The sequence below is a fragment of the Haemophilus sp. HMSC061E01 genome, assembly GCF_001810345.1.
Lineage (GTDB): Bacteria > Pseudomonadota > Gammaproteobacteria > Enterobacterales > Pasteurellaceae > Haemophilus_D.
Window position 1 is genome coordinate 229,699 of sequence record NZ_KV801015.1, and the last position, 45,031, is coordinate 274,729.

41 protein-coding genes and 1 pseudogene (1 of these 42 cut by a window edge) are annotated in these 45,031 nt (G+C 38.1%); 24 read left to right on the forward strand and 18 right to left on the reverse strand.

Annotated features, from left to right (window positions below):
• The 8 genes from cmk to dsbC form a co-directional block, all read right to left on the reverse strand.
• Positions 1–454, reverse strand: partial view of a (d)CMP kinase gene (gene cmk, locus HMPREF2732_RS07015; RefSeq protein WP_070592237.1) — the 5' portion only. It extends 224 nt beyond the left edge of the window; only the first 454 of its 678 coding nucleotides appear in the window; it begins with the start codon at positions 452–454; the stop codon falls past the left edge of the window.
• Between the two features lie 62 nt (positions 455–516).
• A complete protein-coding gene (locus HMPREF2732_RS07020; RefSeq protein ID WP_049384928.1) occupies positions 517–1,746 on the reverse strand; it encodes a M20 family metallo-hydrolase in 1,230 nt (409 codons plus the stop codon).
• Position 1,747: 1 nt separating this feature from the next.
• Positions 1,748–2,254 carry an L-2-amino-thiazoline-4-carboxylic acid hydrolase gene (locus tag HMPREF2732_RS07025; protein ID WP_049369021.1) on the reverse strand — a complete coding sequence of 169 codons (507 nt, stop codon included), beginning with the start codon at positions 2,252–2,254 and terminating at the stop codon, positions 1,748–1,750.
• A gap of 10 nt (positions 2,255–2,264) precedes the next feature.
• A complete protein-coding gene (locus HMPREF2732_RS09695; RefSeq protein ID WP_083304362.1) occupies positions 2,265–4,640 on the reverse strand; it encodes an ABC transporter permease subunit in 2,376 nt (791 codons plus the stop codon).
• A 125-nt stretch (positions 4,641–4,765) separates the two neighbouring features.
• A complete protein-coding gene (locus HMPREF2732_RS07035) occupies positions 4,766–5,455 on the reverse strand; it encodes a 5'-methylthioadenosine/adenosylhomocysteine nucleosidase (protein WP_070592238.1) in 690 nt (229 codons plus the stop codon).
• The gene (locus HMPREF2732_RS07040) at positions 5,455–6,126 is read right to left on the reverse strand and encodes a thiol:disulfide interchange protein DsbA/DsbL (RefSeq protein ID WP_232086159.1); all 672 of its coding nucleotides are present in this window, start codon (positions 6,124–6,126) and stop codon (positions 5,455–5,457) included. Before HMPREF2732_RS07040 ends, HMPREF2732_RS07035 begins: the two co-directional genes overlap by 1 nt.
• Positions 6,127–6,174: 48 nt before the next feature.
• The gene (recJ, locus tag HMPREF2732_RS07045) at positions 6,175–7,899 is read right to left on the reverse strand and encodes a single-stranded-DNA-specific exonuclease RecJ (protein WP_070592240.1); all 1,725 of its coding nucleotides are present in this window, start codon (positions 7,897–7,899) and stop codon (positions 6,175–6,177) included.
• A 102-nt stretch (positions 7,900–8,001) separates the two neighbouring features.
• Positions 8,002–8,688, reverse strand: a complete 687-nt coding sequence (gene dsbC / locus HMPREF2732_RS07050; RefSeq protein ID WP_049367524.1) for a bifunctional protein-disulfide isomerase/oxidoreductase DsbC — start codon at positions 8,686–8,688, stop codon at positions 8,002–8,004.
• Positions 8,689–8,815: 127 nt separating this feature from the next.
• On the opposite strand from dsbC, the gene prfB reads away from it, so the two are divergent.
• Positions 8,816–9,914 (forward strand): peptide chain release factor 2 gene (prfB, locus tag HMPREF2732_RS09700; RefSeq protein WP_148129045.1). Its coding sequence is split into 2 segments (ribosomal slippage): positions 8,816–8,890 and positions 8,892–9,914, totalling 1,098 coding nucleotides; the frame shifts between segments, so codons are not numbered across the junction.
• A 51-nt stretch (positions 9,915–9,965) separates the two neighbouring features.
• On the opposite strand, the gene HMPREF2732_RS07055 is transcribed toward prfB, so the two are convergent.
• Entirely contained in the window at positions 9,966–11,033 is a 1,068-nt protein-coding gene (locus tag HMPREF2732_RS07055; RefSeq protein WP_070592241.1) for a TIGR01620 family protein, read from the reverse strand.
• Between the two features lie 177 nt (positions 11,034–11,210).
• On the opposite strand from HMPREF2732_RS07055, the gene HMPREF2732_RS07060 reads away from it, so the two are divergent.
• Genes HMPREF2732_RS07060 through HMPREF2732_RS07070 form a run of 3 tightly spaced genes read left to right on the forward strand, consistent with a single transcriptional unit; the run spans position 11,211 to position 12,942 of the window.
• Positions 11,211–12,317: a transglutaminase-like domain-containing protein gene (locus HMPREF2732_RS07060; RefSeq protein WP_070592242.1), complete on the forward strand. Its 1,107-nt coding sequence runs from the start codon at positions 11,211–11,213 to the stop codon at positions 12,315–12,317.
• Positions 12,292–12,654 carry a mercuric transporter MerT family protein gene (locus HMPREF2732_RS07065; protein ID WP_070592243.1) on the forward strand — a complete coding sequence of 121 codons (363 nt, stop codon included), beginning with the start codon at positions 12,292–12,294 and terminating at the stop codon, positions 12,652–12,654. Before HMPREF2732_RS07060 ends, HMPREF2732_RS07065 begins: the two co-directional genes overlap by 26 nt.
• 9 nt (positions 12,655–12,663) lie before the next feature.
• The gene (locus tag HMPREF2732_RS07070) at positions 12,664–12,942 is read left to right on the forward strand and encodes a heavy-metal-associated domain-containing protein (RefSeq protein WP_070592244.1); all 279 of its coding nucleotides are present in this window, start codon (positions 12,664–12,666) and stop codon (positions 12,940–12,942) included.
• Positions 12,943–13,004: 62 nt separating this feature from the next.
• Here the strand turns inward: HMPREF2732_RS07070 and sodC are convergent, their stop codons facing one another.
• Positions 13,005–13,565: a superoxide dismutase family protein gene (gene sodC / locus HMPREF2732_RS07075; protein ID WP_005695896.1), complete on the reverse strand. Its 561-nt coding sequence runs from the start codon at positions 13,563–13,565 to the stop codon at positions 13,005–13,007.
• 109 nt (positions 13,566–13,674) lie between these two features.
• Entirely contained in the window at positions 13,675–15,084 is a 1,410-nt protein-coding gene (locus HMPREF2732_RS07080; RefSeq protein ID WP_070592245.1) for a YcjX family GTP-binding protein, read from the reverse strand.
• A gap of 88 nt (positions 15,085–15,172) precedes the next feature.
• Here HMPREF2732_RS07080 and HMPREF2732_RS07085 point away from each other — a divergent pair, with 88 nt between their 5' ends.
• From HMPREF2732_RS07085 to HMPREF2732_RS07110, 6 genes are all read left to right on the forward strand, one after another.
• Entirely contained in the window at positions 15,173–16,873 is a 1,701-nt protein-coding gene (locus HMPREF2732_RS07085) for an ABC transporter substrate-binding protein (RefSeq protein WP_070592246.1), read from the forward strand.
• Positions 16,873–17,838, forward strand: coding sequence for an ABC transporter permease (locus tag HMPREF2732_RS07090; protein WP_070592247.1), 966 nt, complete (start codon positions 16,873–16,875; stop codon positions 17,836–17,838). The genes HMPREF2732_RS07085 and HMPREF2732_RS07090 overlap by 1 nt, the downstream gene beginning before the upstream one ends.
• Positions 17,828–18,715: an ABC transporter permease subunit gene (locus tag HMPREF2732_RS07095; protein ID WP_049369009.1), complete on the forward strand. Its 888-nt coding sequence runs from the start codon at positions 17,828–17,830 to the stop codon at positions 18,713–18,715. Before HMPREF2732_RS07090 ends, HMPREF2732_RS07095 begins: the two co-directional genes overlap by 11 nt.
• A gap of 3 nt (positions 18,716–18,718) precedes the next feature.
• Positions 18,719–19,774: a peptide ABC transporter ATP-binding protein gene (locus HMPREF2732_RS07100; RefSeq protein ID WP_049365904.1), complete on the forward strand. Its 1,056-nt coding sequence runs from the start codon at positions 18,719–18,721 to the stop codon at positions 19,772–19,774.
• Positions 19,774–20,577, forward strand: coding sequence for a peptide ABC transporter ATP-binding protein (locus tag HMPREF2732_RS07105; protein WP_070592248.1), 804 nt, complete (start codon positions 19,774–19,776; stop codon positions 20,575–20,577). Before HMPREF2732_RS07100 ends, HMPREF2732_RS07105 begins: the two co-directional genes overlap by 1 nt.
• A gap of 95 nt (positions 20,578–20,672) precedes the next feature.
• The gene (locus HMPREF2732_RS07110; RefSeq protein WP_049365906.1) at positions 20,673–21,605 is read left to right on the forward strand and encodes a bile acid:sodium symporter family protein; all 933 of its coding nucleotides are present in this window, start codon (positions 20,673–20,675) and stop codon (positions 21,603–21,605) included.
• A 58-nt stretch (positions 21,606–21,663) separates the two neighbouring features.
• Here the strand turns inward: HMPREF2732_RS07110 and sppA are convergent, their stop codons facing one another.
• Positions 21,664–23,526 carry a signal peptide peptidase SppA gene (gene sppA / locus HMPREF2732_RS07115; protein WP_070592249.1) on the reverse strand — a complete coding sequence of 621 codons (1,863 nt, stop codon included), beginning with the start codon at positions 23,524–23,526 and terminating at the stop codon, positions 21,664–21,666.
• A 110-nt stretch (positions 23,527–23,636) separates the two neighbouring features.
• Here sppA and HMPREF2732_RS07120 point away from each other — a divergent pair, with 110 nt between their 5' ends.
• On the forward strand, positions 23,637–24,191 hold the full coding sequence (locus HMPREF2732_RS07120; RefSeq protein WP_049365908.1) for a nitroreductase family protein: 555 nt from the start codon (positions 23,637–23,639) through the stop codon (positions 24,189–24,191).
• A gap of 45 nt (positions 24,192–24,236) precedes the next feature.
• On the opposite strand, the gene HMPREF2732_RS07125 is transcribed toward HMPREF2732_RS07120, so the two are convergent.
• Positions 24,237–25,322, reverse strand: a complete 1,086-nt coding sequence (locus tag HMPREF2732_RS07125) for a homoserine O-acetyltransferase MetX (RefSeq protein ID WP_070592250.1) — start codon at positions 25,320–25,322, stop codon at positions 24,237–24,239.
• A gap of 156 nt (positions 25,323–25,478) precedes the next feature.
• Between HMPREF2732_RS07125 and HMPREF2732_RS07130 the strand changes: the two genes are divergently transcribed.
• The 9 genes and pseudogenes from HMPREF2732_RS07130 to yedE all read left to right on the forward strand — a co-directional run bounded on the left by HMPREF2732_RS07130 (position 25,479) and on the right by yedE (position 36,155).
• Entirely contained in the window at positions 25,479–26,177 is a 699-nt protein-coding gene (locus tag HMPREF2732_RS07130) for a SanA/YdcF family protein (RefSeq protein ID WP_083304363.1), read from the forward strand.
• Positions 26,178–26,343: 166 nt separating this feature from the next.
• Entirely contained in the window at positions 26,344–27,696 is a 1,353-nt protein-coding gene (gene lysC / locus HMPREF2732_RS07135; protein WP_070592252.1) for a lysine-sensitive aspartokinase 3, read from the forward strand.
• A 130-nt stretch (positions 27,697–27,826) separates the two neighbouring features.
• Positions 27,827–29,125 (forward strand): adenylosuccinate synthase, encoded by a 1,299-nt coding sequence (purA, locus tag HMPREF2732_RS07140; RefSeq protein WP_070592253.1) that lies wholly within the window; start codon positions 27,827–27,829, stop codon positions 29,123–29,125.
• A gap of 64 nt (positions 29,126–29,189) precedes the next feature.
• A pseudogene (locus HMPREF2732_RS07145) lies at positions 29,190–29,854 on the forward strand (DUF484 family protein).
• 163 nt (positions 29,855–30,017) lie between these two features.
• Positions 30,018–31,013 carry an ABC transporter substrate-binding protein gene (locus HMPREF2732_RS07150; RefSeq protein WP_049384949.1) on the forward strand — a complete coding sequence of 332 codons (996 nt, stop codon included), beginning with the start codon at positions 30,018–30,020 and terminating at the stop codon, positions 31,011–31,013.
• 19 nt (positions 31,014–31,032) lie between these two features.
• Entirely contained in the window at positions 31,033–32,103 is a 1,071-nt protein-coding gene (locus tag HMPREF2732_RS07155; RefSeq protein ID WP_049365915.1) for an ABC transporter ATP-binding protein, read from the forward strand.
• Between the two features lie 11 nt (positions 32,104–32,114).
• Positions 32,115–33,809, forward strand: coding sequence for an ABC transporter permease (locus HMPREF2732_RS07160; RefSeq protein ID WP_014065220.1), 1,695 nt, complete (start codon positions 32,115–32,117; stop codon positions 33,807–33,809).
• A 17-nt stretch (positions 33,810–33,826) separates the two neighbouring features.
• Positions 33,827–34,885, forward strand: coding sequence for an ABC transporter ATP-binding protein (locus HMPREF2732_RS07165; RefSeq protein WP_049365916.1), 1,059 nt, complete (start codon positions 33,827–33,829; stop codon positions 34,883–34,885).
• A gap of 208 nt (positions 34,886–35,093) precedes the next feature.
• Positions 35,094–36,155, forward strand: coding sequence for a YedE family putative selenium transporter (gene yedE, locus HMPREF2732_RS07170; RefSeq protein ID WP_070592254.1), 1,062 nt, complete (start codon positions 35,094–35,096; stop codon positions 36,153–36,155).
• A gap of 93 nt (positions 36,156–36,248) precedes the next feature.
• Here yedE and ilvN read toward each other — a convergent pair whose 3' ends face one another.
• A complete protein-coding gene (ilvN, locus tag HMPREF2732_RS07175) occupies positions 36,249–36,740 on the reverse strand; it encodes an acetolactate synthase small subunit (protein ID WP_005695880.1) in 492 nt (163 codons plus the stop codon).
• On the reverse strand, positions 36,740–38,464 hold the full coding sequence (locus tag HMPREF2732_RS07180) for an acetolactate synthase 3 large subunit (protein WP_070592255.1): 1,725 nt from the start codon (positions 38,462–38,464) through the stop codon (positions 36,740–36,742). The genes ilvN and HMPREF2732_RS07180 overlap by 1 nt, the downstream gene beginning before the upstream one ends.
• Before the next feature lie 372 nt (positions 38,465–38,836).
• On the opposite strand from HMPREF2732_RS07180, the gene HMPREF2732_RS07185 reads away from it, so the two are divergent.
• From HMPREF2732_RS07185 to HMPREF2732_RS07195, 3 genes are all read left to right on the forward strand, one after another.
• Positions 38,837–39,265 carry a VOC family protein gene (locus HMPREF2732_RS07185; RefSeq protein WP_070592256.1) on the forward strand — a complete coding sequence of 143 codons (429 nt, stop codon included), beginning with the start codon at positions 38,837–38,839 and terminating at the stop codon, positions 39,263–39,265.
• A gap of 21 nt (positions 39,266–39,286) precedes the next feature.
• Entirely contained in the window at positions 39,287–39,607 is a 321-nt protein-coding gene (locus tag HMPREF2732_RS07190) for a TfoX/Sxy family protein (protein ID WP_070592257.1), read from the forward strand.
• 101 nt (positions 39,608–39,708) lie between these two features.
• Positions 39,709–39,876, forward strand: a complete 168-nt coding sequence (locus tag HMPREF2732_RS07195; RefSeq protein WP_070592258.1) for a transposon-encoded TnpW family protein — start codon at positions 39,709–39,711, stop codon at positions 39,874–39,876.
• Between the two features lie 134 nt (positions 39,877–40,010).
• Here HMPREF2732_RS07195 and fabB read toward each other — a convergent pair whose 3' ends face one another.
• Positions 40,011–41,231 (reverse strand): beta-ketoacyl-ACP synthase I, encoded by a 1,221-nt coding sequence (gene fabB, locus HMPREF2732_RS07200; RefSeq protein ID WP_070592259.1) that lies wholly within the window; start codon positions 41,229–41,231, stop codon positions 40,011–40,013.
• A 182-nt stretch (positions 41,232–41,413) separates the two neighbouring features.
• On the opposite strand from fabB, the gene mnmC reads away from it, so the two are divergent.
• Positions 41,414–43,423: a bifunctional tRNA (5-methylaminomethyl-2-thiouridine)(34)-methyltransferase MnmC2/FAD-dependent 5-carboxymethylaminomethyl-2-thiouridine(34) oxidoreductase MnmC1 gene (gene mnmC, locus HMPREF2732_RS07205; protein ID WP_070592260.1), complete on the forward strand. Its 2,010-nt coding sequence runs from the start codon at positions 41,414–41,416 to the stop codon at positions 43,421–43,423.
• 33 nt (positions 43,424–43,456) lie between these two features.
• Here the strand turns inward: mnmC and HMPREF2732_RS07210 are convergent, their stop codons facing one another.
• Together HMPREF2732_RS07210 and HMPREF2732_RS07215 are read right to left on the reverse strand one after the other, a co-directional pair.
• Positions 43,457–44,131 carry a tetratricopeptide repeat protein gene (locus HMPREF2732_RS07210; RefSeq protein WP_070592261.1) on the reverse strand — a complete coding sequence of 225 codons (675 nt, stop codon included), beginning with the start codon at positions 44,129–44,131 and terminating at the stop codon, positions 43,457–43,459.
• A 1-nt stretch (position 44,132) separates the two neighbouring features.
• The gene (locus tag HMPREF2732_RS07215; protein WP_070592262.1) at positions 44,133–44,849 is read right to left on the reverse strand and encodes a YwiC-like family protein; all 717 of its coding nucleotides are present in this window, start codon (positions 44,847–44,849) and stop codon (positions 44,133–44,135) included.
• Between the last annotated feature and the right edge of the window lie 182 nt (positions 44,850–45,031).

A 45,031-nucleotide genomic window follows, 5' to 3' on the forward strand; every position in this document is an offset into this window, starting at 1 on the left:
CACGTTCTTCCGCACTTGCATCTAAAAACAGTTTAACTTGTGCATTTGGGAAAACCACCGTCCCCATATCTCGCCCATCAGCAATCAGGCCATCATTTTTACCAAAATCCTGCTGAAGTTGCAGTAAAGCAGCTCGAACTTTTGGAAAAACCGCCACTTTTGAAGCGGCTTCCGCCACGTCTTGCGTACGAATTAAATGGCTTACATCCATCCCACCAAGAAGCACATTGACTTCTCCATTCTTTGGAATGAACTGAATATCTAAATGACGGGCTAACTCCGCTAATCCTTCTTCATCGGTTAAGTCTGCATGACGTTTCAACGCAGCCAATGCCGTCACGCGATAAATCGCACCACTATCTAATAAGGTAAAACCTAACTTTTCTGCCAATGCGTAACAAAGTGTTCCTTTCCCTGCACCACTTGGGCCATCAACGGTGATAATTATCCCCATAAAAATCTCCAGTTAAAATAATAATGTGGAGAATTTTACCTTATTCTCCACATTATTGCTTTTTAAATTTGATTAGCCAGAGTTACTGTCGAATCAAGTAACACTTTTGCTCCTTTTTGGCACCAATCATCAGTAATATTTTCTGCCTCATTATGGCTTAATCCATCAACACAAGGAATAAATATCATTGATGTTGGAAATTTATGATTTAGTTGACATGCATCATGACCAGCTCCAGAAACAATATACTCCCAAGAATAACCTAATAAATCACAACTTTCTTGGACCGTTTTAACCAACGCTGAATTAAATTTAACTGGAGATAAAGAAACAACTTTCTTAATATCAAACACTAAATTATTTTCTCGAGCAATATCATTCAAAATCTCATAAATTTCTCTTTCGATATTTATTAAACTTTGTTCATTAGGATGACGAACCTCTAGCGTAAAATAAGCTTCACCTGGGATTACATTAGGGGAATTTGGCGTTAATTTAATCTGACCAACAGTTACACGCCCCTGATTCACTACTTCTCTCAAACCTAATTTATTAAATTTGACTATTGCCTTTGCCATGCCTACTGATGCATCTTGACGCATATTCATTGGCGTAGTTCCAGCATGAGAAGACAACCCCGTCAATGTGATTTGATACCAGTTCTGTCCTAATGCACCAGTTACTACACCTATTTCAGTCTGATTATTTTCTAAAACAGGACCTTGCTCGATATGAAGCTCCAATACAGCATAAGGATGATATGATGAAAAATCGTCTGTACCTAAATAATTAATATTATTTAAAGCTTCTTCCACTGAAATACCATCCTTATCTTTTTCAGATAATGCAGCTGTAAGAGATAAATTACCAATAAAAACTGAAGCTCCCATCATAGCAGGAGAAAATCTAGCCCCTTCTTCATTTGTCCACATAACAAGATCAATAGGTCGCTCAGTTTCGATATTATGATCATTTAATGACAATAACACTTCTAATCCAGCTAGCACCCCATAAATACCATCGTAACGGCCACCTAATGGCTGAGAATCAGCATGAGAACCGATTAAGATTGGCGCTAATCGGTTATCCTTTCCACTACGGCGAATAAAAATATTACCAATTGCATCTATTTTTATCGAAAAGCCTGCATCTTTGGAAAGTTTAATCAAATAATCTCTTGCAAGTTTATCCTCATTACTTAATGCAAGTCTTGTTACACCATTTAAGGGTGTTTTCCCAAATTGAGAAAACACATCTAACAAATAAAGTAATCTTGAATTATTAACATCCATGTTATTCCTCATTTTTAGCTGACTCTTCTTGTAATCGATATCTAAAATCACAGAAGCCATCACCATTCATGACTGTATGAGGTCGACTTAAACTCACATTTGGTGCATATCCCTCAATAAATTTGCTATCTCGATTACAAGAAAGCAGGAACCCAATTTCTTCTAATCCCATTTCTTTATACATTTCAGCATAACGACAACGATGTACATTATAATCATATTTATAATGATCATTATTAATAACCTCTATACGTAATGCATCATCCTTTTCCCATAAATATTGTAAGGCCACAAAACTCTCTACACTCGTACCATTAGGTTCTCGTTTGGCATATTCCTTTCCTGCATCAATTGCAGCATTAGCTACAGCTTCCTCTATGATAGATTTAGCTTTATCTAAACCAAATTCACGTTTCATAATTTCGTAAATAGGCTTAATTATTTCTGCTTCAATTTTACGTTGCTGTAAAATACCAATCTCGACAAACTCAGGAAAATCTTTATTCATTTTCACTCCTTTAAATTACAAAATCGTTACGTAAAATTTCATTATTAATAAATCGACGAATTCGAGGATCATCATTATTTCTTAACTCACTTGGAGTTTGTAAAAATGCTATTTCACCAGAATCCATAAACGCAATTTTATCTGATACCCGCATTGCGAATTGCATCTCATGGCTCACAATAATCATTGTCATTCCTTCTTTTGCAAGTTCTTCCATAACAAGCAATACTTCTCCAACTAGCGTAGGATCCAATGCCGAAGTTGGCTCATCAAACAGCATAATTTTAGGTTTCATCACTAAAGCTCTTGCAATAGCTACTCGCTGTTGTTGTCCACCTGATAATTGATGTGGATATTTATTGGCATGTTGCAACATTCCTACTTTATCAAGCATTGCTAAAGCCAATAATCGAGTCTCATCTTTAGGCTTATTATGATACTCAGGAGCAAGGAGAAGATTTTCTAACACTGTCTTATGTGGAAATAAATTATAATTTTGGAATACCATTCCTAAATTCACAATTTTACCCACTGAATTTGAAACAAAATGGCTACCATTGATAAAGTCCTCCCCTTCTAATTTGATACTTCCCTCATCTAATGACTCTAAACCATTAATACTTCGAATTAACGTTGTTTTACCAGATCCTGAGTAACCAATAATAGAAAGTACCTCCCCCCATTTTAAAGAAAGATCAATACCTTTTAGAACTTGTACGCCGTTAAAGGATTTTTTTACTCCATGCACACTCAATGCTTCATCGCTATTAGCATGTTCAGTTTTTAAAATACTATAAGGTACTAATGCTGACTTATCGATAGCAACCTCAGCATAATTTTCATTTTTAATTAAAGATACATCTAATTTACTTTCAACTTTTTTTAGCACCCAAGACAAGAAACTTACGATGATAATGTAATAAAATGCAACAGCAAGCAAAGTTTCTAATACTAAAAAGTTACGTGTATAAAGCTGTTGTCCGACCAATAAAATCTCAGTTAAAGAAATCACCGAAACAAGAGAAGTTAATTTTACAATTGTAATATACTGGTTAGTTAGTGGAGGTAACGCTACTTTTAATGCCTGAGGAATAATAATTAAACGTTGAAGCCCCCAGAATCGAATTCCTAATACTTTACCAGCTTCATATTGACCTTTAGGTATAGAGGATAAGGCTCCACGATGAATTTCTGCTATATAAGCAGATTCACTGAGCACCATAGCAATTAAACCTGCAATAAATGGATTTGATAATAAAACAGAACTAGCACTCCAGAATTGAGGTACATTATAGATAAAAATTAATAACACTAATAAAGGTAAACTACGAAACAACCAGATATAAGTATTCGAAAATTTATTAACTAGTTTTTTATTCGATTGAGTTCCAAGCGCAAGAAAAAATCCCCAAATAACAGCAAAGATCCAAGTTAATGTACTTAACTCAAATACGGTTAAAACAGCTTTCCAGAAATCAGTATTTACGAATAAGCTTGCTAAATATGACCAATTAAAACCTTTTGATATCGTTTTATCATTTCCATTTTCACTAGCTAGAATCGCATTATCTAAGGCATTTTCTAGTCCATTTTGTTTTAATAATGCTTCATTTGGAAACTCAAGGTTATATTTTTTTAGTAATTTTTCATATGAACCATCTGCTAAAGTATCTTTTATCGCATGTGCAATAACAGCCTTACCTGATAAGTCATTCTTATTAAAAGCAAGCCCAATCAATACCGGATATAACTGTTCTTTATTTGTAATTTTTAAACGATCACCTAATTGATTAATCACCATCTGTGCAACAGCTGCATCTTCATACTGAACATCAACACCACCAGATAAAAGTGCTTGGGCCGCCTCTGGCGCACTCGGATACTCTTTCACAATAAGCGGTTTTAGATTTTTAGGCGCACAATACTTCTCTGAAACCTCATTCATCGTTGGAATCCAAGCTGCACCTTTCATTGAAGAAATGCTTTTACCACAAAGATCCTCTAGTTTTTGTGGAGAAAAGCTATCGTTACCTCGGACAACAAGAACGCCTCCAGTTTGTAAATAAGGGAGAAAATCAACTTGCTTCGCACGTTGAGGATTAACATATAAAGCTGAAGCGACAAGATCATAATGTCCAGCATTTAATCCAATAATAATATTTTCAATTCGAGTGTCTTTAAACTCGACTGGACGATTCAGATTTTTTCCAAGTAATCGCATTAAATCAGGATCAAATCCGCTAGCCTCTTTATTATCTAAGTAAGCATAAGGAGCATAAGTTAAATCAATTCCTACTCGTAAAGGGCTTGCGTCATTAGCTTGTGAAAAGAAAGACAACAATAACAGCAATCCTCCCACAAGAGTTTTATGTATGATGTTTAGCATTTTGATAATCCTTTTATTATTATAAAAAATAAGCCTCCATTAACGGAGGCTTTTGATTTTATGTGTTTTATAAGAGGCTATCTAATAACTGATTTCCCTATTATATAATGATTTTATATATAAGCTTACAATCTATCTATCATGCCCAACACCAATGCCGAGGATTGCTTTGCTGCAAGTGGGAGAAATTCTTCAAATGACATACTCGCTTCGCCATCTCCTGCATCAGAAATAGCTCTAACGACTACAAACGGTACGTTAAAGGCATGACAAACTTGTGCAATCGCTGTTGCTTCCATTTCTACTGCTGTCACATTGGGAAAGTCAGCTTTAATTTGAGCAATTTTTTCTTCGCTATTAATAAAGCTATCACCCGAACAAATTAAACCACGTTTTACATTTTGCCCTTGTGACTGGGCAATTTCATCGGCTAAATCTGCTAATTGTTTATCAGAAAGGAAAGCCGCTGGATTAGCGGGTAATTGGCCTTTTTCATAGCCAAATGCCGTCACATCAGCATCGTGATAGCGAGTTTCATCCGAAATAACGATATCTCCAACTTTTAAACCTTTTGCGATACCACCTGCTGAGCCGGTATTTAAAACCACATCCGGTTTAGCCAATTGTAATAAAGCGGTAGTGCCAATAGCAGCCGCGACTTTACCAATCCCAGATTGCAATAATGCGACTTCTTTACCATTAATTTTGCCTTCAAAAATGACCGCACTTGCCACTTTTGTTTCTCTCTTATCTGTCATTAATTGGGATAAAATTTCCACTTCTTGTGCCATTGCACCAACAATCCCGATTTTCATTATTTTTTCCTTTCTTGTTCGAGTTTATTCACTAAGAAATCTAATACTGCTACGCCATAATCATCGTTATACAACGTACTCGCAGTGAGAACATACTTTCCACCCACAACCACATAAGGGAACGTAAATACGCCATATTCTTCTGTTAAATTAATGGCATTATTCACATCTTCCTTTACTTCAGCAGAATGCACGACTTTATTAAATTCAGCTTTACTGATCCCTTGCGAGATTATCCATTCACGCATCTTATCTAATGACGATAATTCGGTATAACGTGCCTTTTCAGAGGTTTCAAATAACAGCGTATCTGACAACTCGCCTACTTTTAAACGCTGTAAGGTATAAAATATTGTCGCTGAAAATTTAGCTTCGTTTGTAGCAACTGGGTATTCATCTAATGCCACTTTATTAGGGCGAATTTGGCTATAAAGCTGCAAGATGTCTTGGGCTGAAGAACAAACTCGACAGTCATAATCAAAGAAAAACTGGATCGGAATTTTACGATCGCTTCTTTTGGCTTGTTCAATGGGTTCTTGATATGAAAAATAATCTCGACCATCTTCAAACTGAGCCACATTCGCTGGTGGTAAGTGCGGTGGATTTTTGGCAGAAAAATCCTTTGCACTGACTTCACCAAATGCGACATTCGTCACACTCAGCAATATCATTGCAAAGGATCCTTTTAATAATTTATTCTGCCAAACTTTTTTCATAAATTAACCAATTGGTTCAATATAATCGACTAATAATTGGACGTTTCGATTTCCACGAAACTCATTAATTTCTAACTTATAAGCAAATTTTGCCTGCTTAATCGACAAATCGGGATAATACCGAGTATCGATATTAAACGCAATGGCATCTAATAATGGACCACCATTTTTAGGCTCTACAAGCATTTTTAAGTGATTTTGATTTTGCCCGATAGCCCGTTGCTCAAAAATGTTAAACTCACCATCAAAAACAGGCTCAGGAAAAGCTTGTCCCCAAGGTCCGCCAGATTTTATCACCTCTGCCGTTTCAATACTAAATTCATTTGCTTGAAGTTCGCCATCCGTCCAAATCACACCTTGTAATTGATCTTCATTTAACCAATCTTGCACCGTTTGATTAAAAATCTTTTGAAAATCAGGGAAAAAGCTTTCTTTAATGCTTAGTCCTGCTGCCATGGCATGACCGCCAAATTTTAAAATCATATCTGGATGTTGGGAATGAATACGCTCTAATACATCGCGCATATGCAAGCCTTCAATTGAACGTGCAGAACCTTTTAAAATACCTTCTTGATCTTGCGCAAAAGCAATAACTGGTCGATGGTATTGATCTTTAATACGAGAAGCCACAATGCCTAATACGCCTTGATGCCAATCTTTCTGAAATAAGGCTATTCCCATCGGTAATTCATCAGAAAGTGCGGTGAGATTTCGGCAAATTTCTAAGGCTTCTAACTTCATGCCCTGCTCAATTTCTTTTCTGGCTTGATTTAAACTATCCAAATCTAAGGCTTGCGCTCTTGCCTCTTGCATACTTTCTGCAAGTAATAACTCCACACCGACAGACATATTGTCTAATCGACCCGCAGCATTTAAACGGGGTGCAATCGCAAAGCCTAAATCCGACGAACAAAGTTTTTCAACTTCCCGATTAGCCACTTCAGCGAGAGCAATAATTCCTGGTCGACAACGCTTCGCACGAATTCGCATCAACCCTTGATGGGCTAAAATACGGTTATTTTGATCAAGTGGAACAACGTCTGCAATCGTGCCGAGCGCGACTAAATCCAGTAATTCAGTAAAATTAGGCTGTGTTTCAGCCGTAAAAATACCCAACTCGCGAAATTTAGCACGCAAAGCAAGCATTAAATAAAACGCTACGCCTACGCCGGCTAAACATTTTGAAGGGAAATCACATTGTTGCAAATTTGGATTAACAATGGCATCAGCATTTGGCAATATTTCTGGCGGTAAGTGATGATCGGTAATCAACACCTTCACCCCTTGCTGTTTTAAATACGCCACGCCCTCAAAGGAGGATACCCCATTATCTACCGTCATCAATAACTGCACGCCTTTTTCCATTGCCATTTCAGCAACTGGCACACTCAATCCATACCCTTGCTCAAAACGATTTGGCACAAGGTATTCCACATCAGTAAAGCCAAGCATACGCAAAGCTAACACTGAAAGTGCCGTACTGGTTGCCCCATCTGCATCAAAATCACCGACGATAACAATCTTTTGTTGCTGTTGATAAGCATCAACCAATAAATCCACAGCTTGTTGAATACCATGTAATTGATTAGGGTTCAGCATTGATTGCAAAGTGCGGTCTAATTCTTGGCTATTTTTAATATGGCGAGAACGATAGAGACGATCGAGTAATGCATTATCTGAAACAGGATTTCCGGCAGGAATTTCACGACGTTTGATGAGTTTTTTCACAGTATTTCGTTATTAAAAATGACCACTAAAGGAACATTCGATATGTGCTTTAATAATATGAATATTTTAAGGGCGTATATCATACGCCCTCACTACTAACAATTATTGTGCTGATTCTTGTAACACAGCTAATAAATCTTGAGGTTTTAAATATCCCCCAAGCATTTCACCTGTTGAAGTCACAATACTTGGCGTACCTTTCACACCAAGTTGTACACCTAAATCATACTGTTTTTTCACAATGTTAGGTGTTTTCAATTCTTTCGGTAAGTTACCTTTTTCTGCTTCGTTCAATGCAAATACAGGATCTTTCGCTGTCCAAATAGCTTCCATTTGACGAGCTGTTTCATTCATTCCAGCACGTGGGAATGCAAGATAACGAACGGTAATACCTAAATCATTATATTCTTTCACTTGTTGATGAAGGATATGGCAATAATGACAAGTAATATCCATGAATACGGTCACAACATATTTTTCATTTTTTGCCGGATAAATGATCATTTCGTTTTTTAATGCATTCACTTTATCCGCTAAAAGTTTACCAGCCACATCAACCGGGCCTTTATTTGTTAATTCATACATTTTGCCTTGCAAAACATATTGACCATTTTCACTTACATATAAAATGCCTTGATCAGTCACCGCTGTTTTAAGGCCTTTTACCGGTGAATCTTTCACTTCAATATTTTTCGCACCTAATGCCTGTAACTTTGATTTAATCTCAGCATCACTTGCCATTGCAGTGGCTGAAGCAGTAATTAAAAGTGCGGTCAGTAATTTTTTCATTTTTATTCCTAAATATCTAAACAACAAAGATTGGAATTATAAATGGATCGATGATTTGTGCAAGCCAAACTACCCAAAAAACTGAAAATGACTTATACTTCTGCCGTTTATAGAAGGTTTATTTATTATGTTTGAAATTAATCCAATCAAAAACAAAATTGCCGACCTTTCCGAGCGCACATCTGTGCTTCGGGGGTATCTTTGACTTCGATGCAAAAGTTGAGCGTTTAGAAGAGGTTAATGCCGAATTAGAACAACCCAATGTGTGGAATGATCCTGAAAAAGCCCAAGCGCTAGGGAAAGAACGTGTTTCACTTGAACAAGTGGTTGATACCATCAAGAATTTAGAACAAGGTTTAGAGGACGTTGAAGGGCTGCTTGAATTAGCCGTTGAAGCTGAAGATGAAGAGACCTTCAATGAAGCCGTTGCTGAATTAGATGAGCTTGAACAACAACTCGCAAAATTAGAATTCCGACGCATGTTTAGCGGTGAGCACGATGCGTGTGATTGTTATGTTGATTTACAAGCAGGTTCAGGTGGTACAGAAGCGCAGGACTGGACGGAAATGTTACTTCGCATGTACCTTCGCTGGGCTGAAAGCAAAGGCTTTAAAACAGAATTAATGGAAGTCTCTGATGGTGATGTAGCAGGTTTAAAATCAGCAACGATTCGTGTCAGTGGCGAATATGCTTTCGGTTGGTTACGTACGGAAACCGGTATCCATCGTTTAGTGCGCAAAAGTCCATTCGACTCCAACAATCGCCGCCATACTTCATTTGCAGCGGCTTTCGTTTATCCTGAAATTGATGACGACATTGATATTGAAATCAATCCAGCAGATTTACGTATTGACGTTTATCGTGCATCTGGTGCGGGTGGTCAGCACGTCAATAAAACTGAAAGTGCGGTGCGTATTACTCACATGCCAAGTGGGATTGTCGTGCAATGTCAAAACGATCGTTCTCAACACAAAAACAAAGATCAAGCCATGAAACAATTAAAAGCGAAATTGTATGAGCTTGAGTTACAAAAGAAAAATGCGGATAAACAAGCGATGGAAGATAATAAATCTGATATTGGTTGGGGCAGCCAAATTCGTTCTTATGTGTTAGATGATGCGCGTATTAAGGATCTCCGCACAGGCGTTGAAAATCGTAATACACAAGCCGTACTGGATGGCGATCTTGACCGCTTTATTGAGGCAAGCTTAAAAGCGGGACTTTAATCATCTCTTTGATACAAAAAAAGTGCGGTCAATTTTAACCGCACTTTTTTATTACACCTCTTCTTTTTCTTTCAGTTTATTCTTGCCTAGTACCGTATCTTTCATCACCGTGAGCAATTCTTTTTGCACATGAGAAAGTTTTGGTTTTTCTAACTTTTCAAATGCCAGTGGACGACAAAACTCCATAGCCTTAATCCCCAATCGAGCCGTCAATAATCCCACGCCAATCCCCTGCGCTGCTCGTGCAGAAAGTTTCGCGGTAATATCTTGCGAAAGCCAATCCATTCCTAAATCTTGCACGATTTCAGTCGCACCAGCAAAAGCAAGATTCACTAACACCATTCTGAGCAAACGAAGACGGGTAAAATAACCAAGCTCTATCCCATAAATCGCTGCAATTTTATTGATTAAACGAATATTGCGCCATGCAATAAAAAACATATCAATCACAGCTAAAGGGCTAATTGCCACAATCACGGCAGATTCTGCAGACATTTTCGTAATCAGTTTTTTCGCTTTTTGATCAAAAGACTGTAACACCGTCTTACTGAATAAATGGGTGACTTCGCGAGCAGAATAACTTTCATTCAGCTGTTTTTCCCATTGGACAATTGAGGGATGCTGCGAATCCAATTTTAAGGTATCAGCAATCGATAAACACAAGGCTTTTCCTTTCTCGCTATCCTGTTCAGAAAAAACTTTATGATTTTTAACCGCACTTTCACCTATTAATCGCTGACTTTGTTCTTGTAGATTCAAACGCTTTTTGAGTTTCACCAAACGTCGCCATTCTGCGATGATTTCAGATAAACCAAACATCACCACAATAAAACTCACCAAGGCAAAAGCAAGATAAATCCATTGTTGGTTTTGATAACTATCCCAAATCCATTGAACAGATTGCGCAACTGTTGCTCCTAAAAATAAAAGTGCGGTCAATTTTAAAGCCGTTTTCCAACCACTCGATTTAGGCTTCACAATTTGCTCAAATTGCTCGTCCAACAACTCCCCTTCTAAAGGTTCATTATCGATAGTTGTTTCAACATTATAAAATTCCTGCTTAGGCAGAATTTCTTCCTCTTCTGGCTGTTGGGATTGTGTGAAAATTTGTTTTGTCATTATTCTTTCCAATAAAAATAGAAACGGTATTTTACTTCAAATTTCTTTAGCAAATCTTAAATGGCTGAAATAAAAAAGCAATATTGACTAGAAAATAAAATGAGCTACTATAGTCATGTCCACAATTAGTTTATCTAATGTGTTAAGTTTTAACTGTTAACTAAGAAGGATCTTTTCATGAAGAAACTTATCGCCACTGCGGTGCTCTCCGCATGTTCCATGGCTTACGCCAATACCGACATTCCAAACTACAATACCGATTCTCATCTGTATGAATTCACTCAAACTTATGACTTAGTTGCGCCAAAGGGTTCGCAAGGACAAGCGAATCTGTGGGTGCCTTTACCATTTAATGGTGAGTATCAACAGGTAAAATCTATCCATTTTGAAGGTAACTATTTAGATGCCTATATAACAGAAAACAACAAATATGGTGCGAAAACGCTCTTTGCAACTTGGGATAAAGATGCACAAAAACGCGATTTAAAAATCACAATGGTGATTGAAACCAAAGATCGTGAACCAATGGTTAAAGGTGCACTAGAAAATTACACGCCACCAAAAGATATTCACTATTCTGTTGATGTACAAGAATATTTAAAACCGACTCAACATATTAAAACTGATGGTATCGTGAAACAGTTCGCCGATAAAATTGTAGGCACTGAAACCAATCCATTGAAAAAAGCTGAGTTGATCCACCAATGGATCGTCAACAATATGGAACGTGACAATTCTGTTCTAGGCTGTGGCGATGGTGATGTAGAAAAAATTCTGACCACTGGTGTGTTAAAAGGCAAATGTACCGATATTAACTCTGTCTTCGTTGCACTGGCTCGTGCCAGCGGTATTCCGGCTCGTGAAATTTTCGGTATTCGTTTAGGTGCAGCGGATAAAATGGGCAAATATTCCAAAGGTGCTTTCGGTAGTGCGGATGAACATGGCGTAGCGAACGTAAGCGGTGGTCAGCATTGCCGTGCTGAATTCTATCTTGCAGGTTTCGGTTGGGTGCCTGTTGATTCTGCAGACGTAGCAAAAATGCGTTTAGCAGAGAAAAAATCCGTTGACGATAAGGATACACAAGCCGTTGCCAAATACTTATTCGGTAACTGGGAAGCTAACTGGGTAGGCTTTAATCATGCTCGTGACTTCGATTTATATCCGCAACCAGAACTTGCCCCACTCAATAACTTTGGCTATCCGTATGCCGAAGTCGGTGGTGACCCGCTAAATTCCTTTGACCCGAAAGAATTTAAATATGACTACGTCTCTAAAAAGCTCTAATAAATCTTTTTGGGTTGCGATTGCCACCGCGCTAAGTGCTGCGGTGGCTTCAACATTGTGTTGTATTGCGCCTTTAATCTATTTAGTATTTGGCGTGTCATCCACATGGTTGATTGGCTTGGGTGAATATGATTATTTACGCATTCCGATGCTTATCGTTTCATTATGCGCCTTTGCCTACGGCTTTTGGTTGTTGATGTTTTCCAAAAAAATCATTTGCAGCAAATACATTTCCCGTAAAAAGCTCATTGTTTTGTATTGGATTGTATTTATCGTCATGTTCTTTTTCTTAACTTATCCAACCATTTTACCGTGGATTTTAGAGCTTTCTAATTAGGAACAAAAAATGAAGAAATTAACGACCGCACTTTTGCTTTCATTATTCACCTTCTCTGCCGCTCAGGCGGAAGAAACAAAGCAAGTTGTGCTAAAAGTGAATGAAATGAACTGCCAGCTTTGTGCTTATTTGGTGAATAAAGAATTACGTAATATTGATGGCGTGATTTCCACTAAAGCCTCCATTAAAGATAGAACTGTGACTGTTGTAGAAGATCCGAAAGTTTCTTATGAGCAATTGATTAATGCAATTCACAAGTTGGAATATACGGCGGAAGTAGTTAAGTAAAGCGGTAAAAAAATAAAAGTGCGGTCAAAATTGACCGCACTTTTTTGTCTTTAAGAATCGACTTATTTAATCACGCCACATGCCATACGTGGGCCGCCACCGCCAAGTGGAGCTGGATGATCTGAGTGGTTATCACCACCTGCGTGAATCATAATAGAATGACCACGAACTTCATCTAATTTTTTAAGACGTGGCGCTAAAACAGGGTTAGTTGCTGTACCATCATGTAATACAGTTAAAGCCGGTAAGTCACCTAAGTGAGCATCATCTTGCCATGGATAACCGTGTTGTTTTGCACCTTTAGGATCCCAGTGACCGCCAGCCGCTAAACCTGCTGTTAATTTACCGTCTTTTTCTTTTGGATCACAGCTTGGATTTTCATGAATGTGGAAACCATGTAAACCTTCAGCTAAACCTTGTAGATTTGGTGTAAACACTAAACCATAATTTGATTCAGTAATAGTTACAGTCCCTACATCTTTGTTACCATTTGCAGGATCTAATTGTTGTACTTTTACTTCGATTGAAGGACCTGCTGGTTTTGCCATATGGTCATGTGCATTTGCCACGCCAGCAGCACAAATCCCGCTGATTGCTAATGCTAAGAGAGTTTTCATTTTCATCATAAGCTCCTTTACTTTAGAAAGACTCAAATTGATTCTACCTAAATACCAATAAAAAAATAGTGGTTTATATTAAGTATTTGACAATTAAATTGATTTGATTTTTCTATCAATCAAACCTGTCCGCCAATAAAAACTGTAAAACTGCATCCATTCTTAAATGTGGGATGCTTTCACCTTGCTGTAAAACTTGAGGTTCAAAGGAATCAAAATCAAAAGATTGTTTTGACCAGAACTCTGCACTAGGTAGTTTGCTTGGTACAGATCCCGGATAAAGCGTAATAAGTTGCTTATCTACAGAACGTACTCCTTGAATAGCTTTAATTTGTTTACCGTTTTGATTAACTAAAACTTGTTTTGTCGCTCGAATCGCAGCAATGGCTGTGTATTCTGTATCAATTCCTTCAAATTCAACATGACGACCACCTTCTTGCACCAATTGGCGCATTAGGCTAATTAAATTTTGAATTTGATCTGTCGTGATATGATCGGCTTTTGTTGCCACAAACATAAGCTTATCAATATTCGGGGAAAACAAGCGATTAAGTAAATTGCGTTTTCCATAATGGAAATTTTTGAAAAGCTGATTAAGCCCTGTTTGCATATCGATAAAGGCTTGTTGGCTATGATTCAGTGGCGTTAAGCAATCTGCTAAAATTACTTGGCGATCAAAAGTAGAAAAATAATTTTCATAAAAGCCTTTCACCACCTTATTACGATAATAATCATACCGCTTATTTAACACGGCAAAATAGCTATTGGATTTCGCCTCTTTTTTCAGTTTTAACCATTGTTCTTCCGACAAGTGCAATAACGGAAAAAATTGTAAAACAGGCGCACCTTCTAATTCTCCAGGCAAGACGAATCGACCTGGTTGAATAAATTGCATTCCTTCTGCTTTGCAGGCAAGCAAATAATCGGTATAAGATTTTGCAATCTGCGCTAAAACATCTTCATTGACGACCACACTTAGGTCGAGTTTTTTCAGTTTATCCAACCAATCTTGAGCAAACTGCTGGCGAATACCTGATGTAATTTTGGCTTGTTCAAGTGACCATTGTTGAAAATCTAAATTCAGCAAAGGTAAATCCAATAGCCATTCACCAGGGTAATCAAAAATATCCAAGTATAATGTGCCACGTTCTTTAAAATGGCGAAGTAAGCCTGATTGGCGTTCAAAACGAATAGCAAGGCGTGTTTCACTCACGCCTCGAGTAGATTGGCACCATTGTGGAGGATTATTCATTAAATCATTGAGATTCGCTTCATAATCAAAACGTGGAATACTTAAATCCTGCTGAGGAACACGTTTTACCGCTAAAATAGATTGATTTCGAGCAGCCTCAAATAAAGGAAGATGTGCATTTCCCTCTTGATTAATATGTAACAATTGATTAATCAAGCTTGTAATAAAGGCTGTTTTACCGCTTCGACTTAGCCCTGTCACAGCTAAACGTAAAGTGCGGTCAAATCCACGATTGATTATTTGATTAATTTCCCGATTAATTGATTTAAACATATCCTAAAAATCCAATAACTAGCCATTTTTGCCAAGATATTTTACAATTCACTCAATTTATCACAAAACGGTCTTTAATAATAAAGCTATGTTACGTCGAAATGTCACTTTTTGTTTTTTATTGTGTGGGTTGAGCCAAATTAATCTGGCACAAGCCGCGCCAAGCATACCCAAAATGTTGACAGAAAACGGCTTAACATACTGCACGAATGCATCGGGTTTTTCCTTTAACCCGCAAACTGCTGACGCTGGCACCAGTATGAATGTGGTGACGGAACAAATTTATAACAAATTGTTTGATATTAAAGATCATAGTGCGGCTCTCGTTCCTGTGTTAGCCCAATCTTATTCTATTTCATCTGATGGAAAACAAATTCTCATTAATCTTCGTAAAGGGGTGAAATTCCATCATACCCCTTGGTTTACGCCTACGCGTGACTTTAATGCAGAAGATGTGGTCTTTTCGATTAATCGTGTTTTAGGGCATGATACTTATCTGCCTACACTTTCAGATGATGTGGTCACCTACAAAAATCCGCAATATAAAATTTTCCACGAGCAAGCTAAGAAGGTTCACTTTCCATATTTTGAAAGTATTAAGCTGAATCAAAAAATTAAAAGTATCACTGCAACGAATCCTTATCAGGTCAAAATTGACCTGTTTGAACCCGATGCCTCTATTCTTTCCCATCTTGCCAGTCAATACTCTATTATTTTCTCGCAAGAATATGCGTATCAATTAAGTGCGGATGATAATCTCGCCCAATTGGATACGCATCCTGTTGGCACGGGCCCTTATCAAGTGAAAGATTACATTTATAACCAATATGTTCGCTTGGTTCGTAATGAGGATTATTGGAAAAAAGAAGCTAAAATTAAAAATATCATCGTGGATCTTTCTACGGATCGTACGGGACGTTTAATAAAATTCTTTAATAATGAATGCCAAATTGCTTCTTACCCTGAAGTTAGCCAACTCGGTTTATTAAGCGAAAAAGATGATCGCTATTATCTGCAATCTACAGATGGAATGAACTTGGCCTATTTGGCTTTCAATTTCCAAAAGCCATTAATGCAGGATAAAACCATTCGCCAAGCCATTTCGCAAAGCTTGAATCGTTTTAGAATTGTGCGAAATATTTACCACAACACAGCAACTGTAGCGAATAACATTATTCCTGAAATTTCTTGGGCTTCTGCAATTAATACGCCTGATTTTCCTTATGATTACCAGCCAGCTGAAGCAGAGAAAGCATTACGCGATAAAAAACTCACGTTAAATATGTGGGTGATGAATGAAGAGCAAGTGTATAACCCAGCCCCAATTAAAATGGCAGAGCTCATTAAATGGGATTTAGCCAAAGCGGGAGTGGATGTTAAAGTGCGGTCAGTCACACGGACATATTTAATCGAACAATTACGCAAAGGCACAGAAGATTACGATTTAATCTTAACGGGTTGGCTTGCTGGAAACCTTGATCCTGACGGGTTTATGCGCCCGATTTTAAGTTGTGATACGCAAAATGAAATCACGAATTTATCAAATTGGTGTAATCCTGAATTCGATAAGATGATGAATCGTGCGCTAGCGACCAATCATTTATATGAGCGCTCTAAAGCATATAACAATGCACAAGACCTCGTCTTAAACGAATTGCCTATTGTGCCAATTGCAAACGTCAAACGACTTTTGGTCGCACGTGGCAATGTTAAAGGAATTGAGATGACTCCATTTGGTAGCATCAATTTTTCTACCTTGTATTTCATGAAAAATAAGGAGAAAAAATAATGCTCGTTTCAGCAATCCGTCATGTGATTTGGGTGACCATTTTATTATTGATTCTGTCCGTATTAAGTTTTGTGATTTTAATGCGAGATCCGCTCAATGCAGAGCTTGTCACAAATAACATTTATAGTGCTTATTATCATTACCTTACATCATTGTTACAGGGCGATTTAGGGATAACCTATAATGGTGGAGAATCCTTAAAAGATTTAATTTTTACGGTATTACCACCCACATTAGAACTCTGTTTTACTGCGCTCTTATTAGCTTGTATCTTAGGTATTCCTCTCGGCGTATTAAGTGCGGTCTATAATCAACGTGTTTTTTCACGTACATTGCAGAGTATATCCAATGTTGGTTTGTCTATTCCGATTTTCTGGTTTGCACCAATTTTACTTTATGTAGCAGCAATTCAAAGCTGGGAGATCGCAGCCATTGGGCAATATAATTTACTCTATGAAATCAAACCTATCACGGGTTTCCCTATTATTGATGTGTGGTTTGTAGATGTGCCTTACCGAACTAAAATCGTACAAAATGTTTTACAACATCTAGCCTTGCCTACATTAGTGCTTTGTATTCTGCCGACCATGGAATTTATCCGCATCATTCAGCAACGGGCTGATTACTTACTTCAACAAGAATATGCTAAAGCAGCAGCAACACGTGGTTGGTCAAAATGGGCGATTTTAAGACGTTATGTTTTCCGCAATACTTTTCCATTATTGATTCCACAACTTACGCGTGTATTTACCTTAGTGTTAACGCAATGTATGTTGGTTGAGACAGTATTAGGTTGGCCGGGAATTGGGCGTTGGCTCATTGATGCCGTAACCCAACAAGATTACAACAGTATTTCTGCCGGTGTAGTTGTAATTGGTATTTGTATCATTATTATTGATACCTTCGCCAAGTTGCTCATGTTTGTGTTAGATCCATTGAATAAGAAGGGCTGGTATGCAAGATAGAGAACCTGATGAATTTCGCGAAAGCACCTCCTTCTTTCAGATTTGGTTGCTTTTCCGTCAGAATCGCGTGGCATTATTCTGTTTCTATTTATTTTGTCTTCTGATTTTGACCGCACTTTTTCCTAAACTCATTATGCCTTATAGCGAAAGCATGGAGTTTGTCGGAGAAGAACTCATGCCGCCATCTTGGGTAGAAAAAGGTCGTATTGCTTTTTTCTTTGGTACCGATGATCTTGGGCGTGATGTACTCAGTCGATTAATTATGGGCACACAATATACTCTCGGTTCCTCTCTTTTAGTGGTCATTGCTGTGGCAATTATTGGTGGCGCATTAGGTATTCTTGCCGGTATGTCAGAAGGGATTAAATCTCGTTTCTTAGGCCATATTTTTGATGCGTTTTTGTCTATCCCCATTTTGTTGATTGCTATTATTATTTCTACGTTAATGGAACCGAGCTTAATAAATGCCATGTTTGCCACTATGTTGGCTATTTTGCCGTATTTTGTCCATGCGATTTATCAAGCGATTCAACAAGAACTAAAGAAAGACTATGTACTCTTACTGAAATTAGATGGTATTTCAAACTGGGAATTATTAAAAACTACAATCTTGCCAAATATTAGTGTCGTCTATACGCAAGAAATTTCTCGAGCATTTGTGGTCGCTATTTTAGATATTACAGCTCTCAGCTTTATTTCTCTAGGTGCACAACGTCCAATGCCAGAATGGGGCGCAATGATTAAAGATTCATTAGAATTAATTTATCTTGCACCATGGACAGTTTTATTACCGGGCTTTGCTATTATTTTCACCATTTTATTAAGCATTATTTTTACTAACGGATTGTGTAAAGCAATCAATAAATACTACGAGTAACCCATGGCGCTGTTAGATATTCGCAATCTTAATATTGAAATTCAAACACCAAACGGTCGCATGAAAATTGTGGACGGCGTCAATCTTTCGCTTAATGAAGGGGAAATTCTAGGGCTCGTCGGTGAATCAGGTTCAGGTAAAAGTTTAATCGCTAAAGTAATCAGTAATTCCATTAAAGATAACTGGATTGTCACCGCTGACCGTTTTCGTTTTAATGATGTTGAATTGCTTAAACTGACGCCGAATCAACGTCGAAAAATCGTTGGAAAAGAAATTTCAATGATCTTCCAAAACCCATTAAGTTGCCTTGATCCAAGCCGAAAAATTGGTAAACAGCTTATCCAAAGTATTCCAAACTGGACCTTTAAAGGCCGTTGGTGGCAGTGGTTTGGTTGGAAAAAACGTCGTGCGATTGAGTTACTGCACCGTGTAGGGATTAAAGATCACCAAGATATTATGGCGAGTTATCCAAATGAACTCACTGAAGGTGAAGGCCAAAAAGTGATGATTGCCGTAGCAGTGGCGAATCAACCTCGATTATTAATTGCGGATGAACCCACTAATTCTTTAGAGTCCATTACGGCATTGCAAATTTTCCGTTTGCTTTCAAGTATGAACCAAAACCAAGGTACAACAATTTTATTAGCCAGTAACGATCTTAAAAGTATCAGTGAATGGTGTGATAGCATTTCCGTCCTTTATTGTGGGCAAAATACAGAGTCTGGGCCAACCGACCAAATATTAGAAATGCCTCATCATCCTTATACGCAGGCATTGCTGTACTCTGTTCCGGATTTTAGTCGCCCCTTAGGTTTTAAAAGCAAATTAGGGACATTAGAAGGCACGGTGCCGATTTTGGAACAAATGCCGATTGGTTGCCGTTTAGGACCACGCTGCCCTTTTGCTCAGCGTGAATGTATTCAAAAGCCAAGCCGATATCGCATTAAACAGCATGAGTTTTCCTGCCATCATCCGATTAATCTTCGAGAACGGCAGTTTAAGGATAAAATTGCAACTTCACCGCTTACGCTCAATACCGAATCAAAAGGAAACGAATAATGCCATTATTACAAGTGGAAAATCTCAGTAAAACCTTTGATGAACCCGCCAAATTTTTTGGCTCGGAGCAGTTTTATGCGGTAAAAGACGTCAGCTTTACGCTTAACCGTAAAGAAACCCTTGCGATTATCGGTAAAAATGGTTCGGGTAAATCAACATTAGTGAAAATGATTGCGGGGATAACTCCCCCAGCTTCAGGAAAAATCTTATTTAATGATTTACCATTACAATTCGAAGATTTTCACTATCGTGCGCAGCATATCAGAATGGTTTTCCAAGATGCGAATTCAGCGTTTAATCCGCGTTTAAATATTGGCCAAGCCTTAGATGCACCACTGCGATTAATTACCGATTGGAATGAAGAGACTCGCAATGAAAAGATCTTTGAAACACTTTCGCTGGTGGGGCTTTATCCTGATTACACCAATCTTAAAATTAAACATCTTTCAGTCAGTCAAAAGCAACGGATCGCCTTAGCTCGTGCACTGATTCTTCAACCTGAGATCATTATTATTGATGATGCATTGAGTACATTAGATGCCTCTGTGCGTATTCAATTGCTTAATCTGATTTTAGATTTACAAGAACATTTAGGCATTTCCTATATTTATGTCGGACAAAATTTAGGCATTATCAAACATATTGCCGATCAAGTTTTGGTAATGGATGAAGGTGAAATTATCGAGTCTGGCACACCGAGAGAGATCTTTACCAATCCTCAAAATAACATTACTCGCCTACTTGTAGAAAGTCATTTTGGCCAATTACTTGATGAAAATGCTTGGCAAACAACCACTTCCTAATTCTCTGTCAAACAAGTTAGGCATGGACATCTCAAAAAAACGTCTTTAAAATTGACCGCTCTTTTCATTCTTCTTAACTAAATAGGAAAGCAACTATGCAAGCATTATTAAAACTCACTAACTTTGTGAGCAAAACTTTCGCACTATGGGCGATTGTTTTTGCTCTTCTCGCCTTTCTCTTCCCTGAGCAATTCAAAATTTTTGCCCCCTACATTCCTTACCTTTTAGGTTTAGTAATGTTTGGTATGGGAATTACCTTAACTTTTGCTGATTTCAGTGAAGTGGCTAAACATCCTAAATCGGTATTCATTGGTGTTGCAGGTCAATTTATCATTATGCCGGCTATCGCATTTGGATTAGCAAAAGCCTTTGATTTGCCAGCTGATTTAGCGGTTGGTGTGATTCTTGTGGGTTCTTGCCCGGGTGGTACATCATCAAACGTAATGACTTATTTAGCGAAAGGTAACACCGCGCTTTCTGTTGCTTGTACGACAATCTCAACCTTACTTTCACCAGTATTAACCCCTGCTATTTTCTATGTATTAGCAAGCCAATGGTTAGATATTGATGCAGGCGCAATGTTTATGTCTGTATTAAAAATGGTATTGTTCCCAATTTTCTTAGGTTTAGTTGTTCGAGCTCTCTTCAAAAAACAAGTGGAACAAGCAAGCCAAACTATGCCATTAGTCTCTGTTATTTCTATCGTATTAATCTTGGCAGCCGTTGTAGCAGTAAGTAAAGATAAAATTGTAGAATCAGGCCTATTAATTTTCAGCGTAGTGGTTTTACATAACTGCTTAGGTTATTTAATTGGGTACTTTGCGGCGAAATTATTTAAACTTAATACGGCGGACAGTAAAGCGGTGGCAATTGAAGTGGGTATGCAAAACTCAGGTTTAGGTGCTGCACTAGCTGCTGCACATTTCAACCCAATTGCAGCGGTACCAAGTGCTTTATTTAGTTTCTGGCACAATGTATCGGGTCCAATTTTGGCGAATATTTTCTCCAATATCAAAAATGAAAAATAAGCTAATTGGATAAAAAAAGGGCGGAATATAATTTCCGCCCTTTTTTATACTTCACGTATTACTTCACTGAACCACAATTCAAACAATATAAATACTGTCCTTTCGGATCATTAAATTGAGTTAACACATTCAGTTGTTTTTTCACTTGATGTACTTCCTGTGGCAATCCCAACCAATTTGTCAGTAACGCCTGACCTTTTTGTTTAAGCTTGCGATCTAATTTAGAGAAGAAACTATTATCTTCATCCACCAACCATTGCACACTAAAATTATCCATGTATTTATCAGGATGTTGATTGACTAGTGCGACCACTTTATCAATAGCTACATCAATATCACCTAATTCGTCCACTAAGCCATTTTTCTGTGCATCTTGCCCTAACCAAACTTGGCCCTGGGCAATTTTATCCACTTTATCTTTTGATAATTGACGACCACGGCTTACCACATCTAAGAAGCGATCATAACCATTTTCGATACTAAGTTGATAAATATCCTGTGTATTTTTACTCAATGGACTTAACGCTGACGTTTCCGCAAGATCCGTTGTCGCTACGCCATCGGTACTCATTCCCATTTTTTTGATTGTATTTTCAAAGGTTGGGAATAATGCAAAAATCCCGATTGAACCCGTAATCGTATTTTTATCCGCCACGATATAGTCGGCAGTTGAAGAAATCCAATAACCACCAGAGGCTGCCATTCCCCCCATTGATACAACAACAGGTTTGCCTGCTTTTTGAAGATTTTCCGTTTCCTGGCGAATAATTTCAGAGGCAAATGCACTGCCACCCGGTGAGTTAACACGGAGAACAACCGCCTTTACTTTCTCATTATCGTAGGCTTGTCTCAATAACTTCGCGATAGTATCGCCACCAGCTGATTCCTCATCACTTTCCCCATCAATAATCGTCCCTTCGACATTCACTACCGCAACAATATTTTTTTCATTTGGATCTACCGAGAAGCGATCGCCTAAATCAGATAAATAATCTTCAAAATCCACTAATTTGGCTTTGCCCTCTTCACCTTGACCAAAAAGTGCGGTCAATTTTTTATCTAAATCTAATCTTGTCGCAAACTGTGTCACTAACTGACGTTTTTTCACATAAGCCGTTTCATCACCTTTTAACGCTTTTAAATCACTAATGTATTTTTGTGCATTCGGTAATACATCATTGGCTGTAATATGACGATTAACCATTAGTGTTTGCATATAGTTTTGCCACATGCCACCAAGCCATTTTTGCATATTCGCTTTTGCTTCTGGCGACATATCATCACGCAAGAACGGTTCTACTGCGGACTTATAAGTCCCTACACGGAAAATATGTGGTGTGATTTCAAGTTTTTCGAGCATGGATTTAAAGTAAAGATTTTCCTGACGCAAACCTTGAATACCAACTTGCCCAATTGGATTGAGATAAATGTCATCCGCAAAACTCGCAAGGAAATATTGTGCCTGCGTGTAATTGTCAGCATAAGCAATAACCGGCTTTTCTGACTCTTTGAAACTTTGAATCGCTTTTCCTACATACTCTAATGATGGAAGATCCCCCCCTTCAAAGTCATTTAAATTCAACACTAAACCACGAATTCGTTCATCATCTTTCGCAGATAAAATGCTTTGTACCACATCAAACGTAGAATATTTATACGAGACCTTTTCATTATTTAAACGTTGAAATTCCTCTTGCCAACTCAGCATATCTTCCGTGTTATCTGCAAGATAGCCTGTTAAATTTAAATATAATGCGCCTTGATCGCCCGATAAAACTTGGCTTTTCTTACCATCACTAAAAAGGCTGACAAGCGCAATCAACGCTAAAACAAACAGTAAGAACACAAAATTCATCACAAGATTTCGGATAAAATTGAGCGCTTTACAACAAAATTTCAATACGCTTAAGATGACATTCATGCGAAATTAAACCTTTAAAACAGAAATAAAAATTGTGCGTAGCCTATCATAAAGTCCTATGAAAAACTATGCTATAATCAACCGCACTTAACTAGAAGAAGGAAAATACTATGGATGCATTAACCCTTTTAACACAACGCAAATCCAATAAAAAATTAACGGCACCAGCTCCTAGCCAAGTGCAATTAGAACAAATGTTTCAAGCGGCTTTACATGCCCCTGATCATGGTAAACTTGAGCCTTATCACTTCGTAGTAATCCAAGGCACAGGTTTAAGTAAATTGGAAAGTTTACTCAAAGCAGCGGTGACTGAATTTGATTTAGGTGAAGAACGATTAAAAAAAGCAGAGAATTTTGCACGCCGTGCGCCGATGGTCATTGCAGTGATTGCTAAAATAAATCATGAAGTGAAAAAAGTACCAGGTTGGGAACAAATGCTCACTGCAGGTGCGGCAACTTATGCGATTCAACTTGCGGGTAATGCACTTGGTTTTGAAAGTTTTTGGGCAACTGGTCCTCTCGTTGAGGGTCGTGAATTACGTGAAGCATTTGGTTGTGACAAAAATGATAAGATCGTTGCCTTATTACAAATTGGTACAGCGGCTGAAAAATTAGAAAGAGACTGTAAACCAAAAGATTTATCACGTTTCGTGAGCCATCTATAAAGAAAAAATCAAAAAAGGCGGAAATTTCCGCCTTTTCTATTGTTCTTATTCAGACTCGCCTTCTAATCCACTTCTAATTTTATTTTCAAACGCTGTATAATCGACTAAAAAGGCATCATGTCCATAATCTGATGGGAATTCGTAAAATTTTAAATCGACTCCCGCTTGTTCTAAAAGCTGTTTACTTTTATGTAAATCAATAGATTTAAACAGTTGGTCTGTCGTCACAGAGACTAATGTATAACGTGCTTTAATTCGAGATAAAGCTTCTTTTACATCCGCATAACCAACACTTGGGTCATATAAATCCAGTGCACGTAATAAATGCAAATAAGTGTTGGCATCAAAACGATCTAAGAATTTTTTGCCTTGATAACTCAAATAGGATTCTACTTGAAAGTGATCGCCCCAAAATTGCCCTTCAGATTTAGTTGCACGACCAAATGCCTTAGCTAACTGCACATCGGTACGATAGGTTAACATTCCTAACATTCGTGCAATGGAAAGGCCTTGATTAGGTGGCGTGCCATCATAATAGTCACCATTATTGAAATTCGGATCATTAATCACCGCTTGACGCATGACATGGTTAAAACCTATGGCTTCCGCACTAAAGAAGATAGAAGAACAAAGATTGACAATGTTATCCATAAAATCTGGATAATCAATTGCCCATTGTGTCGCTTGCATACCACCAAAAGAACCACCTACTATCGCTTTCAAATGCCTAATGCCGAGATAGTCAAGTAAAGCTTTTTGTACTTTGATAATATCTTGAACAATAATATTCGGGAACTGGCTACCATAAGGCTTTCCCGTAGTGGGATTAATTGAGCTTGGTCCCGTTGTTCCTTTACAACCGCCTAATACATTTGAACAAATAAAAAAGTATTTAGATGTATCAAATGCGAGGCCATCCCCCATAAAATTTTGCCACCAACCATCTTTATTCGGTTCATCAAAATAAGGTTCTGCATCTCCCGTTAAGGCATGACAAATTAATACAGCATTGCTTTTATCTGCATTTAAAGTCCCGTAAGTTTGATATGCGACATTGATAGGCGAAAGCTTCCCACCCAATGTTAATTGGAGGGGATTGTCTTGAAAAAGCACGACATTTTGCACAGCCATTAAATGATAACCTTTTACGTTGATGATTTAACAATTATCAACAGCTCATGTTTTTTGTCAAGAAATTTTAGACGTTTAGACGTCTAAATATTTCCTTATCAATTTGGTAAACAAATTACACTTGAAATTATTTTGATTTTTCAGTATGTTAGCAATATGCAACTATCCAAAATGCGGTTAAAAATGACCGCACTTTCATGGCTCTCTCGCCTTCCTCTGAAAAAACTCCTCGGCTACGCCTTGGGGTTAGGTTTACTCGTCTTGATTGGTTGCTTCACCATTGATCGTGCTATTAGTTTCTATGTGCAAGATCGCGTTTATGAAGACATTGAAACGCTCCCGCATCGTCACTACGCACTAGTACTAGGTACATCCAAATATGTCGCTAAGGGAAAAACCAATAAATATTATGACTATCGCTTAGAAGCATCAAAATACTTAATCGATCAAAATAAAGTTGATTATCTACTACTAAGTGGCGATAACCGCACGCTTCAATACAACGAGCCGCGTACCATGTTTTTGGATCTACGTAAAATGGGCGTGTCTGAAAGCGTTATGTTTAAAGATTTTGCAGGCTTCCGAACCTTAGACTCTGTTGTGCGAGCAAATAAAGTTTTCCAAGTGCCCTCTTTTACTATTATCAGTCAAAAATTCCATTGTGAACGTGCTCTGCTTATTGCTAAACATTACGATATTGACGCAATTTGTTTCACCGCAAAACAGCCAGAAGTTTATTTTGGAACACGTGTCCGCGAAATGTTTGCTCGCGTGAAAGCCGTATTAGACTTAATTATCGGGGTAAAACCTTATTTTCTTGGCACGCCAGAGCCACTGCCAATGCCTGCTGAATAGTTAATGATTCTTTAATTTTTACCCTGTTAAATCAAAAAATATCTAAATAATTGGTTTTTTACTCTATTTTTTTAGAGTATTTATTTGACAATTTTTGATGAAATCGCTATTTCTAATACTCATCACAAACACAACATCTTACTTTTCATTTTTAGAGGATTATCTTATGTCTCATTTATCGGTAGCAAAATTTGGTGGTACATCCGTCGCGAACTATTCCGCTATGCAAGCTTGTGCCAAAATCGTCATTGCAGATCCTAATACTCGCGTTGTCGTGCTTTCTGCATCAGCTGGTGTAACAAACTTATTAGTTGCCTTAGCCAATGGTGTCGAAGCTGAAGAGCGCGCAAAATTAATTGGTGAAGTCCGACAAATTCAAGAAAACATTTTAAATGAATTAAAAGACGACAGCCGTGTTCGCCCTATCATTGAAAAATATTTAGAAAATATTACCGCACTTTCTGAAGCAGCTAGCCTTGCAACATCACTTGCTTTAACTGATGAGCTCATTAGCCACGGTGAAATGATGTCAACGCAAATTTTCATTGAAGTATTAAGAGAATTACAAACCTCAGCTACTTGGGTCGATGTGCGTACTTTAGTCGCAACCAATGATAACTTTGGTAAAGCGTCACCAGATGATGCTCAAACCCAAGCAAATTGCGATAATTTATTAAAACCATTAATCGACCGAGGTGAATTAGTCATCACCCAAGGTTTTATCGGCCGTGAACCAGGTGGTAAAACGACTACTTTAGGTCGTGGTGGTAGTGACTACTCTGCGGCACTTTTAGCTGAAGTATTAAACGCAAAAGATGTATTAATTTGGACGGATGTGGCGGGAATTTACACCACAGATCCGCGTGTCGTCCCTGAAGCAAAACGTATTGATACCATGAGTTTTGCTGAAGCAGCTGAAATGGCAACTTTCGGCGCTAAAGTATTACACCCTGCAACATTACTTCCAGCTGTACGCAGTAATATTCCAGTTTATGTAGGTTCAAGTAAAGCACCTGATGCAGGCGGTACTTGGGTAACACGCGATCCACAACCACGTCCAACATTCCGTGCAATTGCAGTTCGTCGCGATCAAACTTTATTGACGCTTTCAAGCTTAAGCATGTTACATGCCCAAGGATTCCTTGCAAATGTATTCAATATCTTAGCCAAATATAAAATTTCGGTGGACACGATTACGACTTCAGAAGTGAGTATTGCATTAACGTTAGATAAAACAGGCTCTGCTTCATCTGGTATTGAATTACTTTCACCAGAATTATTAGAAGAATTAAGTCAATATTGTACTGTGAAAGTCGATACAGGCTTATCACTTGTCGCATTAATTGGAAATGACTTACACCTCGCTTCTGGTGTAGCAAAACGTATTTTCGACACACTTGAAGGCTATAACATTCGCATGATTAGCTATGGCGCAAGCACGAATAACATTTGTATGCTAGCGCATAGTGACAAAGCGGATGACGTAGTACGTTCATTACATAAATCGTTGTTTGAATAATAAATTTAGAGAAAGTGCGGTTAAAAATAACCGCACTTTTTTACGTTTTGAATTTGAGATTAAGGCAAAAAAAGAGTAAAGTAATCGTTTGTCTGATTTATAAACTTACGCAAAACTTAAGGCGGAAATTATGGGAAAAAGTGTTGTTGTTCTTGGCGCTCAATGGGGCGATGAAGGGAAAGGCAAGATCGTTGATTTATTAACGGATCGAGTCAAATATGTGGTGCGTTACCAAGGTGGTCACAACGCAGGTCACACATTAATTATTAATGGTGAAAAAACTGTATTACGCTTAATTCCATCTGGTATTTTACGTGATAACGTGACCTGTTTAATCGGTAACGGTGTGGTACTTTCTCCTGCTGCATTAATGCAAGAAATGGGCGAATTAGAAAACCGTGGCGTAAAAGTACGTGAACGTTTATTAATTTCAGAAGCTTGTCCATTAATCCTACCTTATCACGTTGCAATGGATCACGCACGTGAAGCCGCATTAGGTAAAAAAGCCATTGGTACAACCGGTCGTGGTATCGGCCCCGCTTATGAAGATAAAGTCGCACGCCGCGGTTTGCGCGTAGGTGATTTATTCAATCGTGAAGCCTTTGCTGAAAAATTAAAAAATCTGCTTGAATACTATAATTTCCAATTGGTGAACTACTACAAAGTAGAACCTGTTGATTATCAAAAAACATTAGACGATGTGTTCGCGGTAGCTGATATCATCACTGGCATGGTAGCAGATGTGACAACCATCTTAGATACTGCTCGCAAAAATGGCGACAACATTTTATTTGAAGGTGCCCAAGGTACCATGCTTGATATCGACCACGGCACCTATCCGTATGTAACCAGTTCTAACACTACAGCAGGCGGTGTAGCAACAGGTTCAGGTTTTGGCCCTCGTAACCTTGATTATGTCTTAGGTATCATCAAAGCATACTGTACACGTGTTGGTGGCGGTCCATTCACCACAGAATTATTCGATGAAACTGGTGCTGAAATTGCTCGTAAAGGTAATGAATTTGGTGCAGTAACCGGTCGTCCACGTCGTTGTGGTTGGTTTGATGCTGTAGCGATTCGCCGTGCGATTCAACTTAACTCAATTTCTGGTTTCTGTATGACCAAATTAGACGTATTAGATGGCTTTGATGAAGTAAAAATCTGTACGGCTTACAAAATGCCAAATGGCGAAATTGTTGAATATGCACCATTAGCAGCAAAAGATTGGGAAGGCGTAGAGCCAATTTACGAAACCCTACCTGGTTGGAAAGAAAACACCTTTGGTGTGACTGATGTAAATAAACTACCGCAAACTTGCCGTGATTACATCAAACGTATCGAAGAAGTAACTGGCGTACCAGTGGCTATCCTTTCAACGGGCCCAGATCGTGTTCAAACAATGATTTTACGCGATCCATTTGCGGCCTAAAACAGCATAAAAATAAACCGCACTTTGGTACAACCAAGTGCGGTTATTTTTTAAGGAGTTTTTGATGACTGAACAAGATATTGCTGACTACCTAAAAAATCACCCAGATTTTTTTACTCATCACCCAGAACTACTTCAACAGCTTACCATTCCACATAGCCATGAAGAAGGGACAATTTCATTAGTCGAAGCACAACTTGCTCAGCAACGAGAACAGATCAAAAAGCTTACTCAACTCCTCGAAAAATTTCATCAACTTGCTCATCAAGAAGCAGATATCTTCTTTGCTCTCTTACCTTTGCAGAAAAAACTGTTTCAAGCAGAAGACTTCATTGCCATCAATGAAAAGCTTGATGACTGGGCAAAAGGCTATGAGCTAGAAGGTGTCAAAATCTTACTTTTCACTGACAGCTGGCAAAAAAAGACACCACTCCTGAACAATATTGGCTAGACAGAAAAGCCTTTGAACTCATTCGCCTAGAGCGCATGGGCTTACGCCAATTCTATTTAGGCGATCTCTCCAATAAAGAAAAAGCCCTTATCTTCCTCCCTGAAGAACTCCCTATCGGCTCTGTGGCGATTTGCCGCTTAGGCGGAACACCACAAAAACCAACCGCACTTTTACTCTTCAAATCTCGAGACACAGACCGTTTCCACAACGACCAAGACACCACATTTCTTCGACATTTAGTTGATATTGTGGAATTGCATTTGGGAAGATGGATTTAGACATTATTAAGTGATCTCTATCACAAATCTGAAAATTATTTAAATTTAGACTTTTATATTCAAATATTTAAGCGTATTTTGTAGGTTAGATGTTTTGGTATAAATGTCGATCGTAGTTTGATCTCATTTACTGATTTTATCCCTATCTCAGTGAGGTTTCATTATGAATAAAAAAATGTCTTTAACATTGATTGCTATTGGACTAGGTATGTCACTTAGTAATATTGCTGCAGCACAAGAAAAATTAATTGTGTACACATCAATGAAGGAATCATTAATTGGAGCATTAAAAGCTAAGTTTACTGAAAAATATCCAGATGTTGAAATGGATTATCAGTCTGCTGGTGCCGGAAAATTGATGGCTAAAATTGCAACGGAAAAAGAATCCGGGAAAATTATGGCTGATGTAATTTGGACAAGTGAAGTACCTGACTTCTTCCAAATGAAAAAGAACGGCATGCTCGAAGCTTATGTTTCCCCTGAAACAAACAATATCGTTAATCCTATCCCTAATTTCGATGGTTCTTTTACCCCAATCCGCCTCGGCACACTAGCAATCGCCTACAATACGCGTTTCGTTAAAGATAATCCACCTGCTGAATGGGCTGATATCTTAAAACCTGAATATAAAGGTGCATTTGGTATTGCAAACCCTGCATTATCAGGTACGTCATATATGAGTGTTTCTCTATTAAAAGATAAATTTGGTTGGGAATTCTTTGAAAAATTAAAATCAAATAAAGCTAAAGTAGGTAAAGGCGCAGGACAAGTTATCGATGATACTGCATCAGGTGATTTGTTAGCTTCCTTAGCGGTTGACTATATTACCAATGATAAAATCAAAAAAGGTGCGCAATTAAAATTGGTCTATCCAAAAGAAATGCTTGTCATTCCTAGCCCTGCTGCAATCTTAAAAGGCACTGAACACCTTGCAGCTTCACAAAAATTTATTGACTTCTTACTTTCTGAAGATGGACAAAAAATCATTGCTAACGAAGGGACATTACCAGTTAGAAAAGGCGTTGAACTTGATGCTAAATTTGGTATGCCATCTCTAGAAGATGCTGTATCAAGAGCAATTCCTATTGACTATGAAAAATTAATGTCAGAAAAAGAAGAAACAATTAAACATTTCACTCAAATTCTTCAAGGTCGTTAATCAGTAAGGAGTTGTGATTATGGCAACAATTACATTTGAAAACATATGTAAAAAATTCGGTTCAAATGAAGTGTTAAAAGATCTTTCTCTAGTTGTAAAAGATGGAGAGTGCTTTACGCTTCTTGGCCCATCCGGCTGTGGAAAAACTGTCTTATTACGCCTGCTTGCAGGATTTGATGTGCCAGATAGTGGCCGTATTTTAATTGACGATGTGGTTGTTGCCGATCCCGCTACAAACACGGATGTTCCACCAGATCAACGTGGTCTAGGTGTCGTCTTCCAAGATTATGCTGTTTGGCCACATATGACTGTCTTTGACAATATCGCCTATCCTCTTAAATTAAAAAATATTGAAAAACAAGCTCTCCATAAACAAGTGATGGAAGTTGTCGAATTAGTCAATTTAACTGGCTTAGAAGAACGTTTACCTTCTCAATTATCAGGAGGACAACAACAGCGTGTTGCTCTCGCAAGGGCATTAGTTGCTAAACCATCTTTAATGCTCTTAGACGAACCTCTCAATAACCTAGATGCTAATCTTCGAGAAGAAATGCGTTTCGAAATTAAAGAGTTACAGAAAAAACTCGGCATTACTATTCTGTACGTAACACATGACCAAGAAATTGCCCTAGCAATATCAGACCGTTTGGCCATTATGAATGAGCATGGCGATATCCAACAAATTGGCACACCATGGGACATTTACGAACGTTCAGAAAATGAGATGGTGTTTAAATTTATGGGGCTCGCAAATTTCATTCCTGTGAGATACCAAAATAATCATCATTATATTGGAGAAGGTAATCAAATTTTAAACTGGAAAAACTTGCCACCTAACTCAGGGAAATTAGGATGTCGACCTTCCGATATCATACTAAGCAAAAACAATGAAGGTTTACTAGGAAAAATATCAAGAGCCAGTTTTCTTGGCGCGGTAATGGATTATATGGTAGAGATTGATGGTGTAACACTACGAACAGAAATCCCAACTAATAAAGCATTACGTAATAATTTAATGTTCAATGAAGGTGAAAATTGCTTTATCAGTTTTCATGATTTGCTTTGGTTTGATTCTGCTAAAGAAATCTAGAGGGGTTTATTATGGCTACAACTATTCAAAATAATCATCCATTCAATATTGCTAACGTTATTCTAGCCTTATCTATCGGTATCTTAGTTATCGTTGTTGCGGTTCCTGTTTTACTTATTTTCCTCAATTCTTTTTGGGTTGATGGACAATTTAATATCACCGATGTGGTGAATATTCTTAAGCAAGAAGAAACCTATGAAGCATTACTCAATTCACTTTTCATCGCATCTGGCGTAACAGTGATGAGTACGATCATTGGTACATTTTTTGCTTGGTTAGTAACTCGAACAGATCTACCTTATAAAGGTTTTATGAAAGTGATGTTCCTTGTACCTTTTATGCTTCCTTCTTTCATTGGAGCCTTAGCTTGGAAAATGTTACTTTCACCACGTTCTGGTTATATTAACCAATTCTTCATGGATTTAGGATTTGATGGACCTATTTTTAATATCTATAGCTACGCTGGTATTATGGCTGTAGAAACAATGTATCTTTTCCCATTCGTCTTTATCCAAGTCTGTGGTGCATTAGAGCGCATGGACCCGACATTAGAAGAATCAGCGAGAATCTCAGGCGCAAGCCTCTTTACCATTACACGTAAAATTACCATTCCACTCGTCATGCCTAGTATTCTTTCTGGTGCATTACTCATTATGCTCTATTCTATGGCTCACTTTGGTACTGTTGCCGTACTGGGCGTAGAAAATGGTATTTTTAACATTCCAACCCTCATTTATGAACGTATTCACCAAAGTGCGGGTAGCTTTGAAGCAATTCGTACCGGTACTGTACTTGCAACTGTTTTAGTATTCACTGCGGCACTTATTATTTGGTTACAAAACAAAATCTTAAATAAAGGCCGATTCCAAATTATTGCCGGTAAAAGCTTTAGACCTATTGAAGTAAAACTTCGTGGTTTGAGAAAACCGTTGCTTGTTATTTGCTTACTCTACATCGCCTTTACAATCGTATTGCCTACGGTCACGATTTTCCTTGTTGGTGGATTAAAAACCTATGGATTACCAATTACATGGGAAAACCTCACATTAGATAACTATAAATTCATCTTATTTGAATGGCAGTTAACAAAAGATGCAATTCGCAATAGTGTGACTCTCGGTCTCGCGGCAGCACTTATTACCATGTTTGCAGGGGTAATGATTTCTTATGTTATCGTTAAAATGCGTGTTCGCGGAAAAGGTATTCTTGAGTTCTTAGGGATGTTACCATTCTCCGTACCTGGCTCTGTAATTGCTCTTGGGGTGATCCTTGCCTGGAGTGGTAAATTTGGCATCAATCTCTACAATACAGTTTGGATTATTTTAATTGCTTACATTGCGCGTTATATGGCTTTCTCACTCAAAGCTAACTCTGCAGCACTTGAGCAAGTACATGATTCATTAGTTGAAGCTTCTCGAGCATGTGGAGCAAGTATGTGGCAATCCTTAAAAGATATTGTTATCCCACTCGTAAGACCAGGGATGATTGCTGCTTTCTTCCTGATTTTCCTTCCAGCCCTACGTGAATTGACTGTTTCTGTTATGTTATATGGTCCTTCTACACGAACCATCGGTGTCGCAATTTATACTCTAAATGAAGACGGTGAAACGGTTTATTCTGCAGCATTAGCGGGTATTGCCCTAATAATCATTGTGTTAGGCCAAACTGTTATTAAACGTTATGCTGAAAAGAAAACTCAAAAATAGAAGGTTAGGAGTAAAAGATGAGCTATATTCAATTAAATCATGTCATGAAAAAATTTGGTGATGTTATTGCCATTGAAGATCTTAACCTTTCTATCGAAAAAGGCGAATGTTTCTCTATGCTAGGGCCATCAGGTTGTGGAAAAACAACTACCCTACGAATGATTGCAGGCTTTGAAGACTTAGATGGTGGGGAAATTAAAGTCGGTGATAAATTACTGTCATCGAAGAAAAACAATTTCTATCTCCCGCCAGAGAAACGCAATTTTGGCATGGTCTTTCAGGCCTTTGCGGTATGGCCACATATGACGGTATATGATAACGTTGCCTTTCCGTTAAAACTCAAAAATATTTCAGCCCAAGAAATTGAAAAACGAACAACCGATGCGCTAAGACACACTAATTTACTTAGTGTTGCCAAGAAAAGCCCTGATGATTTATCTGGTGGTGGAAAACAACGTGTGGCACTTGCTAGAGCATTAGCAATTAACCCAGACGTCATGTTACTAGACGAACCATTATCAAGCTTAGACCCACATCTTCGTGAAGAAATGCGGTTTGAAATTAAGGCATTACAGAAAAAATTTGGGTTCTCAATTATTTATGTGACTCATGACCAATCTGAAGCGATGGCACTTTCAGATCGTATTATGGTTATGAAGAAAGGGGCGGTACAACAAATTGATACCCCATTAAATATTTATAACAACCCAGCTAACAAGTTTGTCTTCAATTTTATCGGGTTATCAAATCAATTAAATGTAAACCTGTCATCACAAGGTATTCATATTGATAAAGTTGATGGTATTTTCAATCTTCCAGAAATGCCAAATAATGACTTACTTTCACAAGGGAAAGCCATATTAGCAAGCCGTCCATCCGACATTGAATTTGTTCAACAAGGTGGAATCCCAGGTGTTGTAAAACGTCGTTCCTATCTTGGTGAAGTGACGGATTATAATATCCAAGTTGGAGATCAAGATATTCGTGTTCAAATTGGACGACGAGATTCTGGCCCGAAAGAAGGGGAAACATGTCAGATAGCCTTTGAACATCTGCATTGGTACCCTGCTGAATAACATATCTTAAGTGCGGTTAAATTTAACCGCACTTTTATTTTTTATGATAATTAAACAAGCTTTTCTCATTATCAACTAATCTTTGATCCCGCTCACAATTTCAAAAAAATAAACTTTCTTTATTTTTCAACTCTTTCTACAATACCTTTGTTTTTATTATTAAAAACACACAATTCAATTTAACTTCAGATATCACAAGGGTCTAATTATGAAAATTTTAACTTGGCCTGTGGTTGCAGGTGCTGCACTTGGTATCGTTGCGCCACTTCTCACTTACAATGGCAATCCTGGTAATATGGGATTTTGTGCGGCTTGTTTCTTACGCGATACAGCCGGATCGCTTGGATTACATCACGCTGCCCCATTGCAATACCTTCGCCCAGAACTCATTGGATTAGTTTTAGGAGCACTCGCCAGTGCATTATTATCTAAGGAATTTAAACCTCGTGGTGGATCTGCCCCACTTGCTCGTATTAGCTTAGGCTTTTTTGCGATGCTTGGTGCACTCATTTTCTTAGGTTGTCCATGGCGTGCTTATTTACGATTAGGTGGCGGTGATCTCACTGCAATTGCAGGTATCGTAGGATTGTTTGCCGGTGTATTAGGCGGCATTTTCTTCGCTAATCGAGGATTCTCATTAGGTAAATCTAAGGAACAAAGCCAATCTTCGGGCTTAATCGGTCCAATCTTTGCGGTGATTTTGCTTGTTTTAGCCTTAACCCAATTTAAATTTGGTGAAAATCTAGCAATTTACACCTCTGAAAAAGGCCCTGGTGCACAACATGCGGCTATTTGGATGTCACTTGCTGGCGGATTACTTCTCGGTGTGCTGATGCAAAAATCACGTTTTTGCACAATTGGGGCATTCCGAAACTTTGTCCTCTTCCGTGATGCACATTTATTAAATGGTGTAATTGCACTGATAGTCTTTGCAGCAATAACCAATGCCTTATTAGGTCAATTCCATTTAGGCTTTGAAAAACAACCTATCGCGCATAATGACTATCTCTACAATTTCCTTTCTATGGCGCTTTGCGGACTTTGCTTTGCATTAGGCGGCGGTTGTCCAGGCAAACAATTAGTCAATATTGGTGAAGGAAATAATGACTCAGCATTATTTGTGCTCGGTATGTTACTAGGCGCAGCAGCGGCACATAACTTTGGTTTCGCGGCTGCTCCTACTGGTGTTCCAACCTTTACACCTTATGTTTTACTTGCTGGTTTTGCAGTTTGTTTATATATCGCATTAACTAATAAATCGGAAGCTTAATATTCATTCAGAATAAACAAAAAGGAAGTCAATCATGACTTCCTTTTTTCGTTTTCAAAAGTGCGGTCATTTTTAACCGCACTTTCTACATCATTAGAGAATATTTTTCTCACCACGGGAAAGGCTAATTAAGCCTGAACGAACAATCTCAAGTAATGTACTTTCTTCCTTCACAGCCTCAACAAAAGCATCTAATTTGTCTTTTGTACCCGTTAATTGAATCGTGTAGGATTTTGTTGTTACATCCACAATCTGCCCACGGAAGATGTCGGCTAAACGTTTTAACTCATCACGCGATGAACCCGTTGCACGTACTTTCACTAACAACACTTCACGCTCAACGTGCTCATGTTCACTCAAGTTAATAACTTTAAACACATCCACTAATTTGTGAAGTTGTTTTTCGATTTGTTCGAGCACTTGCTCATCACCCACCGCTTCAATCGTCATACGAGAAAGCGTTGGATCATCGGTTGGTGCCACAGTTAAGCTTTCAATGTTAAATGCACGTTGGGAAAATAAGCCGACCACACGAGATAATGCACCGGATTCATTTTCTAATAAAACAGATAAAATTCTACGCATTATTCTTTCTCCTCTTGTGGTTTGCTTAAAATCATCTCATTCATTGCCCCGCCGCGAACTTGCATTGGGTAAACGTGTTCGGTTTCATCAACGTTAATATCAACAAAGACCAATTTATTTTTAATACTGAAGGCTTCTTTTAATTTGCGTTCTAATTCATCTGGTGTCGAAATTTGAATTCCCACATGACCATAAGATTCGGCTAACTTCACGAAATCCGGTAAAGAATTCATATAAGTTTGAGAATGGCGGCCAGAGTAAATCAAATCTTGCCATTGTTTTACCATGCCTAAGAAGTGGTTGTTCAAACAAATTACCACAACAGGAATACCGTATTGCGTTGCTGTTGAAAGCTCTTGGATATTCATTTGAATACTGCCATCACCCGTTACACAAACCACAGTTGCTTCAGGATGCGCAAGTTTCACCCCTAATGCAGCCGGTAAACCGAAGCCCATCGTACCTGCACCACCTGAATTGATCCAACGGCGTGGTAAATCAAACGGATAATGTAATGCGGCAAACATTTGATGTTGGCCTACATCCGATGCCACATACGCTTGGCCTTTTGTAATACGATATACCGCTTCCATCACTTGCTGTGGTTTGATGACGCCTGAAGTGCGGTCGAAATCCAAGCATTTTTTCGCTTTCCATTCATCAATTTGTTTCCACCAATCTTCTAATTGGTTTTGAGGACGCGAACCAATTTCTTCACCTAATAAGCTTAAGAACTCATCCAATACATTTTTAGCGTTACCTACAATTGGAATCGCAACAGGGACGTTTTTAGAAATAGAGGTTGGATCAATATCAATCTGAATCACTTTTGCATTCGGGCAATATTTATCTAAGTTGTTAGTGGTTCGGTCATCAAAACGAACACCAACACCTAGAATTAAATCACTTTCATGCATGGCTGTATTGGCTTCATAAGTCCCGTGCATCCCAAGCATGCCTAAGAATTGTTTGTCCGTACTTGGATACACACCTAAACCCATTAATGATGAGGTAACCGGTAAATTTAAACGTTGTGCAAATTGCGTTAATTCTTCATGACAGCCTGCTGCAATAGCACCACCACCGACGAATAAAACCGGTTTTTTAGCCACTAATAATGCTTTTAACGCTTTCTTAATTTGACCTTTGTGACCATTTACCGTTGGATTATAAGAACGAAGCTCAACAGATTTTGGATATTCGTAAGGATATTTTAAAGTTGGATTTACGGTATCTTTTGGAATGTCTACGACAACAGGACCTGGACGGCCTGTTGATGCGATATAAAAGGCTTTTTTCAAGATACCTGGAATGTCTTCTGCTTTTTTAACAATAAAGCTGTGCTTAACCACTGGACGAGAAATCCCCACCATATCACATTCTTGGAACGCATCACGGCCGATTAAGCTACTCATTACCTGACCTGAAATGATCACCATTGGTACTGAATCAGTATAAGCGGTCAAAATACCCGTAATCGCATTGGTCGCACCAGGTCCTGATGTTACTAACACACAACCTACTTTACCTGTCGCACGTGCATAACCATCTGCCATATGTACCGCGGCTTGCTCATGACGAACTAAAATATGCTCAATCCCACCAAGAGTATGGATTGCATCATAAATATCCAATACGGCACCGCCTGGATAACCAAATAAATACTCAACGCCTTCGTCACGCAAAGACTGAACCACCATTTCCGCACCGGATAATTTCTTCATATTTTACTCCTAAAACTGACCGCACTTTTATTTGTTACGATTCGTGTCAAAACAATGGAAACATCATACCGAAAGAAAACGGCTTGTCCAGCATGAGAAAAGTCTAAAAAAATGAATTAAAAAGCATTAAAAACCAACAAAATCAAAATATTAAGATTTAAATAAAGATAATTAATATAAAAAGCAGAAAATCGTAGTTTTATATGGAGTTTTATAAAAATAAAAATTTTTTATGCTTTTATTCAAAATTTTGAGCTGGATCACATTTTAAGCGTCAATTTCTATGATGATTAAGGAGAAAGGATTAATATATTCAAATTTAAATAGTGAAACATCAATGAATGAAATAAATTGGATTTTGCGGAGACTGAAATGAATAAGATTACTTGTATTTGTTTAGGTGTTAGAGATATGGAAAGTTCAATAAAGTTTTACAGAGATAGTTTAGGATATAAGACTGATTGCAAAGAAAATAATCCGCCAGTATGTTTTTTCGATACTCCAGGAACAAAATTTGAACTATTTCCTTTGGAACAATTAGCAAAAGATATCGATGAAAACAACCCACCAAAAGGGAATGGGTTTTCTGGAATTACATTAGCGTACAATGTTGAACATAAAGAAGATGTTGATAGTGTAATTGAATTAGTACGTAATGCTGGCGGAAGAATTGTAAAAGAACCACAAGACACCTTTTGGGGTGGATATCACGCATATTTTTCTGATTTAGATGGATATTATTGGGAAGTTGCATGGGGTTCAAATTTCCAGTTTGATGAAAATGGACTATTGAAATTTTAGTAATTAGGAGAGATATAAAAAATGGCTTCAAGCAAAGAATACTTAGACTTTATTTTAGAACAAGTATCTGAATTAGATAATGTTAGTTATAAAGCCATGATGGGAGAATTTATTATCTATTACAAAGGAAAAATTATTGGCGGAATATATGATGATAGATTACTTGTTAAACCTATGCAGTCTGCGATAAATTATATGCCAAATGCAGTGTATGAGTTGCCGTATGATGGAGCAAAGGAAATGCTATTGGTAGATGAGGTTGATAATAAAGAGTTTCTAATTGGATTGTTTGATGCTATGTATGATGATTTGCCTGTACCAAAACCAAAGAAAAAGAAATAATAAAATCCCAGTTTATCTAATTGAATAGAACAATTTTAGGAACAGTAAATCGAAAAAAGGTTTACTGTTTTTTCTTTGCCTAAAAACGGAAAGGAGGACTTATGGAAGAAGAAAAAAGAGTAATAAAAGAATCACAACATAAACAGTTAGTAATGGATATTGGAAAAACAAAATATACTGTAAATCTACATTTCAAGCAAGGTACAGGCGAAACATACAAGGATAAAATACTAAAGCTAATCAAAGGAGAAACAGATAAGATAAGATAAGATAAGATAAGATATAAATTTATCAAAGATAATTTCGTTTATGTCCTTGACAAATCTTCCCAAAAGGGATGGATTATAGGAAATAACCGCACTTGGAAGATCCAAAGTGCGGTTAGAATTTAAGAGGTTTTTAATTAGCCTTTATAGCGTTTGAACACTAAAGTCGCATTTGTACCACCGAAACCAAAGCTGTTTGACATTACTGTTTGTAAACCTGCATTTTCTTTTGTTTCAGTCACAATATTGCAGCCTTCTGCCGCTTCGTCTAATGTTTCAATATTAATGCTTGGTGCAATGAAGTCATTATGTAGCATTAATAAGGTATAGATTGCTTCGTGTGCACCAGCAGCACCTAAAGAGTGACCGGTCATTGATTTGGTTGAAGAAATCGCTGGGATTTTATCACCAAATACATTTTTGATCGCACCTAATTCTTTTACATCACCAACTGGTGTCGATGTACCGTGTACGTTGATGTAATCAATTGGGGTATCTACTGTTGCCATTGCTTGTTTCATACAACGCTCTGCACCTTCACCGCTTGGCGCGACCATGTCGTAACCATCAGAGGTTGCACCGTAGCCCACGATTTCAGCGTAGATTTTTGCACCACGTGCTAATGCGTGTTCTAATTCTTCAACCACCACAACTGCACCACCACCTGCAATAACGAAACCATCACGGTTTGCATCGTAAGCACGAGACGCTTTTTCTGGGGTATCATTGTATTTAGTTGAAACCGCACCCATTGCATCGAATTCTGTTGCACATTCCCAAGATAATTCTTCCGCACCACCCGCGAAAACCACATCTTGTTTACCTAATTGGATTAATTCAACTGCGTGACCAATACAGTGTGCAGACGTTGCACAAGCAGAACTGATTGAGTAGTTTACACCACGGATTTTGTAAGGAGTTGCTAAACAAGCTGATACGCTTGAAGCCATGGTTTTAGTTACTGCATAAGGACCAATTGCTTTCACACCGCGTGGACCACGCACTGCATCACAAGCGACTAATTGGTTGTGCGCTGAACCGGTACCTGCACCGATTACAAGACCTGTACGATCATTTGAAACTTGATCTTCTGTTAAACCTGAATCTTCAATCGCTTCACGCATAGAAAGGTATGCGTAAGCTGCCGCATCACCCATAAAACGATATACTTTACGATCGATGTGCTCGCTTGGATCAAGTTTGATTGTGCCCGCAACATGGCTACGCATTTTCATTTCAACAAACTCAGGCACGACTTCAATACCAGATTTACCTGCTTTTAATGAAGCCAAAACTTCTTCTTTGTTGTTACCGATACTTGAAATAATACCAAAACCAGTAATTACAGCTCTTTTCATTCTTTATTCCTTATGATTTAGGGGAAATTTAATTCAACTTACAGTTGTTAGCTGAACGCAATTTACTATGAAATGAAAATATTGCAAGCAATAATTCATTTGTTCGACCAGTTAAGTTTTAACCGACTCAAAATTTCCGTGCTATTATAAAAGAATTTGATAAGACAAAAAAGAGCTAACACATGTTCACCATTCAGCACGCAAAAATTTATTTTAACGAAGAGAATACGCCAGTTTCAGATAAGTTTGATGATGTGTATTTTTCTAATCAAGATGGTTTAGCGGAAACCCATTATGTGTTTTTAGAAGGTAATCAGTTGTGGAAACGTTGGGTTCATTACCAAGAAGCCCACTTTGTTATTGCTGAAACGGGATTTGGCACAGGATTAAATTTCTTTGCGATGACCACGCTATTCCGTGAATTTCGTCAAAAATATCCAGATTCGCCTTTAAAACGCCTTTATTTTATCTCTTTTGAAAAATACCCTTTGCCACTTGATGCATTACAACAAGCCCATTTAGCCTATCCGCAATTTTCTCACCTAGCTGAACATCTACAACAGTATTGGATTAATCCTATTCAAGGTTGCTATCGTTTTCAGTTTGATGAAACCACGTTAGATCTTTGGTTTGGTGATGTGGCTGAAAATCTGCCGCAACTGGGCGATTATATGAATGATAAAATTGATGCGTGGTTTTTAGATGGTTTTGCGCCAAGTAAAAATCCAGACATGTGGAACGAGCAGCTTTATCAGCAAATGTTTCGTTTTACCAAGCCACAAGGCACCTTTGCGACCTTTACTGCAGCAAGTGCGGTCAGAAAAGGCTTAGAAAATACGGGCTTTAATATTACAAAACGCAAAGGTTTTGGTAAAAAACGAGAATGTCTTTCTGGTCAAAAAACGCATGAAAAACTGACCGCACTTTCAGCCCCCTGGTTTCATAGTCAGCCCGCGAATCTAAACGAGCAAGATATTGCCATTATTGGTGGCGGGATTGCCTCGCTTTGCACGGCTATCTCCTTGCTTAAACGAGGCGCCAAAATTACGATTTATTGCGAAGATGAGCAAACCGCCCTCAATGCATCCGGCAACAAACAAGGCGCATTTTATCCACAACTGAGCGATGATAACGAGCGTAATATTCGTTTTTATATTCATGCTTTTGCCTATGGTCATCAATTCCTACAATGGGCAATTCAGCAACAAATCAAATTTGAACATGAATTCTGTGGTATCGCGCTTTGTGCTTACAATGAGAAAGCTGAAAGTAAATTAAATAAAATCGCTGCGCTGAATTTGCCTTCTGATTTATACCAGTCATTAAGTCAAACTGAATTAAGCGAAAAAGTCGGTTTACCGTTACCTTTTGGGGGCGGTTTTATTCCTCAAGGGGCTTGGCTTGCACCACGTCAGTTAGTTCAGCATGCTTTTGCCTTTTTAGAAAAACAAGGCGTCCAGATTAAAACATCACAAAAAGTAACCGCACTTTCTCAAACAGAAAATGGTTGGCAAATCACCACAGCTGAAAATAAAACTTTCTGCCATGAAGTGGTTGTTTTAGCAAATGGGCATAAACTCACTGATTTTGAAAAAACACAAAAACTCCCACTCTACCCTGTTCGCGGGCAAGTGAGCCAAATTCCGACATCAGCAAATTTGCTTAAACTCAAAACTGTGTTGTGCTATGACGGCTATCTTACGCCAGTCGATCAAGCGAAAGCCAGTCATTGTATTGGCGCAAGTCATGTTCGTGATAATGCGACTCGTGAATTTAGCCTAACCGAACAACAAGAAAACCAACAAAAAATTCAGCAAAATATTCCAGAAGACTGGACAAAAGAAGTGAATACATCAGGCAATCTTGCTCGAATCGGTGTGCGTTGTTCGGTACGTGCTCTCACCCCAATGATGGGGGCTGTTCCACATTTTTCAGCTCAGCAAACACAATATCAGAATTTGTTTAATTTACGACGTCGTAAACAACCAATAGAACAAGCCGTAAACTACCCTAACCTCTATTTAATCGGTGCATTAGGCTCTAGAGGATTAACCTCTGCACCATTTTTAGGGGAAACACTTGCTTCCTTAATTTATGACGAGCCCTTACCAATGAGTGAAGATCTGATTCATAACTTAATGCCAAATCGCAGTTGGGTTAGACGCTGGTTAAAAGGGGCGGAGGTAAAATAAAAAAAGTGCGGTTAAAATCAACCGCACTTTTTCTTAATACAAGCTTAAACGTTGTAATCGCTGTCTGGCGATTTCTTTGATTTCATCCTTTTTCGCCGTATTCATAATTTCCAAATAAAGTAATTTGGCCAAACCAATATTAACTTGTGTCCCAATTCCCTCTTCATACAAACGAGCTAAACGGAATCGTCCTTCATTGCTGCCTGCATTTGCCGCTTTCTGGAACCATTCAAAGGCTTTGGTAAATTCTTTCTGATTGGTATAAATTTCCCCTAATGTAAGCATAGCATCGGGATCTTTTGTTGCACTGGCTTCAAATAATTTAATCGCTTGAGCGGTATTTTGTTTTACATAGTTGTTGCCATTGAAATACATCACTGCCAAATTATTGATAGCTTTAATACTGCCTCGCTCAGCAGCTTCGCTAAACCACCAATAAGCCAACTCTTTATTTTCATCCACTCCACGGCCTAAATTATAAAGCATCCCTAAATTGCTTTGTGCTTGTAAATTACCTTCCAACGCAAGAGGATACATAATTTCAAAAACCGCTTTCCAATCTTGTTTCTCTGCCAGTTTTTGCGCCAGATCCATTTTTTGCTGATCCGTCATTTGCGCTTTATCAACCAAATCAATGGTTTTCATCGCAAATGCTGAACTGCTTAAGGTGAGCGTGGTGAGGAGTAAAAGTTTGGCTAATGTCTTCATCTTATAATGTCGCTATCAATAAAATAATCAAAAAAATGGCGGATGTTCCGAATTCTATTAGACCAACTTGCTTAACCGAAAGTTTCTTGGTTGGTAAATAAATGGCACGAATTAACGCCGGCACAAAAGCAAGTGATAAGACATATTGTTGGGTAAACAAGCAACCGAGCACGCAAAGCACATGGAAAATAATAGAGGCTTTGAGATAAAGCGGATTTTTACGTTCACGCATCATTGATTTGACATAAAGTGTGGTACCAATAAAAAAGAGACTTGGATACAGCGCCACCCACCAGATTTTTTCATCAAAAGTGCGGTCAGAAAAATAATAGGATCCCATACCTGCAAGGGCAAAAATCGCAATACCGGCTAAATCATTGAGAAGATTGCGCTCATCTTTTTTCTTGGTGTAATAGATACTCACCAACACAAAAGGAAACATGGCGGCAATAAAGAAAAGAATTTGCCAGTTATAAAAAATGGCAGGAAGCGCAAATGAAAAAGCTGCGACACCATAGATGATTGTCCACTTTTTATATTCCGCCATATTTTTGCCTTTAAAGAGACTAAGCATTGGGTAACTCAGCAAATACATGCTGAACCAAGCTAAAAGCAAAAAGAAATGCGCCCAAACGGGTGAAGCTAATAACATACCGTAAACAAAAGGCAATAATGCCATGACAATAGCGCCATATTGATTCGAAATCAGGAGTTTCATAGTTTTCTTTAGTTGATAAAAATTCTCAATTATTTTATCTCACAATTTCTTGATTTACAAAGTCTAAAACCACCTTTAGAATGGAATTATCTTCATCAAAAAGGAGCCATTATGTCGATTCAACGCATTCAACCAAGCAAACGCTTTTCTGAAGTGGTCATTCATAACAATACCGCCTATTT

Coding starts and splice junctions, on each gene's coding strand:
- HMPREF2732_RS07160 (WP_014065220.1), top strand. CDS start 32,115: ATGGCTACAACTATTCAAAATAATCATCCATTCAATATTGCTAACGTT.
- HMPREF2732_RS09695 (WP_083304362.1), bottom strand. CDS start 4,640: ATGCTAAACATCATACATAAAACTCTTGTGGGAGGATTGCTGTTATTG.
- HMPREF2732_RS07165 (WP_049365916.1), top strand. CDS start 33,827: ATGAGCTATATTCAATTAAATCATGTCATGAAAAAATTTGGTGATGTT.
- dsbC (WP_049367524.1), bottom strand. CDS start 8,688: ATGAAAAAATTACTGACCGCACTTTTAATTACTGCTTCAGCCACTGCA.
- HMPREF2732_RS07035 (WP_070592238.1), bottom strand. CDS start 5,455: ATGAAAATCGGGATTGTTGGTGCAATGGCACAAGAAGTGGAAATTTTA.
- HMPREF2732_RS07090 (WP_070592247.1), top strand. CDS start 16,873: ATGCTCGTTTCAGCAATCCGTCATGTGATTTGGGTGACCATTTTATTA.
- HMPREF2732_RS07040 (WP_232086159.1), bottom strand. CDS start 6,126: ATGATATTGCTGAGTGTGACGAATGTCGCATTTGGTGAAGTCAGTGCA.
- sppA (WP_070592249.1), bottom strand. CDS start 23,526: ATGAATGTCATCTTAAGCGTATTGAAATTTTGTTGTAAAGCGCTCAAT.
- HMPREF2732_RS07120 (WP_049365908.1), top strand. CDS start 23,637: ATGGATGCATTAACCCTTTTAACACAACGCAAATCCAATAAAAAATTA.
- HMPREF2732_RS07020 (WP_049384928.1), bottom strand. CDS start 1,746: ATGGATGTTAATAATTCAAGATTACTTTATTTGTTAGATGTGTTTTCT.
- HMPREF2732_RS07155 (WP_049365915.1), top strand. CDS start 31,033: ATGGCAACAATTACATTTGAAAACATATGTAAAAAATTCGGTTCAAAT.
- HMPREF2732_RS07060 (WP_070592242.1), top strand. CDS start 11,211: ATGAAGAAACTTATCGCCACTGCGGTGCTCTCCGCATGTTCCATGGCT.
- HMPREF2732_RS07130 (WP_083304363.1), top strand. CDS start 25,479: ATGCAACTATCCAAAATGCGGTTAAAAATGACCGCACTTTCATGGCTC.
- purA (WP_070592253.1), top strand. CDS start 27,827: ATGGGAAAAAGTGTTGTTGTTCTTGGCGCTCAATGGGGCGATGAAGGG.
- HMPREF2732_RS07100 (WP_049365904.1), top strand. CDS start 18,719: ATGGCGCTGTTAGATATTCGCAATCTTAATATTGAAATTCAAACACCA.
- sodC (WP_005695896.1), bottom strand. CDS start 13,565: ATGAAAATGAAAACTCTCTTAGCATTAGCAATCAGCGGGATTTGTGCT.
- HMPREF2732_RS07085 (WP_070592246.1), top strand. CDS start 15,173: ATGTTACGTCGAAATGTCACTTTTTGTTTTTTATTGTGTGGGTTGAGC.
- HMPREF2732_RS07190 (WP_070592257.1), top strand. CDS start 39,287: ATGGCTTCAAGCAAAGAATACTTAGACTTTATTTTAGAACAAGTATCT.
- HMPREF2732_RS07070 (WP_070592244.1), top strand. CDS start 12,664: ATGAAGAAATTAACGACCGCACTTTTGCTTTCATTATTCACCTTCTCT.
- HMPREF2732_RS07215 (WP_070592262.1), bottom strand. CDS start 44,849: ATGAAACTCCTGATTTCGAATCAATATGGCGCTATTGTCATGGCATTA.
- ilvN (WP_005695880.1), bottom strand. CDS start 36,740: ATGCGTAGAATTTTATCTGTTTTATTAGAAAATGAATCCGGTGCATTA.
- HMPREF2732_RS07150 (WP_049384949.1), top strand. CDS start 30,018: ATGAATAAAAAAATGTCTTTAACATTGATTGCTATTGGACTAGGTATG.
- HMPREF2732_RS07025 (WP_049369021.1), bottom strand. CDS start 2,254: ATGAATAAAGATTTTCCTGAGTTTGTCGAGATTGGTATTTTACAGCAA.
- HMPREF2732_RS07055 (WP_070592241.1), bottom strand. CDS start 11,033: ATGACAAAACAAATTTTCACACAATCCCAACAGCCAGAAGAGGAAGAA.
- HMPREF2732_RS07195 (WP_070592258.1), top strand. CDS start 39,709: ATGGAAGAAGAAAAAAGAGTAATAAAAGAATCACAACATAAACAGTTA.
- HMPREF2732_RS07065 (WP_070592243.1), top strand. CDS start 12,292: ATGACTACGTCTCTAAAAAGCTCTAATAAATCTTTTTGGGTTGCGATT.
- yedE (WP_070592254.1), top strand. CDS start 35,094: ATGAAAATTTTAACTTGGCCTGTGGTTGCAGGTGCTGCACTTGGTATC.
- mnmC (WP_070592260.1), top strand. CDS start 41,414: ATGTTCACCATTCAGCACGCAAAAATTTATTTTAACGAAGAGAATACG.
- HMPREF2732_RS07110 (WP_049365906.1), top strand. CDS start 20,673: ATGCAAGCATTATTAAAACTCACTAACTTTGTGAGCAAAACTTTCGCA.
- HMPREF2732_RS07180 (WP_070592255.1), bottom strand. CDS start 38,464: ATGAAGAAATTATCCGGTGCGGAAATGGTGGTTCAGTCTTTGCGTGAC.
- HMPREF2732_RS07210 (WP_070592261.1), bottom strand. CDS start 44,131: ATGAAGACATTAGCCAAACTTTTACTCCTCACCACGCTCACCTTAAGC.
- fabB (WP_070592259.1), bottom strand. CDS start 41,231: ATGAAAAGAGCTGTAATTACTGGTTTTGGTATTATTTCAAGTATCGGT.
- lysC (WP_070592252.1), top strand. CDS start 26,344: ATGTCTCATTTATCGGTAGCAAAATTTGGTGGTACATCCGTCGCGAAC.
- HMPREF2732_RS07125 (WP_070592250.1), bottom strand. CDS start 25,322: ATGGCTGTGCAAAATGTCGTGCTTTTTCAAGACAATCCCCTCCAATTA.
- HMPREF2732_RS07185 (WP_070592256.1), top strand. CDS start 38,837: ATGAATAAGATTACTTGTATTTGTTTAGGTGTTAGAGATATGGAAAGT.
- HMPREF2732_RS07095 (WP_049369009.1), top strand. CDS start 17,828: ATGCAAGATAGAGAACCTGATGAATTTCGCGAAAGCACCTCCTTCTTT.
- HMPREF2732_RS07080 (WP_070592245.1), bottom strand. CDS start 15,084: ATGTTTAAATCAATTAATCGGGAAATTAATCAAATAATCAATCGTGGA.
- HMPREF2732_RS07105 (WP_070592248.1), top strand. CDS start 19,774: ATGCCATTATTACAAGTGGAAAATCTCAGTAAAACCTTTGATGAACCC.